59 protein-coding genes are annotated in these 41,515 nt (G+C 60.9%); 47 read left to right on the plus strand and 12 right to left on the minus strand.

Going from position 1 to position 41,515, the window contains the following annotated elements:
* Both BV071_RS07980 and BV071_RS07985 read right to left on the minus strand, forming a co-directional pair.
* Positions 1-1,320 (minus strand): deoxyribodipyrimidine photo-lyase (locus BV071_RS07980; protein ID WP_035604729.1); only part of this gene is annotated, 1,320 nt, incomplete at its 3' end.
* Between the two features lie 49 nt (positions 1,321-1,369).
* Positions 1,370-1,630, minus strand: coding sequence for a hypothetical protein (locus BV071_RS07985; RefSeq protein ID WP_035604733.1), 261 nt, complete (start codon positions 1,628-1,630; stop codon positions 1,370-1,372).
* Positions 1,631-1,912: 282 nt separating this feature from the next.
* Here BV071_RS07985 and BV071_RS07990 point away from each other — a divergent pair, with 282 nt between their 5' ends.
* The 9 genes from BV071_RS07990 (at position 1,913) to BV071_RS08035 (ending at position 7,565) form a co-directional block, all read left to right on the plus strand.
* Positions 1,913-2,995: a DNA-directed RNA polymerase subunit alpha gene (locus BV071_RS07990; protein WP_035604736.1), complete on the plus strand. Its 1,083-nt coding sequence runs from the start codon at positions 1,913-1,915 to the stop codon at positions 2,993-2,995.
* A 22-nt stretch (positions 2,996-3,017) separates the two neighbouring features.
* Positions 3,018-3,527 (plus strand): 50S ribosomal protein L17, encoded by a 510-nt coding sequence (gene rplQ, locus BV071_RS07995; protein WP_035604738.1) that lies wholly within the window; start codon positions 3,018-3,020, stop codon positions 3,525-3,527.
* Positions 3,528-3,742: 215 nt separating this feature from the next.
* Positions 3,743-4,309, plus strand: a complete 567-nt coding sequence (locus BV071_RS08000; RefSeq protein ID WP_265594203.1) for a hypothetical protein — start codon at positions 3,743-3,745, stop codon at positions 4,307-4,309.
* Positions 4,310-4,585: 276 nt separating this feature from the next.
* The gene (locus BV071_RS08005; protein ID WP_265594204.1) at positions 4,586-4,924 is read left to right on the plus strand and encodes a hypothetical protein; all 339 of its coding nucleotides are present in this window, start codon (positions 4,586-4,588) and stop codon (positions 4,922-4,924) included.
* 8 nt (positions 4,925-4,932) lie between these two features.
* Positions 4,933-5,220 carry a hypothetical protein gene (locus BV071_RS08010; RefSeq protein ID WP_035604746.1) on the plus strand — a complete coding sequence of 96 codons (288 nt, stop codon included), beginning with the start codon at positions 4,933-4,935 and terminating at the stop codon, positions 5,218-5,220.
* Positions 5,217-5,417, plus strand: coding sequence for a hypothetical protein (locus BV071_RS08015; protein ID WP_035604749.1), 201 nt, complete (start codon positions 5,217-5,219; stop codon positions 5,415-5,417). Before BV071_RS08010 ends, BV071_RS08015 begins: the two co-directional genes overlap by 4 nt.
* 54 nt (positions 5,418-5,471) lie before the next feature.
* Positions 5,472-6,002, plus strand: a complete 531-nt coding sequence (locus BV071_RS08020; RefSeq protein WP_265594205.1) for a hypothetical protein — start codon at positions 5,472-5,474, stop codon at positions 6,000-6,002.
* A gap of 278 nt (positions 6,003-6,280) precedes the next feature.
* Positions 6,281-6,502, plus strand: a complete 222-nt coding sequence (locus tag BV071_RS08025; protein WP_035604754.1) for a hypothetical protein — start codon at positions 6,281-6,283, stop codon at positions 6,500-6,502.
* Positions 6,503-6,998: 496 nt separating this feature from the next.
* Positions 6,999-7,565 carry a M23 family metallopeptidase gene (locus BV071_RS08035; protein ID WP_052573040.1) on the plus strand — a complete coding sequence of 189 codons (567 nt, stop codon included), beginning with the start codon at positions 6,999-7,001 and terminating at the stop codon, positions 7,563-7,565.
* A gap of 497 nt (positions 7,566-8,062) precedes the next feature.
* Here the strand turns inward: BV071_RS08035 and BV071_RS08040 are convergent, their stop codons facing one another.
* Positions 8,063-9,196, minus strand: coding sequence for an NAD(P)/FAD-dependent oxidoreductase (locus BV071_RS08040; RefSeq protein ID WP_035604757.1), 1,134 nt, complete (start codon positions 9,194-9,196; stop codon positions 8,063-8,065).
* 81 nt (positions 9,197-9,277) lie between these two features.
* Here BV071_RS08040 and BV071_RS08045 point away from each other — a divergent pair, with 81 nt between their 5' ends.
* From BV071_RS08045 to BV071_RS08055, 3 genes are all read left to right on the plus strand, one after another.
* Complete coding sequence (locus BV071_RS08045; protein WP_035604759.1) at positions 9,278-9,988, plus strand: TetR/AcrR family transcriptional regulator; 711 nt, start codon at positions 9,278-9,280, stop codon at positions 9,986-9,988.
* 76 nt (positions 9,989-10,064) lie between these two features.
* Complete coding sequence (locus tag BV071_RS08050; RefSeq protein WP_265594207.1) at positions 10,065-10,505, plus strand: MOSC domain-containing protein; 441 nt, start codon at positions 10,065-10,067, stop codon at positions 10,503-10,505.
* A 51-nt stretch (positions 10,506-10,556) separates the two neighbouring features.
* Entirely contained in the window at positions 10,557-10,850 is a 294-nt protein-coding gene (locus BV071_RS08055) for a hypothetical protein (protein WP_035604764.1), read from the plus strand.
* 85 nt (positions 10,851-10,935) lie between these two features.
* Here the strand turns inward: BV071_RS08055 and BV071_RS32665 are convergent, their stop codons facing one another.
* Entirely contained in the window at positions 10,936-11,442 is a 507-nt protein-coding gene (locus BV071_RS32665; RefSeq protein ID WP_052573041.1) for a DUF1801 domain-containing protein, read from the minus strand.
* Between the two features lie 285 nt (positions 11,443-11,727).
* Between BV071_RS32665 and BV071_RS08065 the strand changes: the two genes are divergently transcribed.
* From BV071_RS08065 to BV071_RS08085, 5 genes are all read left to right on the plus strand, one after another.
* Positions 11,728-12,048: a hypothetical protein gene (locus tag BV071_RS08065; RefSeq protein ID WP_035604864.1), complete on the plus strand. Its 321-nt coding sequence runs from the start codon at positions 11,728-11,730 to the stop codon at positions 12,046-12,048.
* Positions 12,049-12,088: 40 nt separating this feature from the next.
* Complete coding sequence (locus BV071_RS08070) at positions 12,089-12,529, plus strand: GNAT family N-acetyltransferase (RefSeq protein WP_052573042.1); 441 nt, start codon at positions 12,089-12,091, stop codon at positions 12,527-12,529.
* Between the two features lie 2 nt (positions 12,530-12,531).
* Positions 12,532-13,137 (plus strand): hypothetical protein, encoded by a 606-nt coding sequence (locus tag BV071_RS08075; RefSeq protein ID WP_035604767.1) that lies wholly within the window; start codon positions 12,532-12,534, stop codon positions 13,135-13,137.
* Between the two features lie 208 nt (positions 13,138-13,345).
* Entirely contained in the window at positions 13,346-17,722 is a 4,377-nt protein-coding gene (locus BV071_RS08080; RefSeq protein WP_265594208.1) for a cadherin domain-containing protein, read from the plus strand.
* Between the two features lie 254 nt (positions 17,723-17,976).
* Positions 17,977-18,819, plus strand: coding sequence for a PEP-CTERM sorting domain-containing protein (locus BV071_RS08085; RefSeq protein ID WP_035604774.1), 843 nt, complete (start codon positions 17,977-17,979; stop codon positions 18,817-18,819).
* Between the two features lie 105 nt (positions 18,820-18,924).
* On the opposite strand, the gene BV071_RS08090 is transcribed toward BV071_RS08085, so the two are convergent.
* On the minus strand, positions 18,925-19,974 hold the full coding sequence (locus BV071_RS08090; protein ID WP_035604777.1) for a WGR domain-containing protein: 1,050 nt from the start codon (positions 19,972-19,974) through the stop codon (positions 18,925-18,927).
* A 161-nt stretch (positions 19,975-20,135) separates the two neighbouring features.
* Here BV071_RS08090 and BV071_RS08095 point away from each other — a divergent pair, with 161 nt between their 5' ends.
* Positions 20,136-20,621 (plus strand): SRPBCC family protein, encoded by a 486-nt coding sequence (locus BV071_RS08095; RefSeq protein ID WP_035604779.1) that lies wholly within the window; start codon positions 20,136-20,138, stop codon positions 20,619-20,621.
* 37 nt (positions 20,622-20,658) lie between these two features.
* Here BV071_RS08095 and BV071_RS08100 read toward each other — a convergent pair whose 3' ends face one another.
* On the minus strand, positions 20,659-21,213 hold the full coding sequence (locus BV071_RS08100; RefSeq protein ID WP_035604784.1) for a DUF3365 domain-containing protein: 555 nt from the start codon (positions 21,211-21,213) through the stop codon (positions 20,659-20,661).
* Positions 21,214-21,377: 164 nt separating this feature from the next.
* Between BV071_RS08100 and BV071_RS08105 the strand changes: the two genes are divergently transcribed.
* The 3 genes from BV071_RS08105 to BV071_RS08115 all read left to right on the plus strand — a co-directional run bounded on the left by BV071_RS08105 (position 21,378) and on the right by BV071_RS08115 (position 22,477).
* Entirely contained in the window at positions 21,378-21,722 is a 345-nt protein-coding gene (locus BV071_RS08105) for a hypothetical protein (RefSeq protein WP_035604787.1), read from the plus strand.
* 76 nt (positions 21,723-21,798) lie between these two features.
* Positions 21,799-22,215: a hypothetical protein gene (locus BV071_RS08110; protein WP_035604789.1), complete on the plus strand. Its 417-nt coding sequence runs from the start codon at positions 21,799-21,801 to the stop codon at positions 22,213-22,215.
* Positions 22,216-22,282: 67 nt separating this feature from the next.
* Positions 22,283-22,477: a KOW motif-containing protein gene (locus BV071_RS08115; protein WP_035604791.1), complete on the plus strand. Its 195-nt coding sequence runs from the start codon at positions 22,283-22,285 to the stop codon at positions 22,475-22,477.
* A gap of 200 nt (positions 22,478-22,677) precedes the next feature.
* On the opposite strand, the gene BV071_RS35245 is transcribed toward BV071_RS08115, so the two are convergent.
* Positions 22,678-22,830 carry a hypothetical protein gene (locus BV071_RS35245; RefSeq protein ID WP_265594210.1) on the minus strand — a complete coding sequence of 51 codons (153 nt, stop codon included), beginning with the start codon at positions 22,828-22,830 and terminating at the stop codon, positions 22,678-22,680.
* 24 nt (positions 22,831-22,854) lie between these two features.
* Here BV071_RS35245 and BV071_RS08120 point away from each other — a divergent pair, with 24 nt between their 5' ends.
* From BV071_RS08120 to BV071_RS08230, 22 genes are all read left to right on the plus strand, one after another.
* Entirely contained in the window at positions 22,855-23,106 is a 252-nt protein-coding gene (locus tag BV071_RS08120; RefSeq protein WP_035604793.1) for a YdeI/OmpD-associated family protein, read from the plus strand.
* A gap of 61 nt (positions 23,107-23,167) precedes the next feature.
* A complete protein-coding gene (locus tag BV071_RS08125) occupies positions 23,168-23,587 on the plus strand; it encodes a hypothetical protein (RefSeq protein ID WP_035604796.1) in 420 nt (139 codons plus the stop codon).
* Positions 23,588-23,717: 130 nt separating this feature from the next.
* Complete coding sequence (locus BV071_RS08130) at positions 23,718-24,194, plus strand: VOC family protein (protein WP_035604798.1); 477 nt, start codon at positions 23,718-23,720, stop codon at positions 24,192-24,194.
* 489 nt (positions 24,195-24,683) lie between these two features.
* Complete coding sequence (locus BV071_RS08140) at positions 24,684-25,460, plus strand: C1 family peptidase (protein WP_035604803.1); 777 nt, start codon at positions 24,684-24,686, stop codon at positions 25,458-25,460.
* 138 nt (positions 25,461-25,598) lie between these two features.
* Positions 25,599-26,021: a GFA family protein gene (locus tag BV071_RS08145; RefSeq protein ID WP_035604808.1), complete on the plus strand. Its 423-nt coding sequence runs from the start codon at positions 25,599-25,601 to the stop codon at positions 26,019-26,021.
* Between the two features lie 10 nt (positions 26,022-26,031).
* Positions 26,032-26,427: an SgcJ/EcaC family oxidoreductase gene (locus BV071_RS08150; RefSeq protein WP_035604811.1), complete on the plus strand. Its 396-nt coding sequence runs from the start codon at positions 26,032-26,034 to the stop codon at positions 26,425-26,427.
* A 50-nt stretch (positions 26,428-26,477) separates the two neighbouring features.
* Positions 26,478-26,834 (plus strand): DUF2200 domain-containing protein, encoded by a 357-nt coding sequence (locus BV071_RS08155; RefSeq protein ID WP_035604814.1) that lies wholly within the window; start codon positions 26,478-26,480, stop codon positions 26,832-26,834.
* A 79-nt stretch (positions 26,835-26,913) separates the two neighbouring features.
* Entirely contained in the window at positions 26,914-27,390 is a 477-nt protein-coding gene (locus BV071_RS08160) for a hypothetical protein (protein ID WP_265594211.1), read from the plus strand.
* A 29-nt stretch (positions 27,391-27,419) separates the two neighbouring features.
* On the plus strand, positions 27,420-28,013 hold the full coding sequence (locus tag BV071_RS08165; RefSeq protein WP_035604820.1) for a YdeI/OmpD-associated family protein: 594 nt from the start codon (positions 27,420-27,422) through the stop codon (positions 28,011-28,013).
* 72 nt (positions 28,014-28,085) lie between these two features.
* Positions 28,086-28,418, plus strand: coding sequence for a metalloregulator ArsR/SmtB family transcription factor (locus BV071_RS08170; RefSeq protein WP_035604823.1), 333 nt, complete (start codon positions 28,086-28,088; stop codon positions 28,416-28,418).
* Positions 28,415-28,858: an SRPBCC domain-containing protein gene (locus BV071_RS08175; RefSeq protein WP_035604826.1), complete on the plus strand. Its 444-nt coding sequence runs from the start codon at positions 28,415-28,417 to the stop codon at positions 28,856-28,858. Before BV071_RS08170 ends, BV071_RS08175 begins: the two co-directional genes overlap by 4 nt.
* 25 nt (positions 28,859-28,883) lie before the next feature.
* On the plus strand, positions 28,884-29,093 hold the full coding sequence (locus tag BV071_RS08180) for a hypothetical protein (protein ID WP_035604829.1): 210 nt from the start codon (positions 28,884-28,886) through the stop codon (positions 29,091-29,093).
* Positions 29,094-29,126: 33 nt separating this feature from the next.
* On the plus strand, positions 29,127-29,675 hold the full coding sequence (locus BV071_RS08185; protein ID WP_052573043.1) for a DUF1801 domain-containing protein: 549 nt from the start codon (positions 29,127-29,129) through the stop codon (positions 29,673-29,675).
* A 51-nt stretch (positions 29,676-29,726) separates the two neighbouring features.
* Positions 29,727-30,185 (plus strand): hypothetical protein, encoded by a 459-nt coding sequence (locus tag BV071_RS08190; protein WP_035604831.1) that lies wholly within the window; start codon positions 29,727-29,729, stop codon positions 30,183-30,185.
* Between the two features lie 257 nt (positions 30,186-30,442).
* Positions 30,443-30,787: a hypothetical protein gene (locus BV071_RS08195; RefSeq protein ID WP_035604834.1), complete on the plus strand. Its 345-nt coding sequence runs from the start codon at positions 30,443-30,445 to the stop codon at positions 30,785-30,787.
* A 19-nt stretch (positions 30,788-30,806) separates the two neighbouring features.
* Positions 30,807-31,406 (plus strand): hypothetical protein, encoded by a 600-nt coding sequence (locus BV071_RS08200; RefSeq protein ID WP_035604837.1) that lies wholly within the window; start codon positions 30,807-30,809, stop codon positions 31,404-31,406.
* Positions 31,407-31,468: 62 nt separating this feature from the next.
* Positions 31,469-31,972, plus strand: a complete 504-nt coding sequence (locus BV071_RS08205; RefSeq protein WP_035604840.1) for a GNAT family protein — start codon at positions 31,469-31,471, stop codon at positions 31,970-31,972.
* A gap of 59 nt (positions 31,973-32,031) precedes the next feature.
* Complete coding sequence (locus BV071_RS32670; protein ID WP_052573044.1) at positions 32,032-32,781, plus strand: DUF4253 domain-containing protein; 750 nt, start codon at positions 32,032-32,034, stop codon at positions 32,779-32,781.
* A 63-nt stretch (positions 32,782-32,844) separates the two neighbouring features.
* On the plus strand, positions 32,845-33,873 hold the full coding sequence (locus BV071_RS08215; protein WP_035604842.1) for a methyltransferase: 1,029 nt from the start codon (positions 32,845-32,847) through the stop codon (positions 33,871-33,873).
* A gap of 27 nt (positions 33,874-33,900) precedes the next feature.
* Entirely contained in the window at positions 33,901-34,236 is a 336-nt protein-coding gene (locus BV071_RS08220; RefSeq protein WP_052573045.1) for an MmcQ/YjbR family DNA-binding protein, read from the plus strand.
* The gene (locus BV071_RS08225; protein ID WP_035604844.1) at positions 34,233-34,694 is read left to right on the plus strand and encodes a GyrI-like domain-containing protein; all 462 of its coding nucleotides are present in this window, start codon (positions 34,233-34,235) and stop codon (positions 34,692-34,694) included. The genes BV071_RS08220 and BV071_RS08225 overlap by 4 nt, the downstream gene beginning before the upstream one ends.
* A gap of 12 nt (positions 34,695-34,706) precedes the next feature.
* The gene (locus BV071_RS08230) at positions 34,707-35,462 is read left to right on the plus strand and encodes a sterol desaturase family protein (RefSeq protein ID WP_035604848.1); all 756 of its coding nucleotides are present in this window, start codon (positions 34,707-34,709) and stop codon (positions 35,460-35,462) included.
* Positions 35,463-35,495: 33 nt separating this feature from the next.
* On the opposite strand, the gene BV071_RS08235 is transcribed toward BV071_RS08230, so the two are convergent.
* Positions 35,496-36,134, minus strand: coding sequence for a hypothetical protein (locus BV071_RS08235; protein WP_052573046.1), 639 nt, complete (start codon positions 36,132-36,134; stop codon positions 35,496-35,498).
* A gap of 194 nt (positions 36,135-36,328) precedes the next feature.
* On the opposite strand from BV071_RS08235, the gene BV071_RS08240 reads away from it, so the two are divergent.
* Positions 36,329-36,811, plus strand: a complete 483-nt coding sequence (locus BV071_RS08240; protein ID WP_035604850.1) for a hypothetical protein — start codon at positions 36,329-36,331, stop codon at positions 36,809-36,811.
* A gap of 6 nt (positions 36,812-36,817) precedes the next feature.
* On the opposite strand, the gene BV071_RS08245 is transcribed toward BV071_RS08240, so the two are convergent.
* The 4 genes from BV071_RS08245 to BV071_RS08260 all read right to left on the minus strand — a co-directional run bounded on the left by BV071_RS08245 (position 36,818) and on the right by BV071_RS08260 (position 40,146).
* Positions 36,818-37,762: a TIGR04222 domain-containing membrane protein gene (locus BV071_RS08245; protein ID WP_265594212.1), complete on the minus strand. Its 945-nt coding sequence runs from the start codon at positions 37,760-37,762 to the stop codon at positions 36,818-36,820.
* A gap of 30 nt (positions 37,763-37,792) precedes the next feature.
* Positions 37,793-38,308 carry a hypothetical protein gene (locus tag BV071_RS08250; protein WP_052573047.1) on the minus strand — a complete coding sequence of 172 codons (516 nt, stop codon included), beginning with the start codon at positions 38,306-38,308 and terminating at the stop codon, positions 37,793-37,795.
* A 271-nt stretch (positions 38,309-38,579) separates the two neighbouring features.
* A complete protein-coding gene (locus tag BV071_RS35250) occupies positions 38,580-38,867 on the minus strand; it encodes a hypothetical protein (protein WP_265594213.1) in 288 nt (95 codons plus the stop codon).
* Between the two features lie 214 nt (positions 38,868-39,081).
* On the minus strand, positions 39,082-40,146 hold the full coding sequence (locus BV071_RS08260; protein WP_265594214.1) for a glycoside hydrolase family 3 N-terminal domain-containing protein: 1,065 nt from the start codon (positions 40,144-40,146) through the stop codon (positions 39,082-39,084).
* A 100-nt stretch (positions 40,147-40,246) separates the two neighbouring features.
* Between BV071_RS08260 and BV071_RS08265 the strand changes: the two genes are divergently transcribed.
* From BV071_RS08265 to BV071_RS08275, 3 genes are all read left to right on the plus strand, one after another.
* Positions 40,247-40,987, plus strand: coding sequence for an AraC family transcriptional regulator (locus BV071_RS08265; RefSeq protein WP_052573049.1), 741 nt, complete (start codon positions 40,247-40,249; stop codon positions 40,985-40,987).
* Complete coding sequence (locus BV071_RS08270; RefSeq protein WP_052573050.1) at positions 40,984-41,229, plus strand: hypothetical protein; 246 nt, start codon at positions 40,984-40,986, stop codon at positions 41,227-41,229. The genes BV071_RS08265 and BV071_RS08270 overlap by 4 nt, the downstream gene beginning before the upstream one ends.
* The coding region (locus tag BV071_RS08275) for an adenylyltransferase/cytidyltransferase family protein (RefSeq protein WP_035604857.1) at positions 41,226-41,515 on the plus strand (290 nt) is incomplete at its 3' end. The genes BV071_RS08270 and BV071_RS08275, both read left to right, overlap by 4 nt.

Below are 41,515 nucleotides of genomic sequence, written 5' to 3' on the forward strand. Positions count from 1 at the left end.
GTCGGCAGGCGGGGCGAAGAGGCGCGCGGGCGGGATCTCCTTCAGCTCCGGGACCCAGCGCTTGATGTAGGCACCCTGCGGGTCATGGCGTTTCGCCTGGAGCCAAGGATTCTGGATCCGGAAATAGGGGGCGGCATCGGCCCCGGTGCCGGCGCTCCACTGCCAGCCGCCGTTGTTGGAGGCGATCTCGCCGTCCACGAGGTGCTGGAGGAAGAACTGCTCCCCAAGCCGCCAGTCGATGTGCAAGTCCTTGGTCAGGAACATCGCGGTAATCATCCGCAGGCGGTTGTGCATGAAGCCAGTGGCCAGCAGCTCGCGGATGCCGGCATCGATGATCGGGAAGCCGGTGCGGCCTTCCTTCCATGCTTCGAAGTCCGCGCCGGGCTCCGCCCACCAGAGGCCGCGCCAGTCGGGATTGAACTCTTCCTCCAAGACATTCGGGAAATGCCAAAGGATTGCCATGTAGAACTCTCTCCAGGCCAGCTCCTTGACGAAGGTATCGATACTCTCGTGCTCCTTGCCGGAGCTGGTGGCGGCCCGGGCCTTCATGGCCTCCGCGTAGACCGTCCGCGGCGAGAGCAGGCCGAAGCGGAGATCTTGGGAAAGGCGGCTGGTGCCGGACTCGGCGGGGACATCGCGGGTGAGCTTGTAGCGCTGAATCCGACCACCGAGGGCAGCCTTCAGGCGCTTGAGGGCGGCGGCTTCCCCGGCTGCGAGGATGTCCGCGCCCTCGGGCCCGGAGATCTTCCAGTGGGCGTTGGTGGGCAGGGCGAGAGACTTGATCTTCCCGGGGCTGTTAAGCTTGCGGGGCTTGGGCAGAGGCTCGGGCTTGGCGAGGTTGAGCCAGTTCCTGCTGTAGGGGGTAAAGACCCGGTAGGGCTTCCCCTCCCCGGTCAGAGCCTCCTCCGGGCCGTGGAGCGTCGCATCGTGGAAGCCGCGGCACTCGACCCCCATGCTCTTGGCCATGGCCTCGACCTTGGCCTCCATGGCGCGGCCGAAGGGATCGGGATCGCGATTGAAATACAGGGACTTGGCTCCGGTCTCTGCGATCAGCTTGGCCAGCACCTCCTCCGCACAGCCCGAGCGGATGACCAGCTCACCGCCGATCCCTTCAAGCGCTTCAGCCAAGCAGGTCAATGACTTGCACAGAAAATCCTGACGCTTGGGTGCCGTCCAAAGGTGGCTCCCCTGCCAATCGCTGAGGATATACACGCCAAAAACCGCCTCCGAGGAGGAGGCGGCTTGGTGTAGCGCCGGGTTGTCGCGGATCCGGAGATCGCGGCGAAACCAGTGGATCGCGAGATTACGACGAGCGGTCATGCAGGATTAACAAACCCTGCATGCAGAACACGCAAGAAGACTGCCGGGGTCACACGGGCCCTAGCAGCTTTTCCGCCTTCTTCACGGTGACATTGCTAAGACGGCCATTCACCTTCTTGGAAGCTTCCAAGAGAGACTTCAGGTCGCCGAGCGTGTTTTCCGCCGCCTCCAGGGCCTTCCTTCCTCCACCGTATTGCTTGTCTGAGAAATACTTGGTGAAAGTGACTCCCCCTCTGCTTACGCAGAGGCGCCATCCCTGGAATGCCGTATTCTCGTAAGTGAAACGAGTCAGGTTGCGCTTCGATTTCATTGTGGGGCCAATTTCGAGAGCATTCATGTGACAGCATGCACCCGATTCTGTGAGATGGCTACTCCATTTTTGTTTGAGAAATGTTAGAGACTCTCGCAAAGCCCGTAACTCTGCGGGTTTTCACGTAAATCAGGGGCGAAAAAAAATTCGTTGCCAAGGTCCGGGGCTTCTCCTTTAGTCCCCGCCCCCGCGAGCTCCGCAAGCCGCCGTAGGTCCTCTTGGCATTGGTAAAACGACCGTGCCGCGCTCGCAAGAGGGTAACCCGGCAACCCACTACATCATATGTCCGCAGCCAAGCTCAGCCGATTCGAGCTCCCAAACCGCCTCGTCAAGCACGAGGACACCGCCACTGACGTCTTCGCCCAGTTCACCGCCGAGCCTTTCGAGCGCGGCTACGGGCACACGCTTGGCAACTCGCTCCGCCGCGTGCTCTTGGGCTCCCTCGAGGGTGCCGCAATCACGTCCGTGCGCATCGCTGGCGTGCAGCATGAATTCTCCAGCCTCCCGGGCGTGGTGGAAGATGTCACCGACATCGTGCTGAACCTGAAAAAGGTGAAGTTCAAGCACCACGACAAGGAGCCCCGCATCCTGACGATCAAGGTCGAGAAGGAAGGCGTGGTCACCGCCGGTGACATCCAGGACGACAACATCTACGAAGTGGTCAACAAGGACCAGGTGATCTGCACCCTCGACAAGAAGGTGAAGTTCGACTGCGAATTTGAAGTCCGCGTCGGCCGTGGTTTCTTCACCGGCGACGAGAACAAGCGCAAGGACCAGCCGATCGGCGTGATCGCGATTGACTCGATCTTCTCCCCGGTGACCCGCGTGAAGTACGCGGTGGACACCACCCGCGTGGGCCAGATGACCGACTACGACAAGCTCGTGCTCGATATCTGGACCGACGGCCGCATCACCCCGCAGGATGCCCTGCTCCAAGCTTCGGCGATCATGCGCCACCACCTGGACGTCTTCGTCAATTACGACGAAAACGCCGTGGACTTCGAGGAAGCGCCGACCGAATCCAACGAGGAGAACGCCGCGCTCAAGAAGCTGCTCAACATGAGCGTGAACGAGATCGAACTCTCGGTCCGCGCCGCCAACTGCCTCAACAACGCCAACATCACTTCCGTGGGCCAGCTCGCGATGAAGTCGGAGGCGGAAATGCTCAAGTATCGCAACTTCGGCAAGAAGTCGCTCAACGAAATCAAGGACAAGCTCTCCGAGCTTGGCCTGGGTCTGGGGATGTCCCTCGATCCGTCGCTCCTCTCCGGCCCGGTGCCGGCCGTCCGCGGACCACGCCTCGGCGTGGAAGAAGAAGCTCCGGTGGGCCTTGCCGACCTGATCGCACAGAACCTCGACGACTAATTAAGAAAGGGATCCCACCCCAATGAGACACCGCCGCAATACCACCAAGCTCAAGCGCACCGCCGCCCACCGGCGCTCGCTGCTTGCCAACCTCGCCTGCAGCCTTATCGAGCACGGCCGCATCCGCACCACGCTCGCCAAGGCCAAGGCCCTGCGCCCGGTCGCCGAGAAGATGATCGGCCTCGGCAAGCGTGGAGACCTCCACGCGATCCGCCAGGCGGTCGCATTCCTGCGCCAGAAGGACACCGTGAAGAAGCTCTTCAATGAAGTAGCTCCTCTCTCGAAGGACCGTCAGGGCGGCTACTGCCGGATCACCAAGCTGGGCGCCCGCATGACCGATTCCGCGCCGATGGCCGTGATCGAGTGGGTCGACCAGCCTGAAGTCGACGAGGAGACCCTCGCCGCTCTTCCGGAAGTGAAGGAAGAGCCGGTGGCTGTCGCCGCCGCCGCTGACGAAGCTGCTGATGAGCCGAAGCCCGCCAAGAAGAAGGCGGCGAAGAAGGCCAAGGCTGCTGAAGAGGCCGCGGAGTAAACAGCTCCAGTCGTCGAGATTGATTTGAAAACACCCGCCGGGAAACCGGCGGGTGTTTTTTGTTCCCGTCTTAAAGGTCGGCAGCAAACTCCGGATCGCAGGTCAAAGAGGAGCTACTTGCGCGAATAGGCTGTATTCGCGCGAGAGACGGAGAGCTTGTGCCATCCTGGAATTCTGCAAATCATCGCGGAGTCGGGGAACTCCACGCTTTCATTGTGAGAACCACCAACTTCATCTTCTTACTTATGGGCATCCTCAGTATCTTCGGTTGTTCGAAACCCAAGCCGAAAGAGACCACCGTCTCTCAAAAGGAAACCACCATCTCCAAGAAGGAAACCGCCGTCTTCGAAAAGGCCTTCGGCATTACGCTTCCAGGTGAGTGGTCGCGGCGTTCAGAAGACGGTGGCTCGCGCATCGTATTCAGTAGTTCCGCAACCCACGAGCAACTCACTGTCTCACTCATGCCTTCCTCGACGCGCATGGACCCGGCGTTGCGCCTCTCCACCTTCAACCAAGTTATGGAGCTTCGCCGCCAAGCTGAAACGCACGGGCTTCCGCCATCCGCCATCAAAATGACCGCCCCATCTGTATCGGAGATGTCTGGCATTCATTCCGGGCGCTATAGTGGTTCCGAGCCAGCGTCACAGCGGCGGTTCACCTGCTTGCTGTTTTGCAGTAGCTCATTGGTCGCTACTTTTTACTACGAGGCGATAGGTCTTCCACAGAGCGAGGCGGACGAGCGCGCCAATGCCATACTTGGCTCAGCCAAACTGAACGAGTGATTCCAATGCAACCTGAATGGGGTCAGCTCCTCAATAGTGCCGCTCCTCGCATGTTGCATGGGGTCGTGCATGGGGTCGGTTCTCGCATTTTAACAAGGCGGGCGCCGCCCCCTAAACGATGTTAAAATGTGAGAACCGACCCCATCCAGCCCCCCCGATTGAGAGAGACAAAACCATGACACCAAACCATGCGTTGCCGCGAACCCGGCGTGAGAGTCGCGGTTGCAATCGTAGCGTCCCGTGGGCCGCGTCGCTGAGCTTGGGTTGTTAGACGCCATGAGCGCATCCTCCAATCTTCCAGCACTCCCCGAGGGTTGGTTCCATCCAGACGAGGCGACCGCAGAAAACTTGCGCGCTGAGCTTCAGCGGGAGTTGCCGTCCGGGCATCTGCTATACGGTCGAACAGTGCAGACTTTTGCTTGGCGAGAGGGAGCAACGGATAACGTATTGTTCCGGCATGTCCACGAGCCACGGCGATTCACCGTCATTCATCTCTCGTGGTTGGGCCGCACCGAGATCAACGCGCAGCACCCGACCATCGAGTTTGACGGCACGTTCGCCGGATTCCTCGCAGAGGAGGAGAGATTGCATGGACTAACACCACCGAAGGACTGACGCTAGCCATGGAACTCTCCGAGATCAAAAATCTGCTGACCGCCATCGAGACCCAGCTCGATAGCAATCCAGTGAGCGAGCTTGGCACCTTCGAAACGCCTGCTGGAAAGCTTTCCGTCGCGCTCACCGAGCGTTTCCGCAAATCATGCCGGAAAGGCAAGGTCTGGAAGTCCAACGCCATGCTCACGGCCCTCAAGAACTCCAATATGGTCTCGATGAGAATCGCGCCCGTAGTCATGGCGGTTCTGACGGTATTTTCCTGCTCGATCGCAGCTTCCAGCCCAGAAACGAGATGATGCGTAAAATCTTCGACCGCTTTCTCGACAAGCCCGATCCCTTGGCAGGCATTCTCTCTGCGAAGTTCGGCGTAGCGATCGGAGATTTTGTGGCGGTGCGTATCGTCTCCCATCACATGAGACTCCTTGGAGTGATGGTAAAACGAGAAGGCATTTCGAATCTGGCTTTGGTGGACTATGATGACACCAAAGACTAACGAGCCACCGCATCACCATCAGGGGCAGCCCGGCATCTCTGACCTTCGGCAAAAATGAACTTCCTGCGACGACTCTTTCAGAAGGAAAGACCAGTGTTGGTTCGCTACTACGACACTGCGACGAAAACAGTCGTCCGCATTCCGAAAGCAGAACTGCGACCTGGCGTCGTGCTTGTGAAGGCCGCTGATGATCCGGAGCCGATGTATATGGACGCGTCCGACCTGAAGCTTGGATCGATTCAGCATCCCACTCTGCCCGAAGAATTGCGCGCGGGCATCGAGCATCTGGCGGCCGAATTGGCAGATGTCAATCCCCAGTCCGCGGCGGATTGGGAAGATGGATTTCGGCGTGACCAGAATCCGGAGCAGGAGCTTGCAGGCTGGCTACACCTTGCGGCGATTCTCAAAGTAATGTCCACGCGTCACGGCTATGATCTCCCACGGCGGAAGGAGTGCTTCCGCGTTCTCGTTGCTTGCTTCACCGGCGCTCGTGCGACGGTCAGAGAGCGGTCCGACCCAACGCTTCTGCCTCCATCCGAGGTCGAACTGACCATCAAGTATTTCTACGAAGGCGGGTATGCATGAAGGTGCCAGAACCAATCAAAAGGGGTCGGCCCTTGAATCTTGAATTGGGCCGTCCATTTGTCGCTCGCTGCAAATTTCAAGGGCTGACCCGAATGGCATACATATTTGCACACTATATTGCAGTCCTGCACACCATTGGTCCGCGAAGGTGATCTCCTTTCGGGTTTGAGAAATCGACTTTCGCTGAATAGTTTGCATTTCTAGACGCCATAGAGGTCTTGTGCGTTTTTGCGAATTTGCAAATGATCGCGATGTTAGGCATCATCTGAACGAAAGCGATGTCCGTAACTCTCACAGACGACCAATGGAACCCGATCGACGAAGAGTTATTCTCAGGTGGGCGGATCCGGGCTCTCGTCATGCTGAGGGCAATCACCGACCTCAGCATTCATGATGGCGCCTACCTTCTCGAGGACCGAGTTTCCTTTCTTTCCAAGAGTTCCCCGCAGCGCTTCACTGTCAGCACCAGCGGTTATTGGGATGATTTTTACCTCTCATGACGAAAACGCCTAACCATGCGCTGCAGCGAACCCGGCGTGAACGTCGCGGTTGCAATCGGGGCGTCCCGTGGGGCCGAGTCGCTGAGCTTGGGTCATCAGGCCCGCACTACCTGCATGGCCATTCCGAAGGACCCATTGCCGACGCCTAAGCAGCGAGAGATACTGTGCGACATCATTCACTACGCGTTTGTTGAGCTTCGGTTGCTACGACGTGCGGCCTAACCAAGCGTTGCCGCGGACCCGGCATAGCGTTGCGGTTGCAATCGTGGCGGCCCGTGGGCCCGGTCGCTGACCCCCGCTCAGACTCCCCTAGCTCCTGCGCCTTGGACGGCTTGGACATGGTCAGGGCTCTCCCTTATTGGAAGTGCTTGAGCCTACGCAACCTCAACGAAGGACCCCTCCATTCACTAAACCGAAAGATCGACAAGCCTTCAGGAATTTCTTATACGGCACTCTCCGCGATCCACGCGGAGCAAGCCGCCAGGAGGAATTCGCCATGCCACTTCAACTGACCTCATTCCCTTTGCTGGTCCCGCGCGACGGGCGGGTAAGCTTCCACGATGGCTTCGCCGACAACCGGCACGGCATGGCGCACGACGCGATCGATCTGAGCGCACCCCAAGGGACCTTGGTCCTTTCAGCGGCGGACGGCGTGGTATTGCAGAGTTGGATGAGCGGTCACGGGCCGGTGGTGGGGGCTGGCTGGTCGCCACGGGGCGGGAATATCGTGACCATCCTCGATCGCCAAGGCTACGTGCATTACTACGCCCACTTGATGGACTCGCCGAGCGTGCGGCCGGGACAGAGCTTCCGAGCGGGAGGCGTGCTCGGGCGGGTGGGCAATACCGGTTCGGTGGCGCATGGAGGGCCGATGCACCTGCACTACCAGGTGTGGTCGACCGGCGCGGGGCGCGATGCGGAGCGGGCCTCCGGTGTTTTCACCCGGCGCTTCGGACCTTCGGTGAATCCGTATCCCGAACTGGTGCGCTTGGCGCGAGGGCTCGGTGCCCAAGTGCAGGGCAGCGGCCATGTGGCACTGGGCCTTGCGGCATCCGAGCGCTGAGGCAAAGCGGCGGAAGTTGCCGCTGCGAGGAGAGAAAGGTAGGTGAAGTTTCACAAGAGTTAGTGCACCGATTTCCGAATCGCGCTCCGCCAGTCGAGGCTTCATCTCCGGAGGAGAAGAAGGAAGAGCGGTGAGATGAGCTGCGCGGACGGCTCGGCTTGGTTCAATTTGCATTTCTTTCGGGCAAGCGGCTGCGATTGATCACCGACCTGCTCTCCTGCCAGCACGAATTGGAGATGAACTTACACGACTGGGTCCAGCCCGCGGGTCTGCGATATGACCGCGGATGTGCTGATGCAGTGAGCACGAGGAGCCATGGAGTTCCCGCGCAAAGGGAGCTTAGCTGAGAGAAATGAAGCTGTAAGCCGAGGACAGAGCACGCTGAGGGCGAGCCCCGAGATCTTCAGCGGTTTAAGCAACTAGTCGTCAACTGACCCCACTCGGGCCCACGCCCTCTGCTTTCCTTGAGACGGCCTTGGCTTGCGAAGTTGGACGCCTCAGGTGCCTGGCCGGTGGGTGGCAAAGAAGTCGAGCAGGCTCTGAGGCGCGCTGTCTCCGAACAACACCTTTTGCATCTCTTCGGCTTGCTTGGCAGCGGCGGCGCTGCGGGGAAAGAGGTCCTCTTCATACTTGGCGAGCGCGGCCTCCACATCACCGGGATGGGCGGCGATGGCCCTGCCGAGTTCAGCGCCGTCGAGCATGGCGAGGTTTGCCCCTTCGCCTGACGGAATCATCAAATGGGCCGCATCGCCGAGTAATGTCACCCCGGGTATACGCTCCCATCGATGGTCGGCGGGGAGCGTATGGAGAACACGGTGCACAGGCTTGGTCTCAGCATCGGTGATGAGTGCTGTCAGCTCCGGAGCCCAGCCGTCAAACTCCTCTGCAATACGGGCCAAGGCAGTCACCGGGTCAGACGGGTCTAGGCCGTCAATCCAGGCCTTCGGCTTGTTCAACGCCACGTAAGCGTGCAGCACCCCTTTGGGCTCGCGGTGAGCGAAAATGCCTTTCCCCGGAGCCAATGCAAACAACGAACCACCGCCAACCGCTTCTGCACTCGCCATGTGGCGGGTGTCGCAGTCAGACAGATAGGTCTCAATGAAGGTCGTGCCAACATACATCGGCTCCGCCACCGAAAGAAGAGGGCGGACTCTCGACCAAGCACCATCGGCTCCCACGAGCAGCCCGGTCGTGACGAATGTCCCATCGGTGAAAGTCACCTGATGCCGTCCGCCGCCAAGTGGCCCCACTGAGGCCACCTTGTGTCCCCAGCGGATCGCGCCATCCGGAAGCGATTCAATCAGGACCCGCCGGAGTTCGCCCCGCGGCACCTCAGGCCGCCCACCTGTGCCATCGTCGGGCTGTTCGAGCAAAACCCGCCCATCCTGGCCAATCACCCGCAGTGCCTGCCCGCCTGGATGAATGATCCCAAGGAACTCTTCAAAGAGCCCTGCCATCCTGAGCGCGAGCTGGCCGTCGGGTTCGTGAATATCGAGCATGCCCCCTTGGCCTCGCGAGCCCGCCGAGGCTTCCGCCTCATAAACTGTCGCCGCAATCCCGTGAAGGTGAAGCACACGAGCGAGGGTCAAGCCGCCGAGACCGGCACCGATGATCGTGATTGGAGTATCCATAACCTGGGGCACAAATGGAACACCGTTCCAGACACGTCAACAAATTACTGGAACATCGTTCCAAGAACCCTAGATTCAGGCATGAAGAAAACGGCAAGTGGCCCTCAGCGGCGTGAAAATCCGCTCTCGCGGGAACGCATCACCGAGGCCGCTATCGAGCTCCTGGACCACAGCGGAGAAGGCGGCCTGACATTCCGCGCCCTGTCCGAACGACTCGCCACTGGGGCCGGCGCGATCTATTGGCACATCGCCAATAGGAGCGATCTGCTGACAGCCGCTTGCGATGCCATGGTCGCCCGCACCCTGAAGGCGAACGCCATCGGCGCAACACCAGCAGCCACCATCCGGGGCATCGCCCTTGGAATGTTCGACGCGATTGACGGGCATCCTTGGCTGGGCTCGGCACTCATCCACTCCGCAGGGCAACTGCCGATGGTGCGCGTTTTTGAGAGCATCGGTCACCAGGTTCGCGAGCTTGGTGTGCCGAACGAAGAGCAGTGGGGAGTGGCGTGCGCACTACTGAACTACATCCTTGGCGTCGGTGGGCAGAACGCGGCCAATACGCAGTTTGCCAAGGCGAGAAACTTGGACAGATCCCACTTTCTCGATGCAGTGTCGACGATGTGGTCCCAACTTAATCCGGACGAGTACCCCTTTGCTCACAGCGTCGCCGGACATTTGAGAGTTCACGACGATCGCAACGATTTCCTCACCGGGATCGACCTCATTCTGAAGGGCGCAGAGTCGCCGCGACAGCTCCGCCCCGCCTTGCATGAGAGCGGAAACTCCTGACCGTGAGTTGCCGTAAAGCAGGACAATGAGTGCACGAGTAAGGGAGATCTACGTCGGTGACCAGCGGGAGGCCCCGATGAAGTTCGTTCGCAGGATCGAAGCTATTGCGGGCAAGGGGCTCGACGGCGACCGCTATGCGCTTGGCACGGGCTCTTACTCAAAGTCCAAGGGCATCCGGGAGGTAACGCTGATCGAAATCGAGGCCCTGTGGAATTTCTTCCGGGTATCGGGCATCGATCTTCACCCCGGCCTCACGCGCCGCAACATTGTTACCGAGGGAATTCAGCTTTCAGACCTCGTCGGCTCTTCCTTCTCCATCGGCCCGGTGTCGTTCCTCGGCCTGCGCCCCTGCCCGCCGTGCCGGCATCTCGCCAAGCTCATCGGGATGCCAGAGGTCCTTGATGGGCTCGCCCATTCCGGGGGGATTTACGCTCAAGTATTGAGTGGTGGCCCCATCCGCATCGATGATCCGGTGATACTTGACGCATCACTGACGACGGTGAATTACGAGAACTGACCTCATTCACCCTTGATTCCCTCTGACACGATTGGCCCATATTCGTGCAGTATGGATCTAGACGAAGAGAAGTTGAAGCCGGTCGCTGAAGCGATCCTGCAAATATTCAAAGTTTTCAACATGTTCGGATTCAAGGCCGGTGATGATCTGCGTCTCGGCAGCTTCATGCACCTGTTCGAGGAAGAAGGGGCGTCCAAGTCGGACGTCGACAAGGCTCTCGTTTCCTTGGTGGAAAGAAAGATCCTGCTGCCGAATTCAGAGCCTGGTGTTCGCCCTGGCGGCTACGTGCTCACGACCGATGGTGAAGCGACGATGCGCAAGTGTCTTGATCTGGATTCAGAGTGAAGGCGTTCTCCTGCGGCACAAAGATGGTGCCTTCGACACAAAAGGCCATGTCCCAAGCCGAAGCGCTCGCTTGCCGTTCGCGGGCTTAGCGCTTCTTGCCCCCGAGGCCGGGCACGGCCGTGACTTGTTTCATCCACTCCGCGATCTGGTCTTCGTCGAGGTCGCCCAAGGTTTTAAGCTCCACGCCGCGCGTGGCCTTGCCCATGGCCACCGGCGTGACCGGCGGCACTGGCTTGAGCGAAGCGCCGTTGATGAACATGAGTTTGACGTGGCCGTCGAAGCCGCCGCAAGAGAAGCACCAGCCGTCGCCGACACCATAGTACGACATGCCCCATTTCACGGAGCGCTCCAGACCGGGCAGCGTCTTGGCAGCCAGGGCATCGACCCTTTCGGCGATGCCACGCTGCGGCTGCGGCAAGCTGGCGATGTAGGCGAAGACCGGCTTGTCGCCGGCCGCAGCTTTCGCGGAGCTTGCCTTGCCGGTGGCCATGGACTCCGGAAGCGCCGTGGCGGCGTTGCCTTCCGCCGCCGGACGCTTGGCCGCTTTCTTGACTGCGGGTTTGGAAGTCTCGTCTATCTTGCGGGCGGCCATAGTTTTATCACGACTGCTTTTGCCGTGCTCCTAGTTCGATAACACGAAGCCATAATTGTGGCAGCCGAGGGCGTCAAGCTGCTTGAACTTTTGGGAGGCACGGCCTCCAAGTCGTAAGGAAGCACAAATGTCGGAGTTCGAGAACTGCCCCCTCCAGCGGAATTTAGCAGAGCACTTGAGCACAGGCATGGATGAACTTGCAAAGCCCCTTGGAGGAAAACCCAGTGGCATTCTTCTTTTCGATTGATCATCACGAGATTTGGATTGGATCAGTCTTTGAAGCTCATGAGCACGATCATCTACGTCGATGTCGACGACACTCTGATTCGAACGGTTGGCACCAGACGAATTCCCATTCCGGAAGTGATCGCGCATGTCCGGCAGCTCAAAGCGGATGGTGCGGAACTCTATCTGTGGAGTGCTGGCGGTGCCCAATACTGCGAGGAGATCGCAGACGAACTCGGGCTCCGCGATTGCTTCCAAGCCTTTCTTCCGAAGCCGCGGATCATCATCGATGACCAAGAAGTCCGAGATTGGGTCTTCTGCACGACCTTCCATCCCTCCACCTGCGCCAACCGCACGCTTGAGGATTACTTCAGGATGTGAGACAAGAGCCGGGTGCCGGCAGGCGCCTCCCCGCGTTCGTGTGAACGAAATCCAAACCATCATTGAAGAGCACTGCTCCTCCGAAGACTTGGAGCGAATCGTGGGCTCACTCGTCCGCCACAACGATGGCCAGGCGGCAACGGAGGGCTATCGCGATTTGGTGGCGCTTTCCCGTCTTGGTGGAGAGCTGGTCGGCGGGCTGATCGGCTACACGCATTGGAACTGGCTTTTCATCAAGCAGCTTTGGGTGGCAGACGAGGTCCGGCGCAGCGGCATCGGTCGTAGGCTGATGCTGACAGCAGAGCAGGAGGCTTGTCATCGCGGCTGTCTTCACGCGCATTGCGACACCTTCGATTTCCAGGCGCTTCCATTTTATCAGGCCCTCGGCTACAGCATCTTTGGTCAGTTGGAGGACTATCCCCTTGGCCACACCCGATACTTCCTCCACAAGCGTAACCTGAATGCGCCCGGAAGCACCTAAGCATGCACTCTTCCCTTAAGACCGTTTGGATTGCATTCGCTCTGGCTGTCCCCTGCCCCGGCGGCGAGGTCCGTCATGTGCAGCAAACTCCAAGCGAATTGGCAGCACTGGGCATCGACTTCGAGAAAGCCGAGTTTGCCTTTGCGGAACCGGTGCTGGGCAGCTTCTGGATCGAGTCACAGCCCGACCCGGCCCAGGCAGCCAAGCGTTATGCCGTGTCCCGGGATGGAGTTCTTCCTTCTGCCCGCTTCGTTCTCTCTTACGTGGATACGGCACAAGGTCTCTTGCAGTTGTCGGTTACCACGGATCCATCCAACCCTTTGGCCAACCGCGCCTTTACCCTTGGTCCCGATCCGCAGCCGGGCAGCCGGTCGATTCGCTTTGCGCCCGAGAAACAAGCGGTCGGGTTGGATCAAGATCTCGTCGTGTTTGAGATCCAAATCAAACCGAGCTGGCGAAGGCCAAATGATCCTATCCGCCGCTACCGTCTTATCGCTCGCTTTTCCAAGCCCGCAGCCAAACCAGGCGGCGCTGGCCAACCCGCTGGCCCTGCGGAGCCGGAGGCTGGTCACGATCCTCAAGCACAACCGAAGGCGCAGCCCCACTAGCGGTTCGGCGGACCTCAGAGCCCGGGCGCGTTCAAGGCGTATGGACTCGGCCGCGTGTTTCGGTCGGAGCGGAAATGATACCGATATCTGGCACATGAATGGCTGCGGCCCCGTGTGACAGTTTGCTCACGGTATCCATTGTTCTTCCAGTCCCCCTCCGGCGTGCTATACGCGAACTCCCCCTAACTCTTGGGCTCTCCTTCCCCCTGTGAAAACTCCCGCAGTCACTCGTCTGGCGATTGTCTTACCCTTGCTGGGCCTCGGCATCTGTTTCTGGCTGCGGCGACCAGCCGCCCCCCACCCGGCAGCGGGAACTCCGGTGACAGTTGTGATCCCGCGTGGGGCAGATCCTGTGCTGGAAGCGACGGTGCCGATGGCAGGCGCTTCCGCGAGCCCCGAAGCCTCTACGATCGCGACGAGTGCGGTGGCGATACCGGTGGCTAAAACCATCCCAGCGCATCCCGGAGCGCGACGGGAACCGACTGCGGCGGAAGGTCCTCTCCCAGGAATCGCAGCGCTGGCGCTGCCCCCGGATTTCCTCGAGCAGATCGCGGATCTGGCAGCACAGCGAGTCGCCTTCACTCTGCCGGACGGACGCCAAGCGGAGGGAAGCATCGAGCTGCAGCGGAGGGATGGCGACGGCCTGCTGCTGGTGCAGGGACGCCTGAGCGCTCCGGGGCCCGGCTTTTATTTTTTCACCCGCGAGACCTTGCCTGGTGTCGCCGGTGCGCTCGGCGGCTCGGTGCGCTTCGATGGCAGCGAGGTCGCCTATCGGATCGATCCCACGGGGAAGGACGGCACCCCGATGCTGGTCGCGCATCAACTCGATCAGGTGATCTGTCGGAACTTCCCGGCTCCCGCTCCCGATCCGGCGGATTCCCCTGCCCCGACGGATCGCAACCTGAATGCGCCGCCATCCCACCCGACGGATATCGCTTTTCCCGAGTATCAGGAAGGCATCGTGCCACTGCAAAGCCTGCCGGGCGCGGCGGCGGTGATCTATATCGACTTCGATGGTGAGAAGGGGCCGCTCGTGGGTTGGGGGAATTACGATGCGGAGGCACCGCCGGGCGTGGGCAATGAACGGATCAAGGAGATCTGGCAGCGCGTGGCGGAGGACTATCAGGGCTTCAACATCAACGTCACCACGGACCGACTGGTCTTTGACAAGGCACCGCTGAACAGCCGCCAGCACGTCCTAATCAGCACGACCACCACGGCGGCCCCGAACAATGGCGGCGTGGCCCAGTTCTACAGCTTCAACTCGACCTACGATATCGTTTGCTGGGTCTTCTACACCAATTACCAGACGAACCAACGGCTGGCGGATGTGGTCTCCCACGAGGTGGGACACACGCTCGGCCTCTCCCACGACGGACAGAATCCGCCCGGCGGCGCACAGGTCGTGTATTACGCGGGCCAAGGCTCGGGCGAGACCGCGTGGGCACCGATCATGGGTGCTGGCGACCGCCAGATCCTAAGCCAGTGGTCCAAGGGCGAGTATGCCAACCCGAGCAACACCGAGGACGACCTTGCGATCATCACGAACAACAACAACAGCTTGGACTACCGGGCAGATGATTACGGGCCGGTGCTCGCGACCGCGGGCTACCTGGAAATCCTGCCCGACAACAGCGTCTCGAACGGAGGCATCCTCGAAGAGCGCACGGATGTGGACGCCTTCCGCTTTGTCACCAGCGGCGGCGCGGTTTCACTCACGGCAAGCGGAGTGAACCAAGGGGCGGATGTCGATCTGCTCGCGGAGATCTATGATTCCTCTAACAACCTCGTCGCATCGGCCAATCCCGCCAACGCACTCAATGCGACTGTCTCCGCAAACCTGGGTGCGGGTGAATACACTCTGCGTGTGAGCGGGGTGGGCCTCGGAGATCCATTGGTGGACGGCTATTCGGACTACGCGTCCAACGGTGCCTATCTCATCACTGGCACGGTCGCCGGCGGAGTGAAGCCGGACCGTTTCAGCGTGGTGGAAAACAGTGCGAACGGGACTCCGGTCGGCAACGTCAATCCCCGCGGCAGCCATGGTGCGAATCCGCTGAGCTTCGCGATCGCTTCCGGAAACGCGGGCGGGGCCTTCGCCATCAACCCCACGAGCGGTGCGATCACGGTGGCGAACCCGGGGCAATTGGACTTCGAGACACTCTCCACCCAGTGGGATGATCCGGCGACCATCCAGCTTTTCGTGGCGATCACCGACAGCGTGAATCCCGCGAAGAATGAAAGCATCCGCGTGGTGGTCAGCGTGACGAGCGTGAACGAGGCACCGATCCTAACGGGAGGAGCCGTCACCATTCTCGAACACACGGCGGTAGGCACAGCCGTGTTCCAGGTTTCGGGAAGCGATCCTGATCATTTCGACTTCCCGCGTTTCTCCATCGTGGCCGGCAATACCGGCGGGGCCTTCGCGCTCGATGCCGAAAGCGGCCAAATCACCGTGGCCGCCGACCTGGAAGCCAGCTTGGTATCCACCTATAACCTGAGCATCCGGGCAACCGATCAAGCGGTGCCAGCCGCCACGGCCACCTCTGTGGTCACGATCCAGGTGCTGAATATCCCCAACGGATATTCAGCCGGGAGCATCGTGAGGACCTACTTCGGGAACATCGGCGGCACTACGCTGGACACGCTCACAAACAACTCAAATTTCCCGGGCAATCCGGACACCGAGGAATACCTGACAAGCTTTGACGGCATCCAGCACGGTGACAACTACGGGAGCATGGTCCGCGGCTACCTGATCCCGCCAGTCAGCGGCAGCTACACCTTCTGGATCTCCACCGATGACTACGGTGAGCTGCGGATCGGCACGGACGCGAATCCGGCCGGGGCCACGGTGCGTGCCGCGGTGAACGGTTACTCGGACCGCTTTCAATGGACGAAGTATCCCGCGCAGCAATCGGCTCCCATCACGCTGACCGCGGGCACCCCCTACTACATCGAGGCGAGGCAGAAAGAGGCCGGAGGTGGCGACCATGTGCAAGTCGCGTGGCAAGGTCCGGGTATCACCCAGCAGATCATTCCGGGAGCTCACCTAGCACCCTACCGCCAGAACTACGCGCCGCAGATCCCGGCCGCGACCTTCAAGGTCCGCGAAGGCACCTACGGCGGCGCGATGATCGGGACCGTCACGGTGAAGGATGCAAATCCAAGTGACGGCCATTCATTCAGCATCACGGGCGGTACGGGCGCGGCTGCCTTCAATCTCGCCCCCACCACGGGCAAGCTCTCCGTGAAGACCGGCACGGTGCTGAATGCGGCCACCACGCCTTCCTACACTCTCACCGTGAGCGCGATCGACAGCGGCTCGCCTGCCCTGACCGGCACAGCCACCCTAACGGTCAATGTTGTCAACGCCAGCGCCGTCACCGTGAATGGCATCGTGCAGGAGATTTGGGAGGACATCAATGGGAACAACCTCGCCCCGTTTTTGAGTGACCCGCGTTATCCGGATTGGCCTAACAACACCCGGACTCTCGCCGCCTTTGATACCGTCACCTATTACTCGGACTTCTATGGCTCACGGATCCGCGCCTACGTGATCCCTCCCGTCAGCGGCGCCTACACCTTCTACATCGCGAGTGACGATGAGGGCCGTCTGCTCCTGAGCAACAGCAGCGATCCCGCGGGTGCGACGCCGATCGCCAATGTCCCAACCTACTCCGCGCGCAACGAGTTCACGAAATTCCCCGCGCAGACTTCCGCGCCGGTCAATCTCGTCGCCGGACAGCGTTACTACATCGAAGCGTTGTACAAGGACGGCTGTTGTGACGACTTCGTGCAGGTCGCGTGGACGGGGCCGGGCATTGCCTCGCGGACCATCATCCCGGGCAGTGCCCTTCAGGCTTTCGATATCAACCTTCCTCCCATGTTCGGCCACGGATCATACTCCTTCACCACCAAGACCACCGCCCCGAATGGCACGGTGGTAGGCACGGTGGCAGCAAGCGATCCGACCGGGGACGGGCTTACTTACGCGATCCTCGGTGGCAACATCTTCGGCGCTTTTGGGATCGATCCACAGAGCGGCGCGATCTCCGTGATCAAAAGCACGGGGCTGCACGGCGGCCTGACCGTAACACTGCAAATCGGCGTCCAGGACGACGGCACCGGCGGCCTCTATTCGCTGAAGACGGATACCGCCACTGCGACGATCTCGATTGTGGATCCTCCGCCGATCGAGCAATGGACGCTCGCGAAATTCGGTGCCAACCCCGCACCTGGCACCGCCGGCTATCTCGACAATCCGGATCACGACGCCTGGGTGAATCTGCTCGAATATGCGCTCGGCCTGAATCCCCTGCTCCCGGACAGCGGTGGCCTGATTGCGGATCTTGAGACGATCGGCGCGGATAAATTCCTCCGCCTCACCGTCACGAAGAACCCCACGGCATTCGACATCCAGCCGATCGTGGAAGTGAGCGGCGACCTCTCCGCGCCCGTCCCCTGGACCAGTGCCGGAACGACCGTGGAGATCGACAATCCCACCACCCTGCAGGTGCGCGACAACACGCCCGTCTCCGCCGCTGCACAACGCTTCATCAGACTGAAGGTGCCCCCGCCCTGAGGTAAATGGCCTGAGCCAGCCGCCCCATCGACTCGGAAACATTGAATTAGCGCAGGAAACCCATTAAGTTCGCATTATTCCAAACTAATCTAACTGCGCTTGGCTTGCGCATAGGCAATCGAATGCGATTGACAAATGCGCCACATAAAGCCGAATGGGTGCCGAAATCCTTGCCCTCTCTCCGGGCACTCGAACCCCCGCGACGACATTTCACGCCCCCCGTGTTGATATGTCGGTGGATTACCCCCCAAAAAATGAAGACACTGCTGTTTACGACCCTGCTTGCCTGCACCGCGCCCCTTGCCCAAGCAGCACTCACTGACATTACCATCTTTGACGGCCTCACCGGGCACAGCTACGGCACTGATCCCCGCGGCATCTACGAATACAAAGAGGTCGAAGTCGGGAACCTCGCCACCGATCCGTGGGACCTCCGGGCCCTCGGCTACGACAAGGATAGCAATACCCTTGCCTACGTAGGGGGATACAACCCCACGATGCTGACCGATCCCTCTCATAACTTGTTCGGGATCTCGACGATTTTCATCGAAACCGGCCCGAACCGCGCGCCGATGGGAACGAACGATGGAACAAACGGCTTCGAGACCCAGTCCAACTCGGTTTTCGGGTATGACTACGCCATCACCCTGTCGGTTTCGGGCACCAATCAACTGACCTACAGCATCTACCAGCTGACTCCGTCATCTGTGCTCACGTCGGTCTGGTTCGGCGACAATGAAGTAGCGGGACCTTACAAGTTCACGCCTGGATCGGAGACTCAATTTGGGGTGACAAAATTGGCCACCGTGTTGAGCGTGAATGACGCCTATTTGGACAACGCCTTCAACCCGGACCTTAATTTGGGTGAGCCGAACTGGTTCGCGACTTTTGACCTGACCCCGATTGCGAGTGCCTTGGAGGCGAACGGAGCGTCGTTTTATCTGACGCAAGCCTGTGGCAACGACCTGATCGTAGGTCAGATCGGTCCCGTTCCCCAGCAACTCTCCACCATTCCCGAACCCGGAAGCATGCTGGGATTGGCAGGCCTTCTGTTAGGAGGCGCTTGCTTCCGCAGCCGACGGTCCTCGAGGTCCTGATTGCCCAAGTCACACCGCCATCCGCCCGTCGCCAGCTCTTGAACGATGCTGGATGACGGGCCGGCTGGCGAAATGCCTCCTGGCATAGATGAGCGCTGAGCCGGGCTATTGCCCGGCTTTGTACTTGAGCTGGTCCAAGGTGCAATCCGCGCGCTCCAGGTCATCACGCGCGCCCAGAAAGACCGGTTGATAGACACTGCCGCTCTCCTTGAAGGCATAGAGGTAACGAACCTCCACGATGGCTCCCACTTCGGGCAGATCGAAAGACGGAGTGATCGTGACGTTGCCGGCTGGAACCTCCTTGTCGTCATCCAGAAGCAAGAGGGCGACGCTGCGGCGATTGTTCACGGCTCCCACGATGAAGGAGGCGGTGGTCACAAACTTGAACTTCAGTTGCGTGCCACCGGAGGCGGGTCGTCCAGCATGGAAGTGAGCGGTGCGGTCCTTGAACACAACTCCTTCGGCTCCCGCATTCCGCAGGCGGAGGAATTCCTTCTGCTTGGCGGCTGGCTCGACAAAGATGCTCACTGCGCGAATCGCAGAACCGTTGGCGAGGAGCCGGATCAAGCCATCATGGCGGTCCAGAAAGCCCCACTGCCGTGTGTCACTCCCAACCACCTCCAAAAGGTCGAAGGCATGGAGCAAATCGCCCACCGCTTCGCCGTCGATCAGGAAGTCCCCGGGGATCTCACGGGCTTCGTTCTCAATCGCCTTGGGAAGCGTGACGGCTAAACCGCGGCGGTTGATGCCGATGATCTCGCTCCCCTGCTTGCGGACGAGCATGCGTCGACCGTCGTGCTTCTCCTGAAGAACATGGCGGGAATCCTGGAGCAAGGTGGAAACCCGATCTTCTTCGATTGAATTCAGCAGCTGGCAGTGGATTCCCGTGGCCCTGCCTTCGTTCTCCGTGGATAGGAAGGGGGTGCCGTCAGCTTCAATCGTGTAGCCCTTAGCCTGCTTCTCGGCGATGAGCTTGGCGGCAATCTTGCGGGCTTCCTCTTCCGATACAGGTCGCTGCGTCTTGGTTCCGGTCTGCAAGGTGGAGCCGCGGCGACCATAGGCGAAGTTCACCACGAAGCCTCCCTCAGCCGGCTCGATCGCGGTCTGGTATACTTTGTCGGAGTTCCCTTCGCGGAAATAGAGGATGGTTCGCATGGGTGGTCTTGTTGTTATTTCCATGTCTGCTTCCGCGGTCCTTGGACAGAAAAATGGAAGATATCGCTCCCCTTGTTGGGCACCCACTCCGCTGCGCCGCGGATCGCGGCCTTGAATATCCCTGCGCCTTTGCAGACCATGGCGCTGTTGGGCGAACGGGAATGGCGCTAATCGAACTCCAGACTGTAATCGACGCTCCCGTGGAGAGAGTGTTCGATTTAGCGCGCAGCATCGATGCCCACCAGGACAGCGCCGAGGGCACGCATGAGCGTGCGGTGGCGGGAGTGACTTCAGGTCTCATCGGCTTTGGCGAGGAAGTCACTTGGGAGGCGCGGCATTTCGGCATCACCCAGCGCTTGAGCGTGAAGATCACGAAGTTTGACCGGCCGCGCCACTTTCAGGATGTGATACTCAAGGGCGCGTTCCACCGGATGCAGCACGATCACTATTTCGAGGACCAGGACGGCAGGACGATCATGCGTGACCGCTTCGAATTCCAGTCACCGCTGGGTCCGCTGGGACGCATCTTCGACGCAGTCGTCCTCACCCACTACATGCGCCGTTTCCTCGTGAAGCGGAATGCGATCCTGAAGCAGGCTGCGGAGAGTAATGCCTGGGAGAAATACCCCGGCGGGATCGGTCTTTGAATTTTGAATTCCACCGATCGGAGCAAGGCGGAACTGGCTATTTGTCTTTTCTAACATCGATCACAAGCGGCATCGAGATCACGACGGCCGCCTTCCGGTTCTCCAGTGACTGGCGGTCCGGCACATGGCATTTCAGGCAGGAATTCCCGAGGTTGATCGCACCAGCATAAAGGTAGCGGCCGTCGGCCACGGCATCGTGCATTTCCCCGCCTGCGGCGAGCGACTTCACCGCAGCCTTCTCAAAGGCGTTCCGCGCTTCATGATCGATGTTCATCGCCTTGCCGTTGACCGCCAGCCAGCGGATATCGACGTCCCAGCCGCGCTTCATTTCGACAAAGACATCCTCCAAGGCCGAAGAGGGAATCGGATCCTTTGCGTTGGGGTCGAAGTAATCCCGGTGCATCACCTGCAAGGCACCGTGAATCATCTCATGCAGGAGCTGCGCCCGTACCCTGGCTTCCGGGTTGACCGCAGGTTTGGCGGGCTCCGTCTTCGAGGTCTCCCCGACCTGTGGAACTTCCGCCCGGGACAGCATTGACAAGCCAAGCGCCCCCAAGAGCAGCACGAAGACCTTTTTGAAGCGCAGGCTCATATTGAAAAAACGGGTGCAGCAAGCGATCCTCGCCGCCACCAGCCTGGGTTCGCTACGAGGTCCGCGCCGCAGGTGTTTCATTTCCGCCTCTGTTCCGATCCGGATGGCTGGAATCAGGAACACTCTTGCGAGGCCAGCCGCGGACCTCTAGCATATCGCGAAGAATGATCTTCTTCTCTGGCAAGGGCTTCCTGACCTTGATGATACTCTTGGCGGGAATGGCCCTGACGCAGGGAGTGTATGAAGCCGCGAGCGGACTCAAGCCGCCGCTGCAGGATCACAACCTGATGTGGGCCTGCAGCTTCCTGATCGGAGGACTGGGGAACTTCTTTTTCGCGAGGTATCTCGACAAGAAGCCGAAGCGAATCGTCATCGACAAGGAGACCGGCAAGGAGTTCGAGCTCGATCAGGACGGATCGCTTTTCTTCATTCGCGTTCAAAAGTGGACGTGGATATTTGCCGCCGCTTCTGGAATTTTTTGGCTGCGGTATTTCCTGGACTGGCACTAGCAGCAAGGTCGCCCTCGAGCTTTGAGTTCCCGATTCGCCGCAGCTTGCTCGAGCAGCTATAGTTCAAGAACCGGTCATGAAAACCCAAGGGATTGCGCTCGCGCTCACGGCAATTAATCTGGTCCTGCTCGCTTTCATTCTAATGCGCCTGCGTCCCGCGGTGGCCGAGCAAGGTGTCGTTCCGGTCTTGCGTGCCCGCTCGCTGGAGATCGTCGACGAGCAAGGCAGAGTCCGGTCACAGATCCTGGTGACCACGCCGACCACCATGCCCGATGGAAAGAGTTACCCGGAGGGAGCCCTCTTCCGCTTGATTGACCCGAATGGCCGACCGGTAGTGAAAATCGGCGGATCCGTGGATGGCTCGGGAATCAGCCTGGCCGGAGACTCCGAGCGAAGGGATTGGAGTGGAGTTCAGATCCTCGCCGAGGGCGCAGGCAGTTCAGTGAAGCTCACCAACAAGGACGGGCGCCAGGAAGTGCTGGTTCCGAAATAGTTGATCCGCGTCCATCCTTGAATCCCCCACCATTCCGGCATTCATTCTCCGAGCTACAGCCCTCCCTATGAATCCCAAAGACAATCCGCCCGCGAAACTGAAGGATGGAGTCCGCTGCCAGGTAGTCAGCGGCACTCACGCCGGAAAGTCCGGGATCGTGAGGGACATCAAGACCAGCAAGTCGGGATTCGTCACCATCACGGTCGTCCAGGACGATGGAGAGAGATTCAAGACCTTGGCCAAGAACACGGTCATCCCCTGATATTCTCGTCGCCGCGATAGAGTCCTGGTGCACATTCACGGCCACACGGCCTCCAAGCGAACGAAGCAATGATCGAATATTCCTCCGAGCCTTCGCCCCACCATCGCAGTCCGAGTGCTTGCTCTTCACCGCCGATCAGCATCGGCGCGCAAGCGATCGGAGCAAGCGCCACTGGAGCACACGCGATCGGAACCTTGGTGCTAGCGTCGGTGGCGGTCGGAGCCTTGGCCGTCGGAGCGCTCGCGATTGGCCGCCTGGTAATCGGCCGTGCCCGGATCCGCCGGCTGGAGATCGACGAACTTGTGGTCCGGCGTCTTCGCATCATTGACCGACTCCAGACACCACCGGCCCATTCCTCTGAGGGCTAGGCACCGAGCATGAGCACGCAAGAACTTGGGGACGGCACCGTCCATCAACTGCCGGCAGATTTCCGGAAAGCCATCGCGGCCAATACCGCGGCCAAAAGCCTGTGGGGCGATATCACGCCGCTGGCACGCAATGAGTGGATCTGCTGGGTGACATCCGCCAAGCAGGAGGCCACACGGGAGAAGCGCATCAGGGTCGGCATCGACAAGATGCAAGGCGGCATGCGCCGGCCCTGCTGCTGGCCAGGCTGTCCGCATCGCTGATGAACGGGTGCGGTTCTTGAATCCGTGCCACTCATTCTGCTGCCCGCCCTGTAAACCAATCATGCCGACCAAAGCCTACTTCGAGCCGACCCAGGAATCGGGCCGCGCTTTTTTTTCCCGCAAGATTTCCGGCAGCGTTGTGATGCTCAACCTGCTGCGCTTCCGCGAGATCGCAGACTATTCCGCTGCACCCGATCTCGCGCTGCCCTCACCCATCAGCGGAGAAGCAGCCTACCGTCTCTACATGGAGCACACCCGTCCATTCCTGGAGAACTCCGGGGGCGAGGTCATCTTTTTCGGGAGAGGCGGAGAGTTCCTCATCGGCCCGAGCGAGGAACGTTGGGATGCCGTGATGCTGGTCCGCCAAACCAGTGTGTCCTCGTTCCTGGAGTTTGCCTCGAACCAGGAGTATCTCGCGGGCATGGGGCACCGTCTCGCGGCATTGGAAGACTCTCGCTTGCTCCCCATGACCGAGGAGTAGTCCCAGGTAGCCTTCCGTGACCCGTGCCAAGGGGAGCCCGCAAGTTCCCCTTGCGCCGCCCCATGTGGCGGTTGAGCTTCGGCGGTTTTTGCGTCCCGACGTTCCCCAAAAACCAGCTACATCAAAACTCATGCAAAAGATCACACCATTCCTCACCTTCGACGGCCAAGCCGAGGAGGCAGCCCGCTTCTACGTTTCGCTCCTGCCCAACTCGCGGATCGATAAGATCACCCACTCGCCGATGGCGACGGAGGGAGGCGAACCCGGCACCGTTCTCATGGTCGAGTTCACGCTAGCAGGAACCCAATATTTTGCGCTCAACACGCCGGGATTTACCTTCACCGAGGCGGTCTCCTTCCTGATTGCTTGCGAGGACCAGGCTGAGACGGACCGGCTCTGGACAGCACTGACGGCCGATGGCGGCACCGAGGTGGCCTGCGGTTGGCTCAAGGACCGCTGGGGCGTCTTCTGGCAAGTGACGCCGACCCGCTTGATGGAACTCATCAGCGATCCCGACCGGGACCGTGCCCGGCGCGCGATGGAAGCCATGTGCGAGATGGTCAAGATCGACATCGCCAAGGTCGAACAAGCCGCAGACGGCGCGTGAGGATGCGAAGCTCGCCTTGTCGCGTCGCAGTGGTCGCCTCCGGCTCCTGTGCTCATTGCATCCAAGCACCGCGCTTGCTATCCTGAATGCGTTGGATATATCATCACTCCCCTTATGGCGGGCAAATTCCTGAAACGGGATGCAATCATCGACACCGTGAAGAGCGAACAGCGCATGAACGCGCGGCGCAAACGCATGAGTCTCACGAGGCATCCAGTGCGGGTTATTCCCTGCGGGTGCGCTGATGACAATTGCGGAGCCTTTCACAGGATCGCCGAGGACCGAACGATCCCAACTTTGGAGGAATGCGCCGCGTTAATCGCCGACGACAACAAATTGAGGAAGTCCCGCCGGAAAATCCCCGAGGCCTAGGCAAGCGTTGCGCGAACCGCCCGCCCCCTTCACATCGCGACAGGCAAGTTGGGAGAATTCTCACGACGCCCTCGATAGGAATGAAACCAGCAGGGCCTCCACCGCGTAGGGGGTGAAATGATCCAGCTACGGAACTCCCGGCTTCTCGTCCTTACCCTCTCCCTCCTGCTGGGATGGAGCGCCGGTGCAGGAGCCTCCGAACTGCCCGCGAAAGCGGACCTGAGGCCGGTGCTCAAGACATGGGATCTCGGCCCTCGTCGGCAAGGCAGCCGGCCGACTTGCTCGGTCTTCACCTTCACCGGCGGGCTGGAGTTCGCGCTGGGCAAGGCGCGCAAGAAGGGCGCACGGCTGAGCGTGGACTATGTGAACTGGGCAGCGAACCAAGAACGCAAGCAGGCCCGCGACGGTGGCTTCTTCTCCGATATGTGGAAGGGCTTCGCCCGCCACGGTGTATGCGCTGAGGACGAAATGCCTTATGGCCGGAAGTTCGATGCGGAGCGGAATCCGGATGAGAAGGCGGCAGCCTCCGCCGGGGAGACGATGGCACTGGGCCTTTCCGAGCACTGGCTGAAGAAGTGGAATCCCAAGACGGGCCTCAGCGCGGACGAGTTCGCCTCGATCAAGCAGACCCTGAACTCCGGCTGGCCGGTGTGCGGCGGCTTCCGCTGGCCGAAGGAGGCAGCGTGGAAGGACGGCGTGCTCCAGACCTGCGGAGCGGAGGATGTCTTCGACGGCCACAGCGTGCTGCTGGTGGGCTACCACGATGATCCGGCGCAGCCGGGCGGCGGGGTCTTCCTGATCCGCGATTCCGGCAGCGGTGAGGACCGCGCGATGCCCTACGGCTACGCGCAGTCCTTTATGAATGATGCGTTGTGGATTGGTCTGGCGGAGTGATTACCCGCCTTGCGCAAGGCGGGGTCTTCCGGGAAGCATGAGAAGCGGGACAAAATTTCCGAAATAGGAAAAGGAATGTCCTGAAGATGGAGGTCTGTTCGTCGGGTTCATTGAACCAATCGACAAACGAATCATTCCATGAATCCGATCCCTACTCCCTTTTCAGGCGGATGCGCGTGCGGTGCGATCCGCTACGAATCCAGCGCAGCACCCGTGATGATGCTCCACTGCCACTGCCGGGATTGCCAGCGCTCCAGCGGCGGGCCCTTTTCGTCCTTCCTGATCGTGCCGACGGAGGCCTTCGTGCTGGTGCAGGGCACGCCGCGCTTCCATGCCTCGCCCAGCGAAAGGAGCGGCATGACCCGTCGTGGCTTTTGCTCCGATTGCGGCTCACCGATCGTGATCAAGCCCGACGCCGCCCCGCAATTTGCGGCGATCCGCACCGCGAGCCTGGATGACCCGAGCTGGTTCAACCCGCAGGTGGAGGTGTGGACTTCAGACGCGCATCCCTGGGATGCATTGAATCCCGCATTGCCGAAGTTTGAGAAATATCCCAGTTGAAGATTTGCCAATGAATCCTGAGGAACGAAAAATCCGCGAGCTGCACTCGAGCTGGATCGATGCAGTGAACGCCGGCGACCTTGCCAGCTTGCTCACTTGGATCACGGACGATCTGGTTTTGCTCAATCCGGGCGGGCCACCGCTCGACCGGGACGGCTTTGCCGCCAAGTTCTCGGCCGCCTACAAAGAGCTTCGAATCCGCTGCAGCAGCGAGTTGGAGGAAGTCGTCGTTGTCGGCGAAGTGGCTTACACCCGAAGCCGGGACAGCGTGTCCGTGACTCCACACAGCGGCGGGGAGGAGGCGCAGCACGCCGGATATCGGATCACCATCTACCGCAGGCAGGCCGACGGCCGCTGGCTGATGGCCCGGGATGCCCACACCTTGAGCCCGGTGGAACAGCAGTGAGCTGCACCGTAGCCCAAAGACAGCCAAGCCTAACCCGCTCTGCTGAAAGAATGAAAACCCCCAGGCACAAAGTCGCCGCCATCATCTTCGCGAAGGTCTATCCGATGTATGTCAGAAAAGCGGAAAGCAAGAATCGCACAAAAGCAGAGGTCGATCACATCATCTGCTGGTTGACGGGTTACGACCAAGCGGGATTGGAGCGGCAGATCGAACAAGAAAGCGATCTGGAGACCTTCTTTGCCGGATCACCCCGCTTCCATCCCAATAGCGGGCTGATCAAGGGCGTCATCTGCGGCGATCGAGTGGAAGACATCGAAGATCCTTTCATCCAGAGGGTCCGCTATCTGGACAAGCTCATCGACGAGCTGGCGAAGGGAAGGGCCATGGAGAAGATCCTGCGGCAGTAGCTGGAGCCCGGTTGAATTTGGCTTTCATCGCTTGGGCCACCATCTCAGATATGCACCCCACGGAATTATCCGCCCACAAATGACCGCTGAGGAAACGAATTCGATATTCAGGAGTTTCGCTCTCTTGTTTCTCGGGCGTCTGTCGGACGACAACGAGATCCCCTTCGCGGACTACCTTGACCGGGAAGCGCTTGATGGGTCGATCGATTCGCTCGATGCAGTTGACGACTACCTCTCCATGGTTCTCGTCAATCGGGAGCATCTCAGCAGCTTGGACTACAAAATCCTGGCGCTCCGCTGCGGCGGATACATCGGCGAATGCATCCGGATGGCTTGGCCCGATAGTTACGACTGGTGCGACTACGATGACTACATGCCGTCCCACCCGGACTTGCAGCGCCTCCTTCCCGAGCGCACTCTCGGCACCAATGCATTTCTCGTGCGCAAGCCGGATGGGATGATCATGCCCCTGAACAAGGTCTTGCGCTTCCTTGAGGAGGGACCGGAGCACAGCGTCCACTACTTCGCACGTTGTGAGGCACAGTATCACGGATGAGCCCCTCAAACCAAGCGACCTAACAGCATATGCCGAAGAGCCCAACGAATCCCAAGGTCGATGCCGTCCTGAGCGAGGCCGACAAATGGCAGGATGAATTCGCAAAGCTGCGCGAGATCGCCCTCGGCAGCGGGTTGACGGAGGAATTGAAGTGGGGCCAGCCGTGCTACACGCACGAGGGCAACAACATCGTGCTGATTCACGGCTTCAAGGACTACTGCGCCTACCTTTTCTTCAAAGGAGCCTTGATGAAGGATCCCGAGGCTATCTTGGTCCAACAAACGGCGAACGTGCAGGCGGCGCGCCAGGTGCGCTTCACCAGCGCCAAGCAGATCGCCGGGATGAAGGCCATACTGAAGGCCTACGTCCAGCAAGCGATCGAAGTGGAGAAGGCCGGCCTGGAGGTCACCTACAAGAAAACGACCGAGTTCAGCATGCCGGAAGAGTTCGAACGCAAGCTGGACGCCGCCCCTCGCCTGCGGGCCGCCTTCGAGGCACTCACGCCGGGCCGGCAGCGGGCCTACCTGCTGCACTTCTCCTCCGCAAAACAATCGAAGACGCGGGAAGCGCGGGTCGAGAAGTGCATCCCGCAGATCCTCGAAGGCAAGGGCTTGGACGATTGATCTCAGAGGCTCCGAGCTTGGCGCTGAGAAGCGCGCTTGACAGGTAAGCATTTGCTTACGCATATTCCGCGCATGGTGATTTCACCCAAGCGCGAACCCGACGTCTTTGACGCGATCAGTCATCCGGCACGACGCCAGATGATCGATCTGCTGGCCGACACCGATCGCTCCGTCAACTCGATCACAGAGTCCTTCCAGATGAGCCGCCCGGCTGTCTCGCAGCACCTCAGGGTCTTGCTGGACGCCGGCCTCGTGACCGAGCAGCGGCACGGCAGGGAGCGCCGCTACCGGCTGGTGCCCGAACGGCTCAGCCCGGTGCGGGAGTGGATCGCGCACTATGAGCGATTCTGGGACGATCGCTTGCAACGACTCCAAAAGCACCTCGCAGAAAAGACCGACACATGAACAATACGATCCGAAGAGAAATGGCGATGCCACAAGCGCCAGAGCAGGTCTGGCAAGCCATTGCCAACAGCACATCGCTCGCCGAGTGGATGTTTCCTAACGACTTCCGGCCGCGAATCGGACATCGCTTCACTTTCCTCGTGCCGCCGAATCCCAAGGCGAATTTCGATGGCCTGACCGTGCACTGCGAGGTGCTGGAATGCGCGCCGCCGAGCCGGCTGGTCTTCTCGTGGTCGGCGGGCGGAGCAGTCGTCGATACGCGGGTATCTTTCGACCTGGAGCCCGCGGGCGAGGGCACGCGTCTGGTCTTCGAGCACTCGGGCTTTGACCTCGCCCACCCCTTCGGCGAGCAAGCCTTCAAGGGCGCAGGCTACGGCTGGGCGAAGATGCTGGGGCAGCTCGCCAGCCTGGTCGCCGACGCGGATGCCAAGCAAGCATGAGACCAGGTATCGAGCACTCCATCCTATGAAACCAGGCACTCAACGCGTGATTTTCCGCTGGATCCACATTCTCTTTGGCTTCCCGATCATCGGTTACATCTACGGTCCACAACAGGAGGTGCAGCAGTATGCGCCGATGTTCCGTTACATCTTCATGCCCGTGCTGCTGCTCTCCGGGCTCTGGTTGTGGAAGGGCCATCTGGTCCTGCGGCTCTTTGCGAAGAAAGCTGGCTAGCAGCTCGTATCCAACTCGACCCTCCTACCCAGAATGAAATCCCCGAAGTCGAATTCAGGCAAGGATGGCTCCGCGCCGGAGCCGAAGGCAAAGGCAGCGAAGAAGGCAACCAAGTCGAAACCCGCACCGGAGAAGGATGCGGAAGGCTACCGGGACAAGTTGCCACGGGAACCGAAAACCGGCGTAGTGCTGCTCTCGGGCGGCAATCCGCAGATCGCGAAGGGCGATGGCGATGAGCCGGTGCAGGCCTACATCGCGGCAATGCCCGAGTGGAAGGGCGAGATCGGGCGAAAGCTCGACAAGCTCATCGAGCGCCTCGTTCCCAAGGTGAGCAAGGCGGTGCGGTGGAACTCACCCTTCTACGGCGTGGAGGGCCAGGGCTGGTTTCTCGGCGCACACTGCCTGACGAAGTATGTGAAGGTCACCTTCTTCGCGGGCAAATCGCTGAAGCCCATGCCGCCCGGCGGCACACCGAAGAGCGGCGAGACCCGCTGGATCGATATTCCTGAAGGAGGATTCGACGAGGCGCAGATGAAGGACTGGATCAAGCAGGCGGCTGCTCTGCCCGGCTGGAAGCCATAATTTCACAGTGTTTGCCTTGCAGGGCAAGACATCCCGGGCTTGTTACGAGCCGTGAACCAATCGTGCATTTCCAGAGCCGCCGGACTTCTCGGCCTGCTCTTCGTCCTGCTTCTCGTGGGATGCGGAAGGAACGCGACGGAGTATGACCTCGATGAGAAGTCCTTCGACGCTGACTCGAGCAAATTGATCGAGGATGCCACTGGCTTCGATGTGCCCGCAGGAGCAAGGGGACTGCGCTTCCACTACGTCCCGCCGATCGATCCGATCTACTTCGCGAAGTATGAGATTCCCGCTGCCGATCAGAAAGCAGTGGAGGCGGAAATCGCGAAGCTGATGCCCGAGAAGGATTTTCCCGACGGCATGGCCAACAACCGCTGCACCTGGTGGCCGAAGAGCTTCGCTGGTGCGCTGATATCGAAGAAGTCGGGAAGCGATCGACACAACACGGAGGTCCACTTGATCCGGGAGGAAGGCCGACTGGTCCTGTATTTGAAGTATCGTGTGCTTTGATCCTTGGCACTGGAGGATCTTCCCTATCGGTCGCCAAGCTCCCTATGACAGTCGCCCTCTGTAACAAATGCCAGCGGATGATCTCCCTCTCGGTGATCCCCGGTGGCAATCCGGTCGCGCTCGCTGATCCCGACAAGTGGGCCTCCTCCCATGGATCCTGCCCGATCTGCGGCAGGCTCTATTGCCAGGATTGTCTCAACTCCGAGCCCTTGTGTCCGGACTGCCCGGGGCCACCCAAGCCACCCTCTTTGGAATCTATGGCCCGCCAGCTCTCGAACATGTTCCGGAAACGGGACCAGTACACCGATGGCGAATTTCTCAACGAAGCTTGGTCGATGAGCTCCGGGGAAGCAAGCACCCCGGAACGAATCCGCTTGCTTCAGGAGGCCCTCGATTCCGCGGTGATGGCGTTTCTTCACGGAATAGCGGCTACCAAATATGCCTCCAGACTAGAAAAAGAGAAGTCACCGGAGTTCCAGGCTTGGATAAACGAACAAGAGCCGGAAGAGATCGACGAAGATGCAGCCGCTTGGTTTGCCCAGTGGCCCTCTTGGGAGTTTATCGAATCGCTTGCTAACATAGGCGTAGAGGAGAGGCCATAAGCGTGCGCAAGCCGAAGGGATGTATCCATCGCACTACGAGGACTACAAGCGCGCGCTGGCCATGGGTGACCGGGCTGGCGCGGCTTCGCTTGTTGTGGCATTCATCGCCTCATTCCGCTCGATGGAGGAAAAGGCGGAGTGGGCCCGCTGGTTCCTGGAAAACGAGAACAACGGGCATCGAATCCGGCACGAGCTTTATCGGGATCTCATCTTCCCGGTGCTGCTAGACGGATACACGAAGCGGGACCCATGGAGCATCAAATGGCTGGCCCGAACCGCGCAAAGCCTCTACCGCGACCGCTCGCTCCACGAGCAAAGCGGCTGGAAGACCGAGATGGGGCTACTGATGGAGTTGGTGGAACTCTGTCCGGACGACGGGGAGGCTCGAAGCAAACTATTGTCGGTGGTGCTCGATTGGCTGAAATACAGTGGGCACGAGTGGCCAGCCGGACTTCTCTACGGCAGCAACGCAGCCACGCTCGAGGAATGCGTGGACATCGAGGCACAACTGGAGCTGGCCCGCCGCTTGGACGAAGGGCGCTCGAATGAAGAATTCTTGGAGGGCTTTGCGGTCAAACTCCGCGAGTATCAGGAACGGCTTCGCCGTCGGAGCAGCTGAACAAGCCAGCGTGCTTGATTTGGCCACGCGGGTGCCAATGATCCCGGCGTTAGAGGACCGCCATGAAAGCCCGCGTCATCATCCGTCCACCTACTGCCTCCGACGAGGCAGCCTTCCTCGCCGCGGCCAAGGCCAGCCGTGGCCTGCACCGGCCGTGGATCTACGCTCCGGAGACGCCGGAGAAATTCCGCGGCTATTTGGAGAGGATGACGCCGCCGACCAACTATCCCTTCCTCGTCTGCCGCCGTGACACGGGTGACCTGGTGGGCGTCATCAATCTTGGCAACGTCGTCCGCAGTATGCTCCAAGGCTGCTACATCGGATACTACGCCTTCGCCGGCCACGAGCGACAGGGGTTGATGCGCGAGGGAATGCAGGCCGTGCTGAAGTATGCCTTCAAGACACTCAAGCTGCACCGCCTGGAAGCTAACATCCAACCGGGCAACAGCGCCTCGATCGCGCTGGTTTCGTCCTGCGGCTTCAAAAAGGAGGGCTTCTCCCCCAAGTATCTGAAAGTCGGCGGCCGCTGGCGAGATCATGAGCGCTGGGCGATCCTCGAACCCTGACCAAGGGTGACGGGCGAGGTTGCAATCGCGCTGACATGATGATCTAACATGCTCGCACCATGGGCCTCTTCGAAAAATTGTTCGGGAAGCGGGAGCTGCCACCGACTCAGCTAGTTGGCTGCTGCTTGGAAGAACTGGCCGCCGGGTTTCCCTTTCCTTTGACCGCCCATCATGGCGATACGGTTGAGGCGGAGATACTGGCAATGCGGAAGTCCCCGGCCCCTTCCCGGGGGCTTCCGGTCATCATCGGCGACTATGAGCATGCGATCCGCCACATCGATATGTTGGAAGAGCCTTACAGCATGGATGAGCAGCTGGCAGCGCTCAGCAAGCTCGATTTCCCGCGTTGGGTTGAAGAACAGAGGACCGAGCACGAGGATGAGGATCCATCCGAGCAGCTCAAGGTTTACCCGAAGGGCGTGACTCCTATGACGGCGCTGAGCGTAGGCAGAGACTATCAGGGCAAGGCACGCCCGGAGGTCTTCATCGCCTACGTTCCCACCGATGATCCCACACTCATCCCGCTCCACTTGCGTTTCGGCGATTGGAACGCTTGCCCCTCGCCTTTCATCCATGCCGCCGCCGCGCGTTCCTGGGCCCCACGCTTCGGCGCAAGGATCCTGACCATGACCGGTGACGTGATCGAGTATGAGGTGAGCCGACCACCGCAATCCGAGGCCGAAGCGATGGAACTGGCCTGGCAGCAGTATCTGTATTGTCCGGACATCGTGGATCAAGGTGTGGGATCCGTAGCCACCTTGGCCAAGGCTCTGCAAACATCGAGCCGATGGTACTTTTGGTGGGACTGACTCGAAAATCCTATCCCCGCGATCCGTTCCTGATAAACGCAGCGATTAACTCAGAAACTCCTCATGGATCCCCAAAGCTCCGGCGAACTCCCCCCACCCCACGCTCAACTCATCCAGATGGGCTCCGCCCATTGGATCTCCAAGATCGTCTATGCAGCTGCCAAGCTCGGCTTGGCCGATCACCTCGCCCCGGGACCGAAAAGCGCAGTCGAGTTAGCCGGCCCCACCGGCACCCATGCCCCTTCCCTCCACCGCTTGATGCGGACCCTGGCGAGCCTGGGCATCCTAACGCATCGCGAGGAGAATCGCTTCGCGCTGACGCCCCTGGGTGAAGCTTTGAAAACCGGAGCACCAGGCGCGGCGCGCGCAACCCTGCTGACCTTCGGAGGCCCCACCTTCGTGGCCGGATTCGAGAATATCATGCACTCCCTCGAAACCGGTGGCACTGGCTTCGAGAAGGCCATGGGCATGCCAGCCTTCGAATACCTTTCGCAACATCCCGAAGAAGCATCGCTCTTCAGCGAGACCATGGTCGGCTTCCACGGTGCGGAACCTGCGGCGGTGGCTGCAGCTTACGACTTCTCCGGCTTCGGCACCATCGTGGATGTCGGTGGTGCCACCGGCAACCTGCTGGCTGCGGCCCTAAACTCCGCGCCCCATGCCCGCGGCATCCTCTTCGACATGCCGCACGTGGTGAAGGAAGCGCCGCCCCTGCTGAAGGACCGCGGGATCGGGGATCGCGTGACAATCGAAGGAGGCAGCTTCTTCGAATCCGTGCCCACGGGTGGCGATGCCTACATGCTCTCCCACGTCATCCACGACTGGAGCGAGGAACAGTGCCTCACGATCCTGGGCAACTGCCGCAAGGTCATGAAGCCGGATGGCAAGCTACTGCTGATCGAGATGGTGCTTCCCTCCGATGACAGCCCGCACCCCGGCAAGATCCTCGACATCGTGATGTTGGTGCTGCCCGGCGGCCAGGAACGGACTGCGGAGGAATACGCCGCCCTGCTCGCCAAGGCCGGCTTCCGCCTCAACCGCGTGGTGCCCACTGCCTCCGCAGTCAGCGTGGTGGAAGCGGTCCCTGTGTAAGCGGCAATCTAACAGCATTCATCTCCCATGAAAATCACTCCCCTCCGCAAGCACGCCTTGTCTCTCCCGGAGGCGAGTGAGGACCCGCACTTCGACTACAGCTCCTTCCGCGTGCGGGGAAAGATCTTCGCCACCCTGCCGCCGGATGAAGAGCACCTCCACATCTTCGTCGCGGAGCAGCACCGTGCCGCAGCCTTGGACGCCCATCCGGAATTCATCGAGGAATTGCACTGGGGCAAGAAAGTCGTGGGCCTGCGCATCATCCTGTGTAACGCCAAGCCGGAAATCGTGAAGGGACTTTTGAGCCAAGCTTGGCGGGACAAGGCACCCAAGTCCCTCCAAGCCCAAAGCAAACCCAAATGAGCTACACCATTCAATTGCTCGAAGCTGATGCAATCCCCACCGCCGTGATCCGCGAGCGCGTGCCTGCCAGCGAACTGGCACGCTTCGTCCCCGCCGCTTGCGGGGAAGTCTGGACCTTCATCAAAGCCGCCGGTCTGCCCAAACCCGGAAGGCACATGGCCCTGTATCTCGATCCACAAGGATGGGTTGAAGTCGGGGCTGAAGTCGGCGAGCCCTTCACGGGCAATGGCCGCGTGCATTCCTCGCAACTGCCCGCAGGCCGGATCGCAACCACGACTCACTTCGGCCCCTACGGCGGACTCGGCAAGGCACACGCCGCCATCCGCGAGTGGTGCGCGCAGAATGACCGCCCTCACGCTGGCGTTTGCTGGGAGATCTACGATCACTGGGACGCAAGCTGGAACACGGACTCCTCCAGGATCCGCACCGACGTGTTCTACCTGCTAGAGGACCGGTAGTGCGCCGCTTGAATGATGCTTGAGCTCCTCAAATCCGCCTCACTGCTTGAGGCATCCATCTTCTTCCTCCTGGCGAATCTCGGAATCTTCGCCGCCTCGGTAGCCTTTTGCTGGTTTCTCGGGATCGCATTCCGGCACCGGCGGATCTTTGATCGTTGGGAACCTCTGCGCGGGATTGAGCTCGCCGCCGCCTTCTCTGCGATCGTGCTGAACGCGGCAGTATCCGTCGCAGGCTGGAAGCTATGGACCATGGGCCACATCACTCTCCACGCGAGTGGCATCGGGCGCGCGATCCTCGATTGCGGGGTGATGACCCTCTTCATGGACCTCGGCATGTATTTCTTCCACCGCGTGGTGCATCACCCGCGGCTCTACCGCCTTTTCCATCGCTTCCACCATCGCCACGAATCGACCAACCCGATCAGCCTTTTCGTGCTCCATCCGCTCGAGGTCATCGGCTTCGGCTCGCTGATGATCGTCTTCCTCGCCGCCTATCCCATGTCGGTGCCCGGGCTCATGGCCTACCTCGCGCTGAATGTGCTTTTCGGTACACTCGGACACTCCGGCGTCGAGCCCTTCCCGGAGCGCCTGCGCTCAATCCCCGTGCTGGGGCTCATCGGCACTTCGACTTTCCACGCGGAGCATCATGAGCACCCGCGCTACAACTTCGGCTTCTACACTCTGGTCTGGGACAAGCTCTTCGGCACCCTGGATCCGGAATACGAGGCACGCTTCTCGGGCGCGGCAAGGGGCGCGCAAGATCGCTGAGGAGAGAGCGATCCTGCCCGCCCATTTCCCGTCTTAGAGCCCGCGGCTGATCGAGGAGATTGCCCCCTCACCGTTCGCGGAGCCTTGAGGTGTCACCGCAGGGGCTTGGCTCGGAGCGATCGCCGGCGGAGCCTTCGCCTCCGGCACGCTGTTGTGCACCGGCTTCAGCGAGGCCAAGTAGGCATAAATCGCCTTCAGATCCTCTTCCGAGGCATCGGACAATGGCTGCCACGGCATCGGCGGCAGGATGTCCCGGCCGATCCCGAGCTTCTTGCCGCTGCGCATCGCGGAAATGAAAACATCCTCGGAGAAGAGTCCCGTGGAAACATCCGGCGTCAGGTTCGCCGCATAGCTCACGCCCCATGGTCCGGCCCAAGCTGTCATCCCGGCAGTGGCAGCCCCCCAAGGGCCCTTGCCCAGGTTGGCAGCCGGCAATTCGAGATCGGCCGGGTGCCCGGAGAAGGCGCGGCTTTCATCGTCCACCGGCCCCCGGTCGGTCATGATCTTCGGGGTATGGCAGTCGGCACAACCACCGAGGCGCACGAGGTAGGCGCCGCGGGCGATCTTCTCGTCCCGGCTTGCCTCATGCGGCGCGGGAGAGATCTTCATCCAGACGAATGCCGCCGCTCCGGCGAACAAAGTGCTGGCGATGATGGAGAATGCAAACTTCATGGCGATCCGTGGAAAAGTTCGTTGCCGCCGGGGAGTGCCGAACGACGGGGGTATCAAGCCACGACCCTGCCGATTCGTATATGGTCCCAATGGTGTAGGCCTTTTTGCCAAGATTCCGGTCGCTCGTTCGATATAGACGGGCAACGGCTCTGCTTATTCACATTGTCGCAGGCTCGCTTGCGTTTCCGGGAGCCATGCGCGAATCAATCCGCAATATGGCTACCATCTACCACCAGGTCTGGATCGAAGCAAGCGCGCAAAAGGTGTATGAAACGCTCGCAAGCGCGGAGGCGATCGGCCGGTGGTGGGCACTACACACTTCTACGATCACCGGGGACGGAGTGGAGATCCTCGCCCACGATCCGGGCGAACGTCACGACGAGGTCCGCATGAAAGTGGTCGCGAAAGTTCCGGGCGAACGCGTCGAATGGGAGGTCATCAGCCATCATCCCGAGCAGAGCCCGGCCTCGGCATGGACCGGCACGCGGATTCTCTTCGAACTCAGCGACCATCCGAACCCCGGCGGCTGGCGCGGGATTCCTGAAGGCGACCGCAAGCTCGCCGTGCTGGAATTCCGCCACTCCGGCTGGGCTGAGAACAGCCCTTTCCTCGGCTTCTGCAACTTTGCCTGGGGCGCGGTGCTGACGATGCTGAAGGAAGCATGCGAAGCGTCTTGAGGAGTTTCAATCCCCTCCCCCACCGCAGCCGCCGCAGCCACCACCACCGCAGCCCGAGGAGCAACCTGAAGAACATCCGGACGAGCACCCCGAGCCACCACCACCATCTCCGCCGCCGCTCCCACCTTGCGGACCCAGTTGCTTCGGCAGCTCGGCAGCCAAGTGCTCCAAGCCTGCCGCCCCGGCCAGGGCGGCAGGACCGAAAAGCGCGAGACCGAGCGCTACGCCTGTTAGATCGGCCGAGGGGTTGTCAATCCGCATTCGCTGCCGGTCGCGGTGCCGCTCGCGCAAGACCGCCAGCAGATGAGTGCCAGCCTCAGTGAGATGACCCGTGGTCTTGAGGAAGGAGAAGAAGCAAATCAGCGTGATGACGCTCAAGCCCACGAGAAAGAGCACGGGTCGCTCCCTCCCGAGTCCGACGGCGATCTTGATGCCACCGATGATCAGGAGCAGCAGAAAAGGCCACGCAATCGAGAAGCCAGCTCCGCCTTTCTCCGCTGCTGTGGGCCGCAAGCCCAAGGATGCCAGCTTGGCCTCGACGTGGCGCAGCTCAGTTCCAACCAGGCTGATGATCTCAGCCGCAGGATAGCCACTCTTGCCGCGCTGTTGGGCGGCACGCAGCAGCGATATTTCCACGGGGCCCAGCCCACTGCCACTTGCACCGTCCTTCGCCAGCAGAATCCGGCCGCTGATCTTGCGCACCCATTCCGCCTTGCCGGTAGCTACCAGCTTCGCAACCGCCATCTGCGCCACGCGCGCCGGCCCGCCCGCAAGATAGGCAATCTCGGTCGGATCGCTCAGGTCGGCATTGTTGTTAGGAATCTCAAATCGGGCCATGACCTTGCGCTTGCGCTGCGAGCACCAGAGGAAGGCTCCGATCATCAAGACCACATAGAGGCCCAGGAACGGCGGCCCGGGCCAATCGAAGATATTCAGGGAAAAAGCAATCATGCAGGAGGAGGACATGGGATGAATGACGGTTCAGGTTTCACGCTTGGGACGGCGCAACCATCCAGGCCGGGGAATCAGCCAGTAGCGCGCGGCATCAATCCAGCGCGCATGGGAGACATCGTGCGAACGATCCGCGGCGGCAGGCCATATCTCCACCGGCGGCTCCTCGCCGAAGATCCGCCGATAGCTGTCCAAGGTGCGCGCATACCAATCGTCGAACTTTGCGCTCTCCGTGCTGCCGCCGGTGGTCGGCTCATGGTGGAGATCCTGGCCCAAGACCTCGCGGCACAAGCGCTGCCAGTAGCTGCGCGTGTAAACGAGGTGCAAGTGCCAGGCCTGGTCCACATCCTCGGAAGGACTCACCGGATGTCCGGCTTCCATCGCAAGGACCAGGAAGCGCTTGTATTCGCGGATCACCCGCGCTGCATAGGCATGGGTCCATGCTTGTTCCCGCGCGAGACGACTCGTGAAGGGCAGCTTCGTTGCCGGTTCATCCAGTTCGAAGGCTTCAATGCGTTCCCGCAGCGTGGCGGTGGGCGGTTCCATCAAGTCGCAGCTCTTCTAGCGGAGACCGCGGGTGGAAAACAAGGGCCGCGATTCCATGCAGGCCTGTGGAGTGCTGCGGCACGACGCAGCTTTGGCTGCGGGTTGGTGACGCAGCAGCAAACGGCCACGGATTAGCGGCGACTGAGCCTTCCAACGGGTGCTTCGATGCCGTCGCCGTGAGCGGCCACGAAGTCGTGAGCCCAGGCGCCCTGGCAGCCAAAGCGGTGCCATGCCGCAGCACTCCACATCGTGTCCAAAATCTATTAAGACCTCACTTCGGCTGCAACTCGATCGCACGATCCGTGATCACCACCCTCATCCCGGTCTCCCTGGCCACGCGCTGAAGCGCATCCCACAGTGAGACATCCTTCATCCGCAGCTCCTTGATCTGCCGTCCACGCGGATTCTCCGACTCCGATGACTTGCCGATCACCATCGGCCCCATCCCGGGCATGCTCTGATCCGGATCAAGTTCACGGCTTCTCAGTCGCAAGAAATCGATCGCCTCTTCCAGACTCGTATCCTCGAAGGCGATGAGCGGGATGATGATTTCCCTCATCTTCGCCTCAATGATACGGTGGCCATCAGACTGGCCCGAGCTTGTCACTTTGGCCGATGAGCCCGGCACCAGATGCGAGCTGAGATCCGGCCCTTCGATGTCGCAGCTACAAACCCCTAAGGCGATGCAGCAAGCTGGAACCACAAACAGCAAACGGCTCATACCTCCGATGCTAACAAAGCTCCCGGAACCACTGCAATGCCATCTTCCCCCATCAATACTTCGCCACCGGCGAACTCCCCTCATCAGTCGCAACCTCCGGCACCTTCGCCGCCAGTTCCTCGATCTCTTTGCCCAGCGTTTCCCACTGGCTCTCCGACCACTTCAGCGGGCCGTGCAGCTTTTTGCGGAAGCGCTCGATCCGTTTCTCCGCATCTTGGGTGATCCGCACCGGCAGCTTGCCGAGAAGCTTCGCTGCATCCTCCGCCCGCTCGGTCTTGTGGCAGATCATCGCCAGGTCATTGCCGGCCTCGATCGCCCCCACCACGTCACTGTTGTCCTTATAGCGGTCGGCAATCGCCCCCATGTCCAAGTCGTCTGTTAGAACGAGGTGCTTGTCGAAGCCGAGCTGGTCACGCAGGAAGCCAGTTACCATCCGCTTCGACAGCGAGGCGGGGCGATCCGGATCGATCGCCGGGAAGAGCACGTGCGCCAGCATCACGGCATCAAGCTCCGGCATCAGCGCGGTGTAAGGGATAATGTCCTCCTTCAGCAGATCGGCGATCGTTGCATCGCTCACCGGCAGGTCGAAGTGCGGGTCGGACAGCGCCCGCCCGCAGGCCGGGAAGTGCTTCGCGCAGGACAGGATCGCGCGCTTGCGCAGCCAGCGATTCCAGCTTCCGGCGTGATCGATCACGCGCTGGGGATCGCGCCCCCAGCAACGCCCGCGCAGGGCGTTCTGAGTGCCGGGATGATGGTCGAGATCGAGCACCGGTGCGAAATCCAGATTGAAGCCCAGCAGTCGCAGTAGATCTGCGGTCAGCACCCCGGCCCGTGCGCTCAAGTTCACCTCCCCCTTCGCCGCAAAGGCATTCGCGGACGGGATCACCGGCGCGATCCCCTTGGTCCGCGTCACCCGGCCGCCCTCCTGGTCGATCGCCAGGATCGGGTCCTGCACCAGCTCGCGCAGGTTGTCGGTCAGCTTGCGGGTCTGGACCGCACTGGTGATGTTCCGGCCGAAGAGGATGAAGCCCGCCGGCTGGAGCTTGCGGAAGAGCGCCGCCTCATCCGGGGCAAGTTCCGGACCGCGGACGCCGAGCAGGAGCAAATGACCATTCACCGCCGCAGGATGAACGCGCCAGCCCGCAGGGCAAACGGAGAATGCTCCCGGACGGCACTGGAGGGTTGATGCCCCCCACCTCCCCGTTGTTCCCTCGCGCGTGGCCATCGACACCGCGTTCATTTCCAAGGTGGATTCCCCGCGCTTCTGCGAGCGGCTCTTCGCCGTGCTCCCGGACGTGATGTTCTGCCTGAAGGATACCGACCGCCGCTACCGGGCCATGAATCAGGCCTTCGTCGAGCGCATCGGCCTGAAGGACACCCGCCGCCTGATCGGCCGCCTGGCCGAGGAATTCTTCCCGAAGGCGCTGGCCGAGACCTACAAGGAGCAGGACGACCACGTGCTCGGTACCGGCTCCGAGATCATCGATCAGCTCGAACTCTCTCTGAACCGCGATGGATCCCAAGGCTGGTATCTAGCCACCAAGGTCCCGCTCCACGACCGCAGTGGCAAGATCATCGGGCTCGCCTCGGTGTCCCGCGACCTCCGCGCGCCCAGCGCCGGCGATGCGGAGCTGGCCGGCGTGGCCAAGGTGGCGGAATACGTCCGCGATCATCTGGACTCGCCGCTGCGCGCTGCCGACCTCGCCACCATCGCCAAGCTCTCCCCCACCCAGCTTGAGCGCCGGATGCACCGCGTCTTCCAGCTCAGCACCACCCAGTTTGTCCGCAAGAGCCGGATCGAGCACGCCGCCCGCCTGCTGCGCGACACCCCGATGGCCATCGCCGAGGTCGCACTGGAATGTGGCTACGGCGACCAGACCGCGCTAACCCGCCAATTTCGCAGCATGGTCGGCATGCCGCCCGCCGCCTATCGCGACCACGTCCGCAAGCGCTCATGAGCACCATGACCCGCAGGGAGCTCTTGCAGGAACTGCAAACCCGCCGCATCCCCGAGGAAGCCTATTGCCTGGACGGCGGCCTGCCCTGCGAGGCCTACGTGCTCGGCTTTGGCGAGGGGCAGTGGCAGGTCTATTACAGCGAGCGCGGACAGAAAACCGGCTGCCGCGACTTTGCCACAGAGTCGGAAGCTTGCGTCTGCTTTCTTGAACGAATCAGCCGCGAAGTGAAGCCGCGACCATGAGCACAAGCCCCGGCGGCCAGCCCCAGAGCATCGCCCTCTTCGGCGGCACCTTTGACCCGATCCACGAGGGCCACCTCCAGATCGCGGCCGATGCCCGGGCCCTGCTCACTCTCGATCAAGTCCGCTTCCTGCCCTGCCACACCTCCCCGCACAAGGAGGGCATCCGCAGCGCGCCGGCTGCCGACCGCTTGGCGATGGTCCAGTTGGCCATCCGCGAGCAGCCATGGGCCGTCGCCGATGACCACGACCTCGTCTGCCCACAGCCAGCCTATTCCTGGCGCACCGC

The organism is Haloferula sp. BvORR071, from assembly GCF_000739615.1.
In the GTDB taxonomy this organism is placed as follows: domain Bacteria; phylum Verrucomicrobiota; class Verrucomicrobiia; order Verrucomicrobiales; family Akkermansiaceae; genus Haloferula.

Coding starts and splice junctions, on each gene's coding strand:
- BV071_RS08090 (WP_035604777.1), bottom strand. CDS start 19,974: ATGCGAACCATCCTCTATTTCCGCGAAGGGAACTCCGACAAAGTATAC.
- BV071_RS08270 (WP_052573050.1), top strand. CDS start 40,984: ATGAGCACCATGACCCGCAGGGAGCTCTTGCAGGAACTGCAAACCCGC.
- BV071_RS07985 (WP_035604733.1), bottom strand. CDS start 1,630: ATGAAATCGAAGCGCAACCTGACTCGTTTCACTTACGAGAATACGGCA.
- BV071_RS08170 (WP_035604823.1), top strand. CDS start 28,086: ATGGTGATTTCACCCAAGCGCGAACCCGACGTCTTTGACGCGATCAGT.
- BV071_RS08155 (WP_035604814.1), top strand. CDS start 26,478: ATGAAAACCCCCAGGCACAAAGTCGCCGCCATCATCTTCGCGAAGGTC.
- BV071_RS08010 (WP_035604746.1), top strand. CDS start 4,933: ATGGAACTCTCCGAGATCAAAAATCTGCTGACCGCCATCGAGACCCAG.
- BV071_RS08205 (WP_035604840.1), top strand. CDS start 31,469: ATGAAAGCCCGCGTCATCATCCGTCCACCTACTGCCTCCGACGAGGCA.
- BV071_RS08055 (WP_035604764.1), top strand. CDS start 10,557: ATGGATCTAGACGAAGAGAAGTTGAAGCCGGTCGCTGAAGCGATCCTG.
- BV071_RS08220 (WP_052573045.1), top strand. CDS start 33,901: ATGAAAATCACTCCCCTCCGCAAGCACGCCTTGTCTCTCCCGGAGGCG.
- BV071_RS08100 (WP_035604784.1), bottom strand. CDS start 21,213: ATGAGCCTGCGCTTCAAAAAGGTCTTCGTGCTGCTCTTGGGGGCGCTT.
- BV071_RS08115 (WP_035604791.1), top strand. CDS start 22,283: ATGAATCCCAAAGACAATCCGCCCGCGAAACTGAAGGATGGAGTCCGC.
- BV071_RS07990 (WP_035604736.1), top strand. CDS start 1,913: ATGTCCGCAGCCAAGCTCAGCCGATTCGAGCTCCCAAACCGCCTCGTC.
- BV071_RS08145 (WP_035604808.1), top strand. CDS start 25,599: ATGAATCCGATCCCTACTCCCTTTTCAGGCGGATGCGCGTGCGGTGCG.
- BV071_RS08020 (WP_265594205.1), top strand. CDS start 5,472: ATGAACTTCCTGCGACGACTCTTTCAGAAGGAAAGACCAGTGTTGGTT.
- BV071_RS08025 (WP_035604754.1), top strand. CDS start 6,281: ATGTCCGTAACTCTCACAGACGACCAATGGAACCCGATCGACGAAGAG.
- BV071_RS08125 (WP_035604796.1), top strand. CDS start 23,168: ATGCCGACCAAAGCCTACTTCGAGCCGACCCAGGAATCGGGCCGCGCT.
- BV071_RS32665 (WP_052573041.1), bottom strand. CDS start 11,442: ATGGCCGCCCGCAAGATAGACGAGACTTCCAAACCCGCAGTCAAGAAA.
- BV071_RS08150 (WP_035604811.1), top strand. CDS start 26,032: ATGAATCCTGAGGAACGAAAAATCCGCGAGCTGCACTCGAGCTGGATC.
- BV071_RS08140 (WP_035604803.1), top strand. CDS start 24,684: ATGATCCAGCTACGGAACTCCCGGCTTCTCGTCCTTACCCTCTCCCTC.
- BV071_RS08050 (WP_265594207.1), top strand. CDS start 10,065: ATGAAGTTCGTTCGCAGGATCGAAGCTATTGCGGGCAAGGGGCTCGAC.
- BV071_RS35250 (WP_265594213.1), bottom strand. CDS start 38,867: ATGAGGGAAATCATCATCCCGCTCATCGCCTTCGAGGATACGAGTCTG.
- BV071_RS08040 (WP_035604757.1), bottom strand. CDS start 9,196: ATGGATACTCCAATCACGATCATCGGTGCCGGTCTCGGCGGCTTGACC.
- BV071_RS08215 (WP_035604842.1), top strand. CDS start 32,845: ATGGATCCCCAAAGCTCCGGCGAACTCCCCCCACCCCACGCTCAACTC.
- BV071_RS08180 (WP_035604829.1), top strand. CDS start 28,884: ATGAAACCAGGCACTCAACGCGTGATTTTCCGCTGGATCCACATTCTC.
- BV071_RS08065 (WP_035604864.1), top strand. CDS start 11,728: ATGAGCACGATCATCTACGTCGATGTCGACGACACTCTGATTCGAACG.
- BV071_RS08245 (WP_265594212.1), bottom strand. CDS start 37,762: ATGATTGCTTTTTCCCTGAATATCTTCGATTGGCCCGGGCCGCCGTTC.
- BV071_RS08200 (WP_035604837.1), top strand. CDS start 30,807: ATGTATCCATCGCACTACGAGGACTACAAGCGCGCGCTGGCCATGGGT.
- BV071_RS08130 (WP_035604798.1), top strand. CDS start 23,718: ATGCAAAAGATCACACCATTCCTCACCTTCGACGGCCAAGCCGAGGAG.
- BV071_RS08035 (WP_052573040.1), top strand. CDS start 6,999: ATGCCACTTCAACTGACCTCATTCCCTTTGCTGGTCCCGCGCGACGGG.
- BV071_RS08105 (WP_035604787.1), top strand. CDS start 21,378: ATGATCTTCTTCTCTGGCAAGGGCTTCCTGACCTTGATGATACTCTTG.
- BV071_RS08160 (WP_265594211.1), top strand. CDS start 26,914: ATGACCGCTGAGGAAACGAATTCGATATTCAGGAGTTTCGCTCTCTTG.
- BV071_RS08075 (WP_035604767.1), top strand. CDS start 12,532: ATGCACTCTTCCCTTAAGACCGTTTGGATTGCATTCGCTCTGGCTGTC.
- BV071_RS35245 (WP_265594210.1), bottom strand. CDS start 22,830: ATGGGCCGGTGGTGTCTGGAGTCGGTCAATGATGCGAAGACGCCGGAC.
- BV071_RS08240 (WP_035604850.1), top strand. CDS start 36,329: ATGCGCGAATCAATCCGCAATATGGCTACCATCTACCACCAGGTCTGG.
- BV071_RS08230 (WP_035604848.1), top strand. CDS start 34,707: ATGATGCTTGAGCTCCTCAAATCCGCCTCACTGCTTGAGGCATCCATC.
- BV071_RS08250 (WP_052573047.1), bottom strand. CDS start 38,308: ATGGAACCGCCCACCGCCACGCTGCGGGAACGCATTGAAGCCTTCGAA.
- BV071_RS08045 (WP_035604759.1), top strand. CDS start 9,278: ATGAAGAAAACGGCAAGTGGCCCTCAGCGGCGTGAAAATCCGCTCTCG.
- BV071_RS08095 (WP_035604779.1), top strand. CDS start 20,136: ATGGCGCTAATCGAACTCCAGACTGTAATCGACGCTCCCGTGGAGAGA.
- BV071_RS08235 (WP_052573046.1), bottom strand. CDS start 36,134: ATGAAGTTTGCATTCTCCATCATCGCCAGCACTTTGTTCGCCGGAGCG.
- BV071_RS08165 (WP_035604820.1), top strand. CDS start 27,420: ATGCCGAAGAGCCCAACGAATCCCAAGGTCGATGCCGTCCTGAGCGAG.
- BV071_RS08015 (WP_035604749.1), top strand. CDS start 5,217: ATGATGCGTAAAATCTTCGACCGCTTTCTCGACAAGCCCGATCCCTTG.
- rplQ (WP_035604738.1), top strand. CDS start 3,018: ATGAGACACCGCCGCAATACCACCAAGCTCAAGCGCACCGCCGCCCAC.
- BV071_RS08005 (WP_265594204.1), top strand. CDS start 4,586: ATGAGCGCATCCTCCAATCTTCCAGCACTCCCCGAGGGTTGGTTCCAT.
- BV071_RS08225 (WP_035604844.1), top strand. CDS start 34,233: ATGAGCTACACCATTCAATTGCTCGAAGCTGATGCAATCCCCACCGCC.
- BV071_RS08195 (WP_035604834.1), top strand. CDS start 30,443: ATGGCCCGCCAGCTCTCGAACATGTTCCGGAAACGGGACCAGTACACC.
- BV071_RS08185 (WP_052573043.1), top strand. CDS start 29,127: ATGAAATCCCCGAAGTCGAATTCAGGCAAGGATGGCTCCGCGCCGGAG.
- BV071_RS08085 (WP_035604774.1), top strand. CDS start 17,977: ATGAAGACACTGCTGTTTACGACCCTGCTTGCCTGCACCGCGCCCCTT.
- BV071_RS08110 (WP_035604789.1), top strand. CDS start 21,799: ATGAAAACCCAAGGGATTGCGCTCGCGCTCACGGCAATTAATCTGGTC.
- BV071_RS32670 (WP_052573044.1), top strand. CDS start 32,032: ATGGGCCTCTTCGAAAAATTGTTCGGGAAGCGGGAGCTGCCACCGACT.
- BV071_RS08120 (WP_035604793.1), top strand. CDS start 22,855: ATGAGCACGCAAGAACTTGGGGACGGCACCGTCCATCAACTGCCGGCA.
- BV071_RS08175 (WP_035604826.1), top strand. CDS start 28,415: ATGAACAATACGATCCGAAGAGAAATGGCGATGCCACAAGCGCCAGAG.